This window comes from Collinsella sp. HCP3S3_E11, from assembly GCF_052067375.1.
Lineage (GTDB): Bacteria > Actinomycetota > Coriobacteriia > Coriobacteriales > Coriobacteriaceae > Collinsella.
This window is the reverse complement of record NZ_JBQHQI010000007.1, coordinates 57,672-100,039: the sequence shown is the minus strand read 5'-3', so window position 1 is coordinate 100,039 and position 42,368 is coordinate 57,672. Positions and strand designations below refer to the sequence as shown.

The 42,368-nt window shown below is 60.1% G+C and carries 28 protein-coding genes, 1 tRNA gene, 1 other RNA gene and 1 pseudogene (1 of these 31 only partly in view); 25 read left to right on the top strand and 6 right to left on the bottom strand.

The window, feature by feature from the left end:
- Positions 1-361: 361 nt before the first annotated feature.
- Positions 362-1,189: a Cof-type HAD-IIB family hydrolase gene (locus tag ACTM86_RS05985; RefSeq protein ID WP_441016264.1), complete on the bottom strand. Its 828-nt coding sequence runs from the start codon at positions 1,187-1,189 to the stop codon at positions 362-364.
- A 553-nt stretch (positions 1,190-1,742) separates the two neighbouring features.
- Between ACTM86_RS05985 and ACTM86_RS05980 the strand changes: the two genes are divergently transcribed.
- The 4 genes from ACTM86_RS05980 to ndk all read left to right on the top strand — a co-directional run bounded on the left by ACTM86_RS05980 (position 1,743) and on the right by ndk (position 5,713).
- Positions 1,743-2,969, top strand: coding sequence for an argininosuccinate synthase (locus tag ACTM86_RS05980; protein WP_441016261.1), 1,227 nt, complete (start codon positions 1,743-1,745; stop codon positions 2,967-2,969).
- A 234-nt stretch (positions 2,970-3,203) separates the two neighbouring features.
- Positions 3,204-3,374, top strand: a complete 171-nt coding sequence (locus tag ACTM86_RS05975; protein WP_427747768.1) for a hypothetical protein — start codon at positions 3,204-3,206, stop codon at positions 3,372-3,374.
- Between the two features lie 118 nt (positions 3,375-3,492).
- Positions 3,493-4,923: an argininosuccinate lyase gene (gene argH, locus ACTM86_RS05970; protein WP_427747767.1), complete on the top strand. Its 1,431-nt coding sequence runs from the start codon at positions 3,493-3,495 to the stop codon at positions 4,921-4,923.
- Positions 4,924-5,308: 385 nt separating this feature from the next.
- A complete protein-coding gene (gene ndk, locus ACTM86_RS05965) occupies positions 5,309-5,713 on the top strand; it encodes a nucleoside-diphosphate kinase (RefSeq protein WP_441016258.1) in 405 nt (134 codons plus the stop codon).
- Between the two features lie 177 nt (positions 5,714-5,890).
- Here ndk and rpiB read toward each other — a convergent pair whose 3' ends face one another.
- Positions 5,891-6,358, bottom strand: a complete 468-nt coding sequence (rpiB, locus tag ACTM86_RS05960; RefSeq protein ID WP_427719257.1) for a ribose 5-phosphate isomerase B — start codon at positions 6,356-6,358, stop codon at positions 5,891-5,893.
- A gap of 269 nt (positions 6,359-6,627) precedes the next feature.
- Here rpiB and ACTM86_RS05955 point away from each other — a divergent pair, with 269 nt between their 5' ends.
- Positions 6,628-7,947 carry an L-cysteine desulfidase family protein gene (locus tag ACTM86_RS05955; RefSeq protein ID WP_441016255.1) on the top strand — a complete coding sequence of 440 codons (1,320 nt, stop codon included), beginning with the start codon at positions 6,628-6,630 and terminating at the stop codon, positions 7,945-7,947.
- On the opposite strand, the gene ACTM86_RS05950 is transcribed toward ACTM86_RS05955, so the two are convergent.
- Positions 7,944-8,702: an HAD family hydrolase gene (locus tag ACTM86_RS05950; protein ID WP_441016252.1), complete on the bottom strand. Its 759-nt coding sequence runs from the start codon at positions 8,700-8,702 to the stop codon at positions 7,944-7,946. The genes ACTM86_RS05955 and ACTM86_RS05950 overlap by 4 nt on opposite strands.
- A gap of 313 nt (positions 8,703-9,015) precedes the next feature.
- On the opposite strand from ACTM86_RS05950, the gene rpsA reads away from it, so the two are divergent.
- From rpsA to ACTM86_RS05935, 3 genes are all read left to right on the top strand, one after another.
- Positions 9,016-10,182 carry a 30S ribosomal protein S1 gene (rpsA, locus tag ACTM86_RS05945; protein WP_154515317.1) on the top strand — a complete coding sequence of 389 codons (1,167 nt, stop codon included), beginning with the start codon at positions 9,016-9,018 and terminating at the stop codon, positions 10,180-10,182.
- 343 nt (positions 10,183-10,525) lie between these two features.
- Positions 10,526-10,887, top strand: an RNA gene (gene rnpB, locus ACTM86_RS05940) — RNase P RNA component class A.
- A gap of 355 nt (positions 10,888-11,242) precedes the next feature.
- Positions 11,243-11,881 carry a YigZ family protein gene (locus ACTM86_RS05935; RefSeq protein WP_195838524.1) on the top strand — a complete coding sequence of 213 codons (639 nt, stop codon included), beginning with the start codon at positions 11,243-11,245 and terminating at the stop codon, positions 11,879-11,881.
- 67 nt (positions 11,882-11,948) lie between these two features.
- Here ACTM86_RS05935 and ACTM86_RS05930 read toward each other — a convergent pair whose 3' ends face one another.
- Positions 11,949-12,467, bottom strand: a complete 519-nt coding sequence (locus tag ACTM86_RS05930) for a C-GCAxxG-C-C family protein (RefSeq protein ID WP_195838525.1) — start codon at positions 12,465-12,467, stop codon at positions 11,949-11,951.
- A 158-nt stretch (positions 12,468-12,625) separates the two neighbouring features.
- Between ACTM86_RS05930 and ACTM86_RS05925 the strand changes: the two genes are divergently transcribed.
- The 3 genes and pseudogenes from ACTM86_RS05925 to ACTM86_RS05915 all read left to right on the top strand — a co-directional run.
- Positions 12,626-13,909: an O-acetylhomoserine aminocarboxypropyltransferase/cysteine synthase family protein gene (locus tag ACTM86_RS05925; RefSeq protein ID WP_441016249.1), complete on the top strand. Its 1,284-nt coding sequence runs from the start codon at positions 12,626-12,628 to the stop codon at positions 13,907-13,909.
- A 487-nt stretch (positions 13,910-14,396) separates the two neighbouring features.
- The gene (locus ACTM86_RS05920) at positions 14,397-14,975 is read left to right on the top strand and encodes a xanthine phosphoribosyltransferase (RefSeq protein WP_441016246.1); all 579 of its coding nucleotides are present in this window, start codon (positions 14,397-14,399) and stop codon (positions 14,973-14,975) included.
- 151 nt (positions 14,976-15,126) lie between these two features.
- Positions 15,127-15,438: pseudogene (locus ACTM86_RS05915) on the top strand (peptide chain release factor family protein); the annotation flags it as partial.
- 33 nt (positions 15,439-15,471) lie between these two features.
- Here the strand turns inward: ACTM86_RS05915 and ACTM86_RS05910 are convergent.
- Both ACTM86_RS05910 and ACTM86_RS05905 read right to left on the bottom strand, forming a co-directional pair.
- On the bottom strand, positions 15,472-16,434 hold the full coding sequence (locus ACTM86_RS05910; protein WP_441016243.1) for a diacylglycerol/lipid kinase family protein: 963 nt from the start codon (positions 16,432-16,434) through the stop codon (positions 15,472-15,474).
- An 87-nt stretch (positions 16,435-16,521) separates the two neighbouring features.
- A complete protein-coding gene (locus tag ACTM86_RS05905; protein ID WP_441016240.1) occupies positions 16,522-17,943 on the bottom strand; it encodes a chloride channel protein in 1,422 nt (473 codons plus the stop codon).
- 210 nt (positions 17,944-18,153) lie between these two features.
- Between ACTM86_RS05905 and ACTM86_RS05900 the strand changes: the two genes are divergently transcribed.
- From ACTM86_RS05900 to ACTM86_RS05835, 14 genes are all read left to right on the top strand, one after another.
- Complete coding sequence (locus tag ACTM86_RS05900) at positions 18,154-19,416, top strand: molybdopterin molybdotransferase MoeA (RefSeq protein WP_441016237.1); 1,263 nt, start codon at positions 18,154-18,156, stop codon at positions 19,414-19,416.
- A gap of 10 nt (positions 19,417-19,426) precedes the next feature.
- Positions 19,427-19,906 carry a MogA/MoaB family molybdenum cofactor biosynthesis protein gene (locus ACTM86_RS05895; RefSeq protein ID WP_441016234.1) on the top strand — a complete coding sequence of 160 codons (480 nt, stop codon included), beginning with the start codon at positions 19,427-19,429 and terminating at the stop codon, positions 19,904-19,906.
- A gap of 205 nt (positions 19,907-20,111) precedes the next feature.
- Positions 20,112-20,975 carry a molybdate ABC transporter substrate-binding protein gene (modA, locus tag ACTM86_RS05890; protein WP_441016231.1) on the top strand — a complete coding sequence of 288 codons (864 nt, stop codon included), beginning with the start codon at positions 20,112-20,114 and terminating at the stop codon, positions 20,973-20,975.
- 115 nt (positions 20,976-21,090) lie between these two features.
- Positions 21,091-22,572, top strand: coding sequence for a molybdate ABC transporter permease subunit (gene modB, locus ACTM86_RS05885; RefSeq protein ID WP_441016228.1), 1,482 nt, complete (start codon positions 21,091-21,093; stop codon positions 22,570-22,572).
- A gap of 3 nt (positions 22,573-22,575) precedes the next feature.
- A complete protein-coding gene (locus tag ACTM86_RS05880; protein WP_441016225.1) occupies positions 22,576-23,646 on the top strand; it encodes a sulfate/molybdate ABC transporter ATP-binding protein in 1,071 nt (356 codons plus the stop codon).
- A gap of 116 nt (positions 23,647-23,762) precedes the next feature.
- Entirely contained in the window at positions 23,763-24,113 is a 351-nt protein-coding gene (locus ACTM86_RS05875) for a 2-hydroxyacyl-CoA dehydratase (protein WP_441016223.1), read from the top strand.
- Between the two features lie 7 nt (positions 24,114-24,120).
- The gene (locus tag ACTM86_RS05870) at positions 24,121-24,561 is read left to right on the top strand and encodes a BadF/BadG/BcrA/BcrD ATPase family protein (RefSeq protein WP_427747749.1); all 441 of its coding nucleotides are present in this window, start codon (positions 24,121-24,123) and stop codon (positions 24,559-24,561) included.
- Positions 24,562-24,645: 84 nt separating this feature from the next.
- Entirely contained in the window at positions 24,646-25,695 is a 1,050-nt protein-coding gene (selD, locus tag ACTM86_RS05865) for a selenide, water dikinase SelD (RefSeq protein WP_441016220.1), read from the top strand.
- Between the two features lie 60 nt (positions 25,696-25,755).
- The gene (yedF, locus tag ACTM86_RS05860) at positions 25,756-26,382 is read left to right on the top strand and encodes a sulfurtransferase-like selenium metabolism protein YedF (RefSeq protein WP_441016217.1); all 627 of its coding nucleotides are present in this window, start codon (positions 25,756-25,758) and stop codon (positions 26,380-26,382) included.
- A gap of 20 nt (positions 26,383-26,402) precedes the next feature.
- Positions 26,403-26,654 (top strand): DUF3343 domain-containing protein, encoded by a 252-nt coding sequence (locus ACTM86_RS05855; protein ID WP_343001227.1) that lies wholly within the window; start codon positions 26,403-26,405, stop codon positions 26,652-26,654.
- Complete coding sequence (locus ACTM86_RS05850) at positions 26,651-27,793, top strand: aminotransferase class V-fold PLP-dependent enzyme (RefSeq protein ID WP_441016214.1); 1,143 nt, start codon at positions 26,651-26,653, stop codon at positions 27,791-27,793. Before ACTM86_RS05855 ends, ACTM86_RS05850 begins: the two co-directional genes overlap by 4 nt.
- Positions 27,794-27,920: 127 nt before the next feature.
- Positions 27,921-40,772, top strand: a complete 12,852-nt coding sequence (locus tag ACTM86_RS05845; protein ID WP_441016211.1) for an InlB B-repeat-containing protein — start codon at positions 27,921-27,923, stop codon at positions 40,770-40,772.
- 117 nt (positions 40,773-40,889) lie between these two features.
- Positions 40,890-42,248, top strand: coding sequence for a branched-chain amino acid transport system II carrier protein (gene brnQ / locus ACTM86_RS05840; protein ID WP_441016208.1), 1,359 nt, complete (start codon positions 40,890-40,892; stop codon positions 42,246-42,248).
- A 91-nt stretch (positions 42,249-42,339) separates the two neighbouring features.
- Positions 42,340-42,368: transfer RNA gene (locus ACTM86_RS05835), tRNA-Pro, on the top strand (it continues 48 nt past the right edge of the window).

Genomic DNA, 42,368 nt, shown 5'->3' with positions numbered 1-42,368 from the left:
ACGGTGAGCCCGGCGCCGCGAAGCGCCCTGGCCCTCTCCACCATTCTCCTACTGTATGCCATGCGGACTCCGTTCCGGACCTCAACGGTCCAACTTTTTGTCCGCAGTCCCTAACTAAAGGCAGAAGGGGGCTCCTTGCCAACAAGGAGCCCCCTTCATTCCAAAAAATCAGCCAAGTATCTAGACACCCAAGACGCCATCTAGGCGGCAAGCAAGTCAACATAGCCATGCCCGGGGCCGGCCGTTTGATTTTTGTAGATTCCGCACGAGCCGAAGGCCACTTAATGTGGCCTTCGAGCGAGCCCAGGACCTGACCGAGCAAAAATCAAACGGCCGGCCCCGGGCATGGCGACGAGATAGATTACCGAGCCGCCAAGATGGCGTCGATGAGCGTCAGTACGCCCCCGTCGTTGTTGCTCGGAATGCGCCACTTGGCGTGCGCATTCATATGCTCTTCGGCATTGTCCACGATAAAGCTATGCCCGACGCGCTCGAGCATGGGGATGTCGTTGTAGGTGTCGCCCACGGCGGCGGCATCGGCGATATCGATGCCCAAGTGCTCGCACAGGTGCGCGACGCCGGCGCCCTTGTCGACGCCCAGGTTCATAAAGTCGATCCACTCGCGCCCGGCGTTGGTGACGTAGAGCTTGTCCGAGAACGCGGGGTTATAGGTCTCGCGGAACGCAGGCTCGGCGTCGTAGGCGGGGAAGAAGATCGAAATCTTGTTGGACTCGAAATCAATGCCCTCAAAGCTGTCGACGTAGTTGATTGTGTTGTAGTAGACGCTGATCTCGTCGTGGTATTGATGGTCGCGGGCAAGCACGTAGAACTCGTCGAAGCAGCACAGGACGGGAACGGCGCGAGAATCCTCCGAGGCACGAGCGAGCACCTGTTGATACAGCGCCACATCGATGTTGCTCTTATAGATATAGTTGCCGCGATAGATGACGCAGGCTCCGTTGTCGGGACAAAAGGCGAGGCGGTTCTTGATGCCCTCGAACATCTCCTCGAGCTTGGGGGCGGGACGTCCGCTGGCGGGGCAGAATACGATGCCGGCTTCGGCGAGCTTGTCCAGGCGTTCGTCAAGGCCTTGCGGCAGCATGCGCTCGTCGGTCAGCAGCGTCTTGTCCATGTCGACGGCGATGAGCTTAATGTTTCCGATATTGGCGTCCGATTCGTAAGTTTGCATAAAACGCGCCTTTCGTTTCGAAATTGTTTCAGACGTTATAACCATCAACTCGTAATCAGGCGTATTTTCGCAGGAACGGAGCGTATTTGCACTGCATTTCACAAACTAATGAAAAAACTTTTCAGAAATTTGAATTTGTCGCTTGTGCAGCAGGCACTTTAGCGTAATATAGCGACCATCGAAAACGGAGACGGCAAAAGGGCCGCTTACCGAGGAAAAGGTACCGTTTGCGATATTAGAATTGCGCCCGGCGATAGGTGAAAGGAGAGGCAGATGCAGTTCGTAAAGATCATCACCACTGCAGACAATGCCATCCGACGCCAGCGCGCAATCTCCCGACGACGATAACAATCGTCTCTGTCCGCATGGGGCGAATTGCCTCAACAGAGTCATTTTAAGGTCGTTGGGTTTTGGCACGACATTGCTGCATGTTTCTAGGGCATGTATGTGCTGATTTTTGCTATTTAACCTGATATTGCACGGTACGTGACCTTGAAATGACTTGCAACTGACCGATGTTCTAACTAGCTATCAAGGGCGAAAGGAAACAGCCATGAGCAAGGAAAAAGTCGTTCTCGCATATTCTGGTGGACTTGATACATCCGTATGTGTCAAGTGGCTCCAGGACGAGAAAAATCTCGATGTCGTTTGCGTCTGCGGCAACGTGGGCCAGGAGGAGACCGGCCTGGATGCCAAGAAACAGAAAGCGCTCGACCTGGGCGTTCTTGATTGCCAGGTGCTCGACCTGCGCGATGAGTTCTCCGATGAGTTCCTGACCAAGGCCATCGCCGCAAATTCCATGTACGAGAATAAGTATCCGCTGCTTTCCGCTCTGTCTCGCCCGCTGCTCGCCAAGAAGCTTGTCGAGGTCGCCCACGAGTTTGGCGCGACCTACGTCGCCCACGGCTGCACCGGCAAGGGTAACGACCAGGTTCGTTTTGAGGCTGCCGTCAAGGCCCTCGACCCCGAGCTTAAGGTTATCGCCCCGGTTCGCGAGTGGGATCTGAAGTGCCGTCCCGACGAGGTCGCCTATGCTCATGCTCATAATGTGCCGGTTCCCGAGGGTGCCAACGACAACCCCTATTCCATCGACGACAACCTGTGGGGTCGTGCCATTGAGTGCGGCCACCTGGAGGATCCCTGGAACGAGCCGCTCAACGACGCCTGGGTTATGACCAAGAATCCCGAGGATACGCCTGACACCCCGACCTACACCGAGATTGAGTTTGAGGCCGGCAAGCCCGTCGCCGTCGACGGCAAGAAGATGAAGCTCTCCGAGATCGTCATCGCCCTCAACAAGATTTCGGGCGATAACGGCTTTGGTCGTCTCGACCTGGTCGAGGATCGTCTGGTGGGCCTCAAGAGCCGCGAGTGCTATGAGGTTCCCGGCGCCCTGACGCTTATCACCGCCCACAAGGCGCTCGAGGATATTTGCGTCGAGGGCGACCTGCTCAAGACCAAGATTAAGCTCGAGCAGGATTGGGCCACCGCCGTGTACAACGGCCAGTGGTACAGCCCGCTCAAAAACGCACTCGACGCCTTTATGGCCGATACCCAGAAGTTCGTGACCGGTACCGTTCGTCTGAAGTTCTTTAAGGGCAACTGCCATGTTGTCGGCCGCAAGAGCCCCTTCAGCCTCTATGACTACGGTCTGGCCACCTACGACCGCGACACCACGTTTGACGAGAAGGCCAGCGCCGGCTTTATCGAGATCGACACGCTGTCGCTCAAGACGTGGGCCAAGGTCCAGGGTCCCAGCTCTGCTGCCGCTCAGGCTTAAGTCTTTCTCCCTTGGTATCCGCGCGGCCCATCCGCGTGATACATAACGGGCGCATGGGGTCCCTACCTTTCGTTATGCTTGCTGACACTTCTTAACATCGGTGGCCCCTACATTCCGCCCGCATATATGATGCCGCGTCTGCGGCTGAGTCCGAGCCCCGCCGGGGTTGTCCGGCGGGGCTCCTTCTATCAATTTGGCGGCTCTGCGCCTATATATATCTGAGGAGTATCCATTATGTTCAATGCTATCGCGCACGCTTTACTTGCCCTCGCGTCCGAGTTCGATGCTGCAAAGGTCGAGGATGTCCCTATGAGCCTGAAGGCATGGATTGACGGCTCGGCGAGCAACGGCTGGCGGGAGTCGATGGGCGCCAAGTGCCTGGTGCGTCACTTCTTTGCAAATTAGCCACATGGTCTCGCGCACGGCGGGGAATGTGCAAAACTAGCGGTTGATAAATCGCTTTAGCGACATGGCGCTTTGCTTTGGGCGCTTGTTTTGGTATTTAGAGAAAGGGGACGGTTCCATGGCTCTTTGGGGCGGTCGTTTTGAGACGGGCGTGGCCGAGGTCACGCAGGAGTTTGGCGCGTCGCTGCCGGTCGACAAGCATCTCTATAAGCAGGATATCGCTGGCTCTAAGGCACATGCCAAGATGCTGGCGGCCCAAGGCATTATCAGTGCAAAGGACGAGCAGGCGATTGCCGAGGGTCTGACCGCAATCGAACAGGATATCGATGCCGGCAACTTTACCTTCGATATCAACGACGAGGACATTCATATGTCCATCGAAAGCGAGCTGACCCGTCGCATCGGCGAGGCGGGCAAGCGCCTGCATACCGGGCGTTCGCGCAACGACCAGGTGGCGACCGATACGCGCCTGGGCGTCAAGGCGCTGGCCAAGGAGCTCATGGAGGCCAATCTTGAGCTGCGCCACGTGCTGGTGGATGCGGCCAAACAGTACGACAAGGTGATTCTGCCGGGTTACACGCACATGCAGCATGCTCAGCCCGTGCTGCTGTCGCATCATCTGCTGGCGTATTCTTGGATGTTCGCGCGCGACTTTACACGCCTGAAGGCCGCCTTTGATGCTGCCGACAACTGTCCGCTGGGCGCTGCCGCGCTTGCCGGTACGAGCTATCCGCTCGATCGTCAGATGACGGCCGCCGAACTTGGCTTTGCGGGCGTGATTCCCAACTCGCTCGATGCGGTTTCCGACCGTGATTTCCTCCTCGACCTGCATTACGCCGGCTCCGTCATGGCGATGCACCTGTCGCGTCTTTCCGAGGAGATCGTGCTGTGGTCGAGCTCCGAGTTTGGCTTTATTACGCTTTCCGACTCGTATTCCACTGGCTCGTCCATCATGCCGCAGAAGAAGAACCCCGATTTTGCCGAGCTTATCCGCGGCAAGAGCGGCCGAGTCTATGGCAACCTGGTGCAGCTGCTCGTGACCATGAAGGGCCTGCCGCTCGCCTATAACAAGGACTTGCAGGAGGACAAGGAGGGCGCGCTCGATACCGCCCATACGCTCATGCAGTGCCTGTCCGTTATGGCCGGTATGATTTCGACCTGGACCGTCAACGAGGATGCCATGGCGCGCGAGTGCGGCGTGGGGCACCTTGCCGCCACCGATGTTGCCGATTACCTGGCCAAGCGTGGCCTGCCGTTCCGCGAGGCCCACGCCGTGGTGGGCCATTTGGTCCTGATGTGCGAGAAGCGCGGCTGCAATCTTGAGGACCTGCCGTTTGAGGTGTTCCAAGAGGCAAGCCCGCTCTTTGAGCACGACATTACCGAGGCGCTCGACATTCCGTCGATTGTCGCTGCACGCACGACCGAGGGCGGTACCGCCCCTGCCGCCGTTGCCGTGCAGCTGCAGCGTGCCCAGGCACAACTCGTTGCCGACGAAGGTGTGCTTGGATCGCTGACCAAGGTCGTCGAGATGGGCCACGGGGCAAAGTAAGGGTTTAGTTGAAGCGGCTCTGGCCATTTATTGATAAATCGTTTTTGCTTTTACGGGCGTCTGCTGCAGCGGACGCCCGTATTTTGTTGCAATGGGGAAGGGGCTTGTCGATAACTTCTGTAGGACCTTTGGGCAGGTTGTGAAGGGGCTACGTTCACGGGCGGCAACCGACCGTCCGCTCGGTTCGGTGCGGTTGATGCGCGGTCGGATGGTACTCTAATCGAGCTTCGAAACAGAAGTGACACATATGGAACGTTTTAATAAATTGTAGTGTTTCAATAAACAGTTTTTTGTTTAACTGCAGCTAAAACTCTGTTACGATGCAGTCCAGGCGGGTGCCGGAATGGGACTTGGGCACGCGCGAACCTACTTGAAAGGCTACCTTATGGCTATCGAGAAGACCTTCATCATGATTAAGCCCGACGCTGTGCGCGATCGCAAGATCGGCGAGATCGTCGCTCGCATTGAGCGTAGCGGCCTTGTCATCGAGCGCATGGAGATGACCACGCTCGAGCGTGCTACCGTCGAGGAGCACTACGCCCATCTGGCCGACAAGCCCTTCTTTGGCGATCTCTGCGACTTTATGACGAGCGGTCCGGTCGTCAAGATGGTCGTTTCCGGTCTCTCCGCTGTCTCCAAGATGCGCACCCTTATGGGCGCTACCAACCCGCTTGACGCTGCCCCCGGCACCATTCGCGGCGACTTCGCTGTCGATGTCAACGCCAACGTGATCCACGGCTCCGACTGCCTGGAGAACGCCGAGATCGAGATCAAGCGCTTCTTTGGCTAAACCAGCTTTGACTCCTCAAAGCTGTTAGCGTGTGGCTTTGGCGCCGCGGAATTCCATCCGCGGCGCCCTTTTTATTCCAGTAGATTTCTAGGTATATCCCAAAAATCTACTAAACAGCCCCCGTCCGGATGTTTCTTCCGGGCGGGGGCTGGCGTTAGCGTATGGCTTTGTAGGTCTTTAAGCCTCGTCGACGACCTTGAGTCCGCGGGTCTGGTCGATCTCGTTGATGAGATTGACGCGACGCTCGTGGCGGCCGCCCTCAAACTCGGCGTCGAGCCACTCGTCGACAATCATCTTGGCGAGCTCGGAGCCCACGACGCGGGCACCAAAGGCGAGCACGTTGGTGTTGTTGTGCATGCGGGAGAGCTTGGCGCTGAAGGGCTCGGAGCACACGACGGCGCGTACGCCCTCGACCTTGTTGGCAGCCAGGCTAATCCCGACGCCGGTGCCACAGATGAGGATGCCCAGGTCGACGTCGCCGTTGGCAACGGCCTTACCCACCTTGTAGCCGGCGATGGGGTAGTCAAAGCTCTCGGAGGTGTCGGTGCCAAAGTTCACGACCTCGCAGCCGCGCTCCTTCAGGTGCTCGGAGATGATGTTCTTGAGCTCGACGGCGGCGTGGTCGTTACCGATACCGATCTTCATGGATGCTTCCTCTCTGGTCTGTGCGGCGAGATTGCTAAAGGTTTTACCGCGTTCGACTGCATGATAGCGCGACTTTTGTGTAAACGCTCGGGCGTTTTTTGCTCAAACGCTTTAGCATGCAATAAGACCGGCTTCTCATGAATAATGCCGCCAATTTGTGTTCGAGCGCCGTCCGCCGGAACCATGGTTGTGGTTTTTGATGCATTGTTATCAAATAAAATAGCGAACTATTTTGAGAGCCCAGCCCGTTATACAAGTAGGAGATACCTATGCCTGCCGATTCCCTTCGTGATACCGCGTTTTGCGATGTTTTGAACCGTGAGCTTGTCTGTGCGCTCGGCTGCACCGAGCCCATTGCCGTTGCCTATGCAGCGGCGCTGGCGAGCCAGACGCTCGGTTGCGAACCCGATCATATGGATGTTGCCTGCTCGGGCAACATCATCAAGAACGTAAAGAGCGTGACCGTGCCTAACTCGGGCGGTATGCATGGTATTGAAGCCGCGGCCGTGCTGGGTGCCGTGGGCGGCGACGCCAAGAGCGCGCTCGAGGTGCTCGAGAGTGTTGACGATAAAGACCGTGCTCGCGTGGCCGAGCTCCTCGCCGATGCCGGCTACTGCGATGTGTCGCTTGTCGAGGGCGTGCCCAACCTCTACATCAAGGTGACTGCCACGGCTGGGGGGCATACCGCGGTCGTTGAGATTACCGACCACCACACCAATGTCACGTGCCATACACTCGACGGTATTCCGGTATGCGGCAAGTCGGTGGGGGAGTGTGCCGCCTGCGCCGAGCGCGTGGTGGCCGAGCGCGCGGCAGATAGCGCCGACACGCCCATGTCGATTGAGACCATCATCGACTTTATTGAGGACGGGGATGTTGAGGGTGCTCGCGCTGCCGTTGAGCGTCAGATCGAGCTGAACGGCGCCATTAGCGCAGAGGGCTTGGCGCACGCTTGGGGTGCCGAGGTGGGCCGTACGCTGCTGGGCGCTCGTGCCGATGACGTCGCCTGCCGTGCCCGTGCCCGTGCAGCCGCCGGGTCCGACGCCCGCATGAACGGCTGCGCACTGCCGGTCGCCATTGTGTGCGGCTCGGGCAATCAGGGCATTACCTGTGCATTGCCCGTTATGGAATATGCCGAGTACCTGCGCTGCGACCACGAGCGCCTGGTGCGCGCCGTGATGCTGTCCGATCTTATTGCCGTGCATATCAAAAGCTATATTGGTGCACTTTCGGCGTTTTGCGGTGCTATTTGCGCCGCGTGCGGTGCCGGCGCTGCGATTACCTGGCTGTGCGGTGGCACGCGTGATCAGATCGGCGCGACGGTCTCGAATACGCTCGGCAACGTGGGCGGCATCGTGTGCGATGGCGCCAAGGCGAGCTGTGCCGCCAAGATTTCCGCAGCCGTTGATGCGGCGATTCTGGGCCACGATATGGCCATGCAGGGCCGCGGTTTCCGCGCTGGCGAGGGCCTGATCCAAGATACCGTTGAGCAGACGATCGCCAGCATGGGCTATGTGGGTCGCGTGGGTATGAAGGACACCGACGTCGAGATCCTCAACATCATGATCGGCAAAACCCAAGTTTGTTAGGACCGTTCGTTGGCTACTTGGTGCTCGTAGAAGGCATCGATTACGGCGTTAAAGTCGCGGGCGAAGTCTTCCATGGTTCCGCGCCAGGTGGCTCGACTGGGTTTTCCCTGGCCAACATAGGCAGTTTGAATACCGCAGGCGGGGCTGGGGAAGTCGCGCTTGGGGTCGTTGCCCACCATAAGGACCTCGTGCGGTTCGAGCCCCATGGCCTGCAGCTGCTCCAGGTAATAGGTGGCATCGGGCTTGCAACGGGTGGCGTTTCCCATGTGCGTCACGAGCTCAAAGGGGGCGTCGGCCAGGTCACCCCAACCCATGCGGCATTCGATGGCCCCCTGGGGAAAGCTGGGGTTGGTAAAGAGTGCGCAACGCAGTCCTGCGTCCCGTACAGCCTGGAGTGCGGCGTGTGCACCCGGCATGGCGTGGGCATTGATGGCATCGTCATTCTTGTATGGGAGAACTTCGCGTTCATAGTAGGTAAACGCCTCGTAGATGAGTGGGTCCGAGAGGCAGATGCCGCACCTGCGCTCGACCTCGGTGCGGTAAAACTCAAGATTGGTGCGATTGTCCGTGCCGCTTCGGCGATTGGCGTTGAGGTCGACCAGGATGGTGCCGAGGCGTGCCATCGTGCCACCGCGGCTGCATCGTCCGATATCCGCGAGCATTGACGAGACATCCTTAAAATAGCGAAGGATAAACGCGTTGAGATTGATGCTGAGAAGCGTCTCGTCCATATCGAAAACGACTGCTTTGAGCACGCGGGCACCTTTCTCGAAAAATCGTTTAGAACGTTGGCTCCGGATACTTTACCCCAAAGCCGTATACTCAACTGCTTATCGTCAACTTATGGAGACGGTCGTTCACAAGATTGCGAAAAAGTCTCCATACGAGTAAAAAATCGCAGTTCACGCTTGAAATCGAAGTGATTTCCACGTAACCTATACGAACGTGATTGCATAAGCGTCACATTAGTATCTGTCGGCTCCCGAGTGTTCCTAAACGTTGTGTGCTTGTCGCACCCTTCTGTAGGTCCTAGCAATCGGGGCCCCGTAGTTCGAAAGGGGTCCACCTTTGAGTGAGATTCAGAACTCGTCCATTTTCTCTCTTGACGATGTCAACGAGGAGGAGATGAACAACCTCATCGACGGTACGATTACCGACTTTGATGAGGGCGATCTCGTTAACGGTACTGTCGTTAAGATCGAGCATGACGAGGTGCTCGTTGACATCGGATTCAAGTCCGAGGGCGTTATCCCGGTCCGCGAGCTGTCCATCCGCAAGGACGCTAACCCTGCAGACATCGTTGCACTCGGTGATTCCATCGAGGCCCTGGTTCTCCAGAAGGAGGACAAGGACGGTCGTCTGGTCCTTTCCAAGAAGCGTGCCGAGTACGAGCGTGCTTGGAACCGCATCGAGGAGAAGTTCAACTCCGGCGAGAACGTCGAGGGCGAGGTTATCGAGGTTGTCAAGGGCGGCCTGATCCTCGACATCGGCCTGCGTGGCTTCCTGCCCGCTTCCCTCGTCGACCTCCGTCGCGTCAAGGACCTCACCTCCTACATGGGCACCCGCATCGAGGCCCGCGTCATCGAGATGGACCGCAACCGCAACAACGTCGTTCTCTCCCGTCGCGTCGTGCTTGAGGAGTCCCGTAAGGCCGAGCGTTCCGAGATCCTGTCCAAGCTCAAGTCTGGCATGCGTCTCCAGGGCACCGTTTCCTCCATCGTCGACTTCGGCGCCTTCGTCGACCTCGGCGGTATCGACGGCCTCATCCACATCTCCGAGCTCTCCTGGAACCACGTCAACCATCCTTCCGAGGTTGTTAAGGTCGGCCAGGAGGTCGAGGTCGAGGTTCTCGACGTCGATCTCAACCGCGAGCGCATCTCCCTGGGTCTCAAGCAGACCACCGAGGATCCGTGGCGCGCACTGGTCAAGAAGTACCCCGTCGGCGCTATCGTCGAGGGCACTGTGACCAAGCTCGTCCCGTTTGGCGCTTTCGTCGATCTGGGCGAGGGCATCGAGGGCCTGGTGCACATCTCCGAGATGGCCAACAAGCACGTCGACCAGCCTTCTCAGGTCACCCACGTGGGCGACAAGGTTCAGGTCAAGGTCATGGAGATCGACCTCGACCGTCGTCGTATCTCCCTGTCTATGAAGTCCGCTGCTGAGACTCTGGGCGTCGAGATCGAGGTTACCCCGCTGCCTTCCGAGAAGAAGGACGAGGAGACCGACGCCGAGTAAATCGGTTTGACGATCACTTACTTTAAGGGATCCGTCCGCAATGGACGGGTCCCTTTTTGCGTTTGCCGGTGAGGTGCGCAATGCTACTCGTGCGCAATGCTGTCCGGGCTGTTCACGGGGGCTATTGGGTTGTCGGTGCATGAAAATGCCGACATCCCGCCTCGGGGAGGAGGCGGGAACGCACCGAGTAGACGGAGGGGTGCGGAGCGCGGTCGCGTCTCGACTGGCGACGTTGCCCATCGACAACCCTATTGTACTGCATGGCATGGTTCTTGGTATATCGTGTCGAACGCTTGTGTTGTGCCTTTGCCTGCGGCAACGGTGTGTTACACTCTTGCACTGCTGAGTGGGCCAGACGGTCGCGCGATGTGCTGCTTGCGGCACGCGTGAGGAAAGTCCGGGCTCCAGAGGGCGGGATGCCGGCTAACGGCCGGGCGGAGTGATCCGACGGAAAGCGCCGCAGAAAAGAAGACTCCCACCTGCGCCGCAAGGCGTAAAGGGAAAAGCTGAAACGGTGGTGTAAGAGACCACCAGCGTCGTGGCAACACGGCGGCTTGGCAAGCCCCATCCGGAGCAAGCGCGAATAGGAACGCTATGGGCCGGCCCGGTCCGCGTTCGGGTAGCGTGCGTGGAGCTGCACGGTAACGTGCAGACAAGATAAATGACCGTTCACGACAGAACCCGGCTTATAGGCCCACTCGGCACTTTGTTGACGCTGCGAACCCGTCAGCGCGACAATCTGCCTTTCAAGCCTTCGGGCATGACCATAAGGTCAATGCCCTCGTCTTTCAAGGCACCTTGCTCGCGCTGACGGGTTCTCGCTTTCGTTGACGGAATCATCGGCGGTTCCGTTCTTGGCATCTCGCTGTTTTTGCCTGGTCATCGGCAGCCTCATTTCTGTTGCAATCTCGTCTTTCAAGGCACCTTGCTCGCGCTGGCGGGTTCTCGCTGTTGGTGACGGCCTCATTGGCGTTTTCGCTCTTGTTGGCGAGGACAACGGTGCTGTCTTTGCCGTATTATTGAGGCTGTTTGTTGCCGCGCTTAGTTTTGTTGAGGGGCTTTGTTGGACAGCTATTTTACTCTGCGATCGAATATTGAGGCTTCTGGCGAGTTTGTGGATCGCAAGAGCCGGTTTATTGCCCAGCTGGTCCATATTGAATCCGAGGATGAGGCGAATGCCTTCATCGAGATGGTTCGCAAGCGTCATTACGACGCTCGACACAATGTTCCCGCGTGGATTTTGGTCGATGGACGCGAGCGTCAGAGTGATGACGGTGAGCCGAGCCGCACGAGCGGCATGCCGACGCTCGAGGTGTTGCGCGGCGCTGGGCTCAAAAATGTTTGCTGCGTGGTGACGCGCTATTTTGGCGGCACGCTGTTGGGGCCCGGTGGCTTGGTGCGCGCCTATACCGCGGCGACGCAGGCGGCGGTGGCAGCTGCTCAGGAGGCAGGGCAGGTCGTTGAGATGACGAGCGTCGTGCCTGTTGACGTGCACGTGGCCTATCCGCAGTATGAGCAGGTGCTTCGTTTGGCGCAGGATTCGGGTGCCAAGGTTTCGGATACCGATTACGCGGATGCCGTGACGATTCATTTGGTGTTTAAGGCGGGGGAGCAGGAGCCTTTTTGCGCTAAGATGCGCGAGCTTATGGCGGGGCGCGAGGAGATTGAGGTCGGCGCTCCCAAATTTGCCGAGTTCTAACGGCGACGGCTGGCGTGCTTTTGGATGAATCCCAAGCACGCCGGCCGTCGTTTTCTGTTGCCGCCGTTTACTCGGCGAGCTGCTTTAGCACATCGCAGGCGATCTCGATGGCGTCGTCGATGCAGCCGGGGCAGCTGCGGAGCGGACCATTGTCCGATCCGATGCCCTTGAGCGTGCCGCAGACGGTCGTCGTGTTTTTCGTTTTAAAACGCTTGGCGATTTCGCGCGACAGCTTGTAAGTCTGGCCCTTGGTCTTGGGGTTATCCATGCCGTCGCTCATTACAAAGCCCATGATGGCCACGGCGCCCGAGATAGCGCCGCAGGTCTCGGTCATGCCGCCCATGCCGGCGCCAAAGCCCTCGGTGAGGATAAAGGCGGTCTGGGGGTCGAGCCCGACGGCGGGTGCGAGCGTGCAGGCGACGGCCTGTGCGCAGTTAAAGCCACGGGCGTGGTATTCGGCAGCCTGAGCCTGACAGGCGGTGATGTCGAGCTGGGCAGTATCGATTTGCTTCATCGTTGTCTCCTCGGTAACGGTGTACTCGCCTATGGTACCCTTGCCGATGCATTTGTTCATCGAAAGCCTCATGTATGCCTCATTTTTATCTATCGAATAAATGCCAAGATCTGCGATACATGCCCCCGGTTGATTTGTCTCATAACCTACCTTGGGGATGGGTTGAGAGGGGTGCGGGGTAGCGGTATCGTGAACCGGATAAAAATGTAACCCAGGCAAGGGAGCTAGATATGAGCGAGCAGACCATCGGTACTACATGTGTTCAGGGCGGCTATCATCCGGGAGATGCGGAGCCGCGCCAGGTGCCCATCTACCAGTCCACCACGTGGAAGTACGACACGTCGGAGCACATGGGCAAGCTGTTTGACCTGGAGGAGTCTGGCTATTTCTACAGCCGTCTGCAGAACCCTACGTGCGATTTGGTTGCCGCCAAGATCTGCGAGATGGAGGGCGGCACCGCTGCGATGCTCACGAGCTCGGGCATGGCTGCGAACTTCCTCGCGATCTTTAACGTGGCCGGCGCCGGCGATCATGTGGTCGCAAGCTCGGCCATCTACGGCGGTACCTACAACCTGCTTGCCCATACCATGGGTCGTATGGGCGTTACCTGCACGTTCGTTGCCCCCGATTGCACCGATGAGGAGCTCGAGGCAGCCTTTGAGCCCAATACCAAGCTCGTCTTTGGCGAGACGATTGCCAACCCCGCCCTTGCCGTGCTCGATATTGAGCGCTTTGCCAAGGCCGCGCATGACCACGGCGTGCCGCTGATGGTCGACAACACCTTCCCGACGCCCGTGATGTGCCGTCCCTTTGAGTGGGGCGCCGATATTGTTACGCACTCCACCACCAAGTACATGGATGGACATGGGGCCTGCCTGGGCGGCGTGATCGTCGACCACGGCCAGTTTGACTGGATGGCCCATGCGGACAAGTTCCCGGGTCTCACCACGCCCGATGAGAGCTACCACGGCGTGACCTATGCCGAGAAGTTCGGTCGCGAGGGCGCCTTCATTACCAAGGCAACCGCTCAGCTCATGCGCGACCTCGGCCCCATGCAGAACCCGCAGGCGGCGTTTTTCCTGAACAGCTCGCTCGAGAGCCTGCATGTGCGCATGCCGCGTCATTGCGAGAACGGTCTGGCTGTTGCCAAGTTCCTGCAGAGCCATCCCAAGGTGCGCTTCGTGAGCTATCCGGGTCTGGAGGGCGACAAGTACTATGACCTAGCTCAAAAGTACATGCCCAACGGTACCTGCGGCGTTGTGAGCTTTGGCTTTAACGGTGGTCGCGCGGCGGCCGAGACCTTTATGAAGAGCCTTAAGCTCGCCCAGATCGCTACGCACGTGGCCGATGCGCGCACCTGCTGCCTGCATCCCGCGAACGCCACGCACCGCCAGATGAACGATGAGGAGCTTATCGCCTGTGGTATCTCCGCCGACATGGTGCGCCTGTCGTGCGGCCTCGAGGACACGGCCGATATGATTGCCGACCTTGAGCAGGCGCTCGAGCAGTGCTAGGCTAGCGTTCGTGCAAGGCGCCGATGCCGGCAGAAAGCTTCGGTGATCTTTAGTTCCGATACCGTAGGCGGGGCCCCAATCGCGACTGTTTGCAGGCGATTGGGGCCCCGTTTTTGTGTTGCTCCACTCGAAAGGATGGATATGGAGAAAACGCAGAGCAACTGCGCCACGAACACATAGCTGTTGAGGGGGACACCCATGGCAAGAACAAATGGGCGATTCTGTTTACGGTGCTCATCATGACGTTTATGGTGTGTCTGGATTCGACCGTCGTGACCGTGGCGCTGCCCGTGATGCAAAAGGGGCCGGGCGTGGGCCTCGATCGCATTCAGCTGGTAAGCCCGGTGTATCTGCTTGCGACTTTGCGGTGCGATGCGGCTTTGTGGTGCGATGCGGCTTGTGGGGCGGGCGGGGGTCGGTCCGTGGTAGACTATCGAGCAACGTTTATTAATCGCGCGGTATCGTTGCCGCGAGAAGGGGTTGCGCCATGCAGGAGCTTAAGGACCGTATTCGCCATGACGGCATCGTAAAGGCCGGTAATGTCCTTAAGGTTGATGCTTTCCTCAACCACCAGTGCGACGTTGAGCTGTTTGACCACATGGGCGCCGAGTGGGCCCGTCTGTTCGAGGATGTCGAGATTAACAAGATCCTTACGATCGAGGCTTCGGGCATTGGCATGGCCTGCATCGCAGCCCAGCATTTTGGCGGCGTGCCGGTGGTCTTTGCCAAGAAGGCGCAGTCCATCAACCTCGACGGCGAGCAGTATGCCACGACCATCTATTCCTTTACCAAGCAGAGGGAGTACCCGGTCATCGTTGGCAAGCGTTTCCTGTCCGAGGGCGACAAGGTCCTGATTATCGACGACTTCCTGGCCAACGGATGCGCGCTCGAGGGTCTTATCAAGATCTGCGAGGCCGCAGGCGCCGAGGTTGCCGGCATTGGCATTGCGGTGGAGAAGGGCTTCCAGGGCGGTGGCGATAAGCTCCGCGAGCGCGGCTTCCGTGTTGAGAGCCTGGCCCGTATCGCCGATATGGACTGTGAGAACGGCGAGATCACCTTCGCCTAAGCGCGCAACACAAGCGATTGGTATGCGATGTGACAAAGGGACTGTCCCTTTGTCACATTTTTTGTATGAGGGGGGTGTTGATATGGATGAGAACAAGATGGGATGGTGTGAGTATGCGCGCTATGCCGAGATGTCGGTCGAGGAGCTGGCGCGCGATTGCGAGGTGCAGGTGTTTCGCGCGACGGGTCCGGGCGGGCAAGGCGTGAACACGACGGACTCGGCGGTGCGCATGAAACATATCCCTACGGGGATTACCGTGACGGCGCGCGAGAGTCGCAGTCAGTTCCAAAATCGTAGCTGCTGTTTACGTAAGCTGCGCGCTGAGCTTGAGCGTCGCGGGCGTCCACCGCATCGACGCGTAAAGACCAAGGTGCCTCAGCGCTCTCGCCAGCGCAGACTTAATGACAAGCACTTCAACGCCATTAAAAAGGCCAACCGCCGCAAGCCGGGCGGGGTGGAGTGATCTTCTCGATAAGTTGCGGTGAAATAGGGGTGGTTAGCGGGTTGGACGCCAGACTTGGAGGGCGCCGGGAAGGATGTCGACTTCGATGCGCGAGGCGATAACAGGTTCGCCGTCGGCCTGGATGGGGTAGTCGGGCTCCCCAAAGGTGAGCTCGGCATGGCGGCAGCGGCGCATGCAAACCGGCGGCAAATTGGTATGGTGGCCGTCCTTGGCCGAAAGGAACATGGGAAGCGCGACCGCACGCGGAACGGGGCCGCAGGCGTAGCAAACGTCGAGCATGCCGTCGCACGGGTCGGCGTCGGGACAGATGCGATAGCCCGAGCCATAGGTGGGGCCCAGCTGAATCGCCATGATGATCGCCCTCACGCGCTCGGCGGGCGCGCCGTCAAAGCTGACTGTCATGGGGTAGTTGCGATAGCGCAGGCCAAACTGTTCAAGTCCCGAGAGGGTGTAGAGCGGAGCGCCGGTGAGGCCCGTCTTTTTGCGCAGCTCGGTGGTGCCCAGGCCGATGGCGGCGTCAATACCGACGGAGAGCGTCTGGTCGTAGTACTCAACGGTAGCCTCGCCGCTACCGCTTGCGGGGTTCCATGAGCGAATGCGACCGATGTCCTGACGCTGCAGCTCGCAGGTGAGCAGCGCGCCAAAATCCTTGCCGGAGAAATCTTCTATACCGAGCGTTTGGGCAAAATCGTTGCCGGAACCCACGGGTAGGATGGCAAGAGCGGGGCGGGGGTCCTCCTTTTGTGCCATAAGCCCGTTGACGACCTCGTGGATCACGCCGTCGCCGCCAAGGGCGATAACGGTGCGATAGCCCTGAGCCTGTGCGGCCAGCTCCTTGGCGTGTCCCATACACTCGGTCAATACCAGGTCAAACTGGGATGCGCGTGCAGTCATGTCCAAAAAGCGTTGCAGGCGCTCGGCAACTTCGCGCGCCGCACCCGATTGGGCGGCGGGGTTGGCGATGATGAGCGTTCGACCAAAATCAGTTGCGTGCATGGGCGACTCCCGGCATATGGCGTGACGGTGCGGTCGCGCTCGGGTCGAATTGCCCCCCGATTGTGGCTGCACGGCGAATACTTACGTCTACTCTATCAGGTCGTTGTGGCGCTCGATAGCATCCGCTACCGTACCGCCCTCGTCCACTATAAGCGAACGGCGCTTGGGTGAGATGATGCGCTGGGCAGGGTACACGCCGCGGTGTCCGCCGGCGAGGTAGCTGATAAAGGCCACGATGACAAAGAACCCGGCGGCCGTGCCGTGGAACAGGTCGATGGCCATCATGCAGGTGGTGATGGGCACGTTAAGGCCGGCACAGAACACGCCGAGCATGCCGAGAGCCGCCAGAAAACTGGGGTCGAGCCCGGTAAGGCAACCGATCCAGCCACCGAGTGCCGCACCGATGCCAAACAGGGGCGTGACCTCGCCGCCTTGGAAACCGGCACCCAGGGTGAGTGCCGTTACGACGAGCTTGATGGCGGCGTCGGCGAGGGTGGTGTTGCCGGCAAACCCGGCGCCCGAAAGCCACGTGGAAAGGCCGGCGTAGTCCCAGGCGTCGAGGAGGGCATAGACAGCCAAAACCACGAGTGCGCCTATAAGGGCGCGAACGAGGTAATTGGTGATAAAGCGACCGTACAGGCCCTTGACGGTTCGAACCGACCAGGCAAAGAGGCGTGCCGTCAGACCGAAGATAATGGCGCTGATAACAACGATAACGACCGTTTTGGGCGTCATGGCGGGAACGCTGGCGATGGCATTCGCTTCGTACTCGGTACCCAGGGCGAGTGATGTAAAGTAGCCGGTAAACGAGGCGACCAGGCAGTAGATCCCTGCGGTGTAGTCGATCTTGCCGATAAAGCACATCTCCATGCCAAAGAAAGCTCCGGCAAGGGGCGAACCGAATACGGCGCCAAAGGCCGACGAGATGCCGGCGAGCATGAGGTCGTGGTGGTCATGCTTTTTGAGGTGGGCGAGGCTTGAGATGTTGCTGGCGATGGTGCCGCCAATCTGCACCGCGGCTCCCTCGCGACCGGCCGATCCGCCCGTTAGGTGCGTGAGCGTGGAGCAGACGAAGGTGAGGACGGCCATGCGCTTATGGATGAGGCGTGTGCCCAGAGCGGAGTCGATGACCAGGTTGTTACCGCGTTTGGCGGCAAGACCGTGGTTTTTGTACACCCATGCGGTGGCAACGCCCACAACGGGAAGCAGCGCGTAAATCCACGTATGGTGCTCGCGATAGTCGGTCGCGATATTCAACGAGGCCAAAAACGCCCAAGCGGCAACGCCCATGGCGAGCGAGACGATGACGACGAGTACGAGCAACTTAGCGCTCGCGAGTAGGTTGTGGGCATTGCGGCGCGTGTCGGCAGCCAAGAGATGCTCGGAGCGGGTGAGCTGTTGCCTGCCTGCCATGATGACGTCGTTCAGGGAGAAAAAGCCGTCGTCGTCGAGCGGCTGGGAATGATCCTGCGCCTCGTTTGCGCTTTCGGGTTTGTCGGTAAAAGCCATACGTTCCTCTTTTAGGTTGCAACACGAGCATTATAGAACGTGCCAAACGTGACAAACCGGCAGGTCGGTTTCGGTTCTGTTTCGCGGCTTGCGGTCGACAGATGTATTCGAGAACGTGGGTCGTTTCGCCGTCGTGCGGCAGGGGATTATACTGAGACAAGCATAAAGAATTGGCGCCCCCGTTGTGCGCTGTGGCATTAAGAGGTGCATATGGCAGAGAAGCTCATTCCGCTGGAGGACGCGCAGTCGATTGTTCTGTCGCACGTTGCTCCGACCGATCTCGTCGAGATTCCCGTGTGGCAGGCTGCCGGTCTTCCCTTGGCCGAGGACGCGGTGGCCGATATCGACATTTCGCCGTTTGCTAACAGCGCTATGGACGGATATGCCGTGCGCGCCGTCGACCTCGCCAAAGCGTCCACCGATGCGCCCGTGACGCTTTCTGTCGTGGGGCACGAGGCGGCGGGCCATGTCTTTGAGGGCGCAATCGGCGCGGGCGACACGGTTCGTATCATGACGGGCGCGCCGGTACCCGAAGGTGCCGATGCCGTGGTGAAGTACGAGATTGTCGATGTGCTCGACGGTGACGGCAACGAGGGTTCGCGTGTGAGATTCTCGGCGCCTGCCAAGGTGGGGGAGAACGTTCGATCGGCTGCTGAGGAAGCGCATACTGGCGACGTCGTGATGTACGCTGGAGAGGTTGTGGCTCCGGCGGGCGCCGGCTTGCTGGCGAGCGCCGGGTATGCGAGCGTGAAGGTGCATGCCGCGCCGCGCGTGGGCATTATCTCGCTGGGGACGGAACTGGTCGCACCGAGTAACGTGCCGGCGCGCGGGCAGATTCGCGACTCCAACTCGTCGGCGTTGATGGCCGAGGCGCTCGATGCAGGAGCCGAGCCCGTGTTCTACGGCATTGCGCCCGATGATGAGCAGGCGATTGCCGAGCTGGTGCATCGCGCCGCGCAGGACTGCGATTTTGTCATTACGAGTGGTGGCGCCTCTGCGGGTGATTACGACTATGTGACGGCGCTCGTTCGGCGCGAGGGCGAGGTGCTGTTCGACCGCATCTCGATGCGTCCCGGCAAGGCCATCACGTTTGGCCTGCTGGGGGGCAAGCCATATTTGGGACTTTCGGGCAATCCCGCGGCGGCGTATGTGGGCTTTGAGATGCTCGCCCGCCCGGCGATCCGCAAGATGTGCGGCTTTGCCGAGGGCGTGCGTCCCGTGCAGCAGGCGAAGCTCACACACGGCGTGAAGAAGCGACAGCATCGCCGCTTCTTCGATCGTGCCACGGTTTTGCGCGACCCCGAGACCGGTGAGCTGTTGGTGACCGAGGCCAAGACGCAGAATTCGGCGCTGCTCGGCACGATGCAGCGGGCCAACTGCCTGCTGCGTATTGACGAAGGCCCGTGTGACCTCAGGGCGGGCGACGTCGTGGATGTCGTGCGTGTCGACTTGCCTGAGGGCGCGGTGCTATAGGAGGAACGCTATGGAGTTGAAGATATCGATTGTGACGTGCTCGGATACGCGCGGTCTTGCCCAGGACGAAGCGGGTGCTGCGCTCGAGGAACTCATCGCGGCGCAGGGCTGGACGGTCGCCTCACATGTGGTCGTGCGCGACGACGTCAGCGAGATCGGTGATGCCATTGTGGAAGCGGCCGATGAGTGCCACGCCAATGTCGTGCTCACCTGCGGCGGCACGGGCCTTTCGATGCGTGACGTGACGCCCGAGGCGACGCGTGCCGTCTGCGACCGCGATGTACCGGGTATTGCAGAGGCAATCCGTGCGTACTCCATGACCAAGACGCGCCGCGCTATGCTTTCACGCGCCGTGTGCATGCAGCGTGGGCATACGCTTGTCATCAACTTTCCGGGATCAACGAAAGCGGCCCGCGAAAGCTGGGAGGCTGTGAGCGACCAGCTGGAGCACGCAGCTCAAATGACGGCGGGGGGCGGGCACGCCAAATAAGCGCATTACCTGCGGCGGAGTGACCTTACGGGCTGCTCCGCCTTTTTTATGCAGCGACAGTGCGGGCCGTCTCGTGGTTATCGGTAAAGGAAAATTATTAGACGAGAAATATTTATCACAAACACTATTCGTGCAAAAGTATAATCTAGTAACAGAATAAAGCTTGCGGCGGGGTGCCCGGGCGTAGCGTTCGAAAGGGTTGAACATGTTCGATACGGTTTCTCGCCGCGGGTTCGTTTCACTTTCCGCTGCCGGCCTTGGCCTTGCCGGCTGTTCCGGCAGCAAGACGTCTGGGCCGACTGGCTCCGATGCCGGCTCCGCCAAGATTTCGTCCAAGAAGGCTGTTGAGCTGCAGGTCTTTGCTGCCAACTCGCTCGAGAAGGCCCTGCCCGAGGTTCAGAAGCTCTATACCGACCAGACCGGCACCACGTTTGCCGACACGCAGTTTAAGGCGTCTGGCGACCTTGTCGAGCAGATGCGCGCCGGTGCCGCCGTCGACGTACTCATCACGGCCTCCAAGGGCACCATGGATGACGCCGAGGCCGCCGAGCTCGTCGACGCCGACACGCGTGAGGACATGTTCGTCAACGACCTCGTGATCATTCGCGCCGAGGGCTCCGACACCAGGGTCGAGGCCATCGCCGACGTCGCGAACCTGGACGGCAAGATCGCCATCGGCGACGCCAAGACCGTTCCCGCTGGCAAGTACGCCAACCAGGCCCTGGCCTCCGTGGGCCTCTACACCGGCACCGAGGGCGACGACGGCGAGTATGCGCCCGATCTCGCCGACAAGGTGGCTCTGGCCGACAAGGTCGGCACCGCTGCGTCTTACGTCTCTACGGGCGATTGCGTGGCCGGTTTTGTCTACAGCTCCGATATCTTCCGCTACGACGGCATCGAGGAGACCTTCGTGTGCCCCGAGGACTCGCACAAGCCCATCGTGTATCCCGGCGCTGTCGCCGATAGCTCCGAGCACGCCGACGAGGCCAAGGCGTTCATCGACTTCTGCCTGACCAACAAGAAAGCCCAGAAGATTTGGGCTAAGTACGGCTTTGAGCTTTCCGCGTAGTTCGCAACATCGCCGCATAACGATATGCTTGAGGGCGGGCGTTCTCGCGATCGCCCGCCCTTTTGATTGAACCGGCGTGTCCGCGTGCCGTTGCCCTGTGTTTGAGGAGTCGCCCGTGTCAAGGAAAACGATTCGCCTGCTCGCCGTGCTGGCTGCGATTCTGTGCGTGCTGACCGCACCGCCCGGGGTTGCTCGGGCCGAGGCGCTCTTCACCACCGCCGATGGCCGCCAGGCGACCGAAGATTCCGCGCTTATCGATGGCGTCGGGTTTGGCCTCAACGCGTTTGAGCGCAATGCCAAGGGCACAGCCCGTTCGTTTGCGGGTCAGCCCGAGGGCTACCGTTTTCCTATCTACAAGAAGACGACCCTCGTGACGGTGACGACGCCTGAGAGCATCGTGGTCTGGCTCGACGCCCATGCCGTCAAAGACGCGGGGCTCGACATCTCAAAGGCAGATGACCAAAAGGCGCTCAAGAAGATGCTCGTGGGGCTCGACAAGTCGCACTCCATGGGTGGGGCGTTGCTGGAGGACTCTAATCTCGAATGGGTCTTTACCTCGGATAACGCGCTGGTGCAAAGCGATTACCGCTATCAGTTTAAGGTGAGGGGCGGCAACGGCGATTACTACACGGTAGTGAATGCCGCCGACGCCGCGAATGGCGAGCTAGATTTGGGTGACGGCGTCCTGTGGAGCGATAACGCCGCGCTCGTGCGGTATGCGGACGTGTCGACGACGGTGCCGCCGTCGCTGGCGGAGCGCGCCGCAGCCTTCTTGGGCGACATCGACTATCGCCCGTTTTGGGTGTCCATAAAAACGAGCGGCCTTGCCCTGCTGATCTCCTTTGCGCTGGGGCTGTTCGCCGCGTGGAAGACTATGGGTACCTCGAGTCGCATCAAGGGCCTGCTCGATTCGGTTTTTACGATTCCTATGGTGCTGCCGCCCACGGTCTGCGGCTTTCTGCTCCTCATGCTGTTTGGCCGCTCGACCGGGGTGGGTCAGTGGCTTATCGCGCACGGCATCTCGATTGTCTTTACGTGGCCGGCGGCGGTGATATCTGCCGTGGTGGTGTCGTTTCCCCTGGTCTACCGTACGGCACTTGGTGCCTTCGAGAGCCTCGACGCGCAGATGCTCGATGCGGCGCGAACCTTGGGATGGTCCGAACGCCGTATCTTTGCCAAGCTCATGATGCCCCTTGGGTGGCCTTCTATTGCCGCCGGTACGGTCCTCGCCTTTGCCCGCGCGATGGGAGAGTTTGGCTGCACGCTGTTCTTTGCGGGCAACTACGCCGGTATTACGCAGACCATTCCGATTGCGATTTACTTTGAATGGATGGGCGGCAATACGTCGGTGGCCCTCTTTTGGGTCATCGTCGTAATCGTGTTTAGTTTCCTAGTCATCCTGTTCATCAACATGTACACTGCGCATTCGCAAAAGTACCGCGAGCGCGGCCTTTCCCGTGCGGAGCGCAAGCAGGCCAAAGATCTCGCCGGACAGGGCGATTCGCTCGACCCGGCGGGCGGCGATGCCTTGCGTATCGATCGCGAGGCGCTGGCCGAGCTCATGCGCGATGACGCCGTCTCGAAGGGAGGTCGATAGGCCATGTCGCTCGTTCTGGATATCAAAAAGCGCTATCCCGGGTTTACGCTCGACATGCAGCTTGAGGCCGGCGAGGAGCGCGTGGCGCTGCTGGGCGCCTCGGGTTGCGGCAAGAGCTGCACACTTCGCTGCATCGCCGGCGTGGAGACGCCCGACGAGGGCAAGATCGTCGTCAACGGCATGACCTTTTTTGACTCGGCGGCGGGCATCAACCTGTCGCCCCAGGAGCGAAAATGTGCCCTGCTGTTCCAAAACTATCAGCTGTTTCCCAACATGACGGTGGCCGATAACGTATGTGCCGGTGTAAAGGACGCGGGCGACGCCGCGGCGCGCAAAAAACTCGCCGAGCGCTATCTGGACATTTTCGGTCTAGCCGATTTTGCCGACCGCTACCCCGCGCGCCTTTCGGGCGGGCAGCAGCAACGCGTGGCGCTCGCCCGCATGGTGGCGGCGCATCCGGGCATCTTTATGTTCGACGAGCCCATGAGCGCGCTCGATTCCTATCTTAAGAGCGCCCTCGAGCAGAACATGCTCGACCTGTTCGACGTCTGTAACCGCACCGTGCTCTACGTGAGCCACGACATCGACGAAGCGTGCCGCCTCTGCCAGCGCATCTGCGTGATGCATAACGGGCGCGTCGAGGAGATTGGTTCTGTCGAGGATGTGGTTCGCCGTCCGCAGACACTGGCGGCGCTGCGCTTGACGGGCTGCAAGAACACAAGCCGGGCGCGCAAGATCGGCGATGAAGAAGTTGAGGCGCTCGATTGGGGCATGACCTTTAACGTGGGTCGCGAGGTTCCCGATAATGTGGCGTACCTGGGCATTCGCGCAAGTTACTTCCATGTTGACAACCGTGCCGAGCGGGGCCGCAACAGCTATGATTTGCACGTGGCCCGAGTGAGCGATTCGCGTTTTGAGCGCCTGGTGCTGCTGGACGTACCGCGCGTCGATGCGCCCACGCGTCTGCAGTGGAAGGTCAACAAGGTGAGCGTGCCTGTCGACGAGCTACCGCAAGCAGGCGAGACGCTGCGCATGCATTTTGATGCCAGTAGGATCCATTTGGTCTGTCGATAGCGCCGGGTAATGCCGTCGGGGATATAAGCCTCGGCGGCTTTGTCTTGCCGTTCGCCGAATGAGGGATGACAAACTCTTATCAATCAAGATAATTATTTATTAAACGACGGCACACGATGCTGTCGTACGACGATGCCGCGGGGGCTGCAAGCGTGGCTCTGTGTGGTACGTCCGACGAGGTGATTCCCGAGGGCGAGAAGGTGCTGCCGGCAAATCTGTGTCCGCTCATCAAGTCGACGTACGTCTTTGCCTACTCGCAAAAGTGCCCGTTTACGTACTTTAGCGACATGATCATCGGCGAGACCACCTGCGACGGCAAGAAGAAGATGTACGAGCTGCTGGGGGAGCTCAAGCGCACGCACATTCTGCATCTTCCGCAGGGTCGCGACCGCGCCTACGAGCGTGAAGGCTGGTACGAGGAGTGCCGCCTGCTCAAGGAGGAGCTCGAGGGCTTCTACGGCGGCTAAGGCCGCTGTGGTCGATGGGGTGGATTCGGTGACGTGGACCTGCGTGCAGCCAACCGGGTTCTCCTCGGTCGATGCTTCCGAGCGGCTGCGCGAGGCACTGGCAGCGGCTGGCTATGACGTGGCTGCCGACCTGGCGCGTTCCGGCGAGCCCACCAAGATCAGCAGCATGTGCACGGTGTTTGCCGAGAGCGAGGTCATTAGCCTGATCGGCCGCGGCGAGCCGCGCGAGAACATTGCGCGTGGCGTGATCGAGAGCGTCGTGTCGCGTGTGGCGACCATGGCCTCGCAAGCCGCGGGCGCCCCGTACTATCTGACCGGTGGTCTGTGCGAAAACGCCTATGTCGTCGAGCGTCTTGGCGCATTGGTGGGCTCGCCGGTCACCACCTCGCCCCAGGCCCGCTTTGCCGGTGCCATCGGCGCGGCCATTCGAGCCCAGGCGCTCGCGTAGGGGGCCGGTGCGATAAATTGCCCGCTCTCGGCGCCGCCATGCGTATACTGGGAGGAACTGATTGACCGATGAGAGGAGGTATCGATGGCTGACGATCTCATGAAGCTCACGCAGATGACTGCCGCGAGCGGTTGAGCCGCTAAGTTGGCTCCTGGAGCCCTCGCCCAGGTCCTGGGCGACTTACCCAATGTGCATAACGACAACCTGCTCGTGGGGTTCGATACCTCCGACGATGCGAGCGTCTTCCGCGTTGGCGATAACTTGTGCCTCGTGCAGTCCATCGACTTCTTCCCACCGATGGTCGATGACCCGTTCCTGTTTGGCCAGATCGCCGCGGCAAACTCGCTGTCGGACATATACGCCATGGGCGGACGGCCGAGCCATGCCATGAACCTGCTTTGCATACCCAGTTGCCTGGGCGTTGAGGTTGCCGGCCAGATTCTGGCGGGTGGCGCCGACAAGTGCGTCGAGGCCTGCTGTGCCATCGCGGGCGGCCACACCATCAACGACGACGAGCCCAAGTACGGCCTGTCCGTGAGTGGCTTTGTCGCGCTTGACCGTATGCTCACCAACAGCGGCGCACACGTGGGCGATGTTCTGCTGCTGACCAAGGCGATCGGCTCGGGCATCATCACTACGGCCATTAAGGGCGAGCTCATCGAACAGGATGATGCCAGCCCGATGTTCGACTCGATGCGGACCCTCAACGAGGCTCCGATTCGTCTGGCCGAGGACCTCGAGCTTCATGGCTGCACCGACATCACGGGCTTTGGCCTGATCGGACATGCGTGCGAGATGGCCGAGGGCTCGGGCGTGCAGATTGAGCTTGTGTCGGGGGCGGTGCCGCTCTTTGACCAGGTGCTCGACATGGCACGCCTTGGCATTATCCCTGCCGGCGCCTACCGTAACCAGGACTTTTTTGGCCCGCGCGTGGCGGTCGACGATGGTCTGGAGCCGGGGATGCTCGACGCGCTGTACGATCCGCAGACCTCGGGCGGCCTGCTTATCGCGGCGCCTGCTGCCGATGTGGATGAGCTTGCGCGCCGTCTGCATGCCGAGGGGCGCGTTGCCGCCGTCGTCGGTCGCGTGTGCGAGCCGGTGCCAGGCGGTCCTGCCGTCCACGTTGTCCGATAGCCCGCACGTTTATGTAACTGTTTACCGTTCTCTAGAACGGTTCTTTCGAAAGGAAAAGCTATGTCTACCAAGATTGAAGTCAATGCCATGGGCGATGCCTGCCCGCTGCCCGTCGTCAAGACGCTTAAGGCGCTCAAGCAACTCGATGGCGAGGGCGTTGTCGTGACCTCGGTCGACAACGAGACCGCCGTCAAGAACATCTCCAAGATGGCGCAGGAGAAGGGCTGCACGGCCTCGTTCGAGAAGGTTTCTGACGCCGAGTGGCACGTGACCGTGGCGACCGCCGGTGCCGTTGCCGTGGCTGATCCCGAGCAGGATGGCGCTGCCTTTTGTGATGCCAGCTCCGGCAAGGGCAAGCTCGTCATTTCCGTCTACACCGACTGCATGGGCCGTGGCGACGACGAGCTGGGCCACAAGCTCATGAAGGCCTTCATCTTTGCCGTGACGCAGCAGGAGGAGCTGCCCGCGACCATGCTGTTCTACAACGGCGGCGCCAAGCTCACCGTCGAGGGCTCTCCGGTGCTCGATGACCTGAAGGGCCTGGCCGAGCAGGGCGTCGAGATTCTCACCTGCGGTACCTGCCTGGACCACTTTGGCATTAAAGACCAGCTTGCGGTGGGCGAGGTCACCAACATGTACGTGATCGTGGAGAAGATGGAGCATGCCGTGCGCGTCGTGCGCCCGTAACATATTTGGTTGGAGTTGCCATGAGGGAGAAGCGTCCGGCGCTTGTCATCACGTTTCCCACCACGGCGGCCGCCATGGGGTGCGAGACCCTATGCATCGAGCGCGGCCTCCCCGGGCGAACGATTCCTGTGCCCGGGGAGGTCGCTGCCGGCTGCGGTCTGGCGTGGAAGGCGTTGCCTGCCGATGAGGAGCTGCTGCGCGGCGAGCTTGCCGCAGCTGGTGTTCCCACCGAGGGCTTTACGGTGATTGACATGTGGGAGGTCGTGCGATGATCTATCTGGATAACGCGGCGACGACCATGCATAAGCCGCAAACGGTGATCGATGCCGTGACGCAGGCGATGTGCTCGCTCGGCAATGCCGGGCGCGGCGCCACGTCGGGTGCTCTCGATGCGGCTCGTACGATTCACGGTTGCCGTGCCAAGCTCGCGCGCTTGCTGGGCTGCCCATGTGCTGACCATGTTTGTTTTACGCCCAACTCCACCGCGGCGCTCAACACCGCCATCTGTGGCGTGGTGCGCCCCGGCGACCGTGTGGTCACGACGGTGCTCGAGCACAACTCGGTGTTACGCCCGCTCAATCGCCTGTCGGCGGTACAGGGTGTGGCGGTTGAGCATGCGGGCTGCGACGCGAACGGCGTGCTCGACTACGACGAGCTCGAGCGGTTGGTCACGCCGGACACGCGTGCTGTGGTGGTGACGCACGCCTCCAATGTGACCGGCAACGCGGTCGACATTGCGCGCGTAGCGGCCATGGCCCATGCGGCAGGTGCGCTGGTGATCGTCGACGCCTCTCAGTCTGCCGGTACGGCGCATATCGATATGCACGCCATGGGGCTCGATGTCGTGTGCTTTACCGGCCACAAAGGGCTCATGGGACCTCAAGGCACCGGCGGCCTGGCCGTGGCAGAGGGCATTGACGTGGCGCCGTGGGCCATGGGCGGCACGGGCGTGCACAGCTTCGATGCGCTGCAGCCGCTTGAGTGGCCCACGCGCCTTGAGGCGGGCACGCTCAACGGTCACGGTATCGCGGGCCTTTCTGCCGGCCTCGACTTTATCGAGGCCCAGGGTGGGGTCGAGGCGATTGCTGCCCACGAGCGTGCGCTCGCCGATCGCTTCCTTGCCGGCGTGCGCGAGATTCCGGGGATTAAGCTCTACGGTGCCTTTGACCAGCCGACGCGCTCGGCGATCGTCTCACTCAACGTGGGTGATATCGACTCTGCCCAGATTTCTGACGCGCTTATGCAAGGGTGGGGGATTGCGACGCGCCCCGGCGCCCATTGTGCTCCGCTCATGCACCGCGCGCTCGGGACCGAGCGCCAGGGTGTCGTTCGTTTCTCTTTTGGGTATTTCAACACGGACGGGGAAGTCGACGCCGCGATTGACGCTTTGCGCGATTTGAGCTGCGATTAGACCAACCTTCTGCGCCCTTAGATAAACCGTTTGCGTAACCTTCCCGCATTGTCGCTTATACAGGGTATTGTGAGATGATGGCCCGCACTGGGTCCTCGGTATCTTTGCGAATTGCGGGAAGGTTCCTATGAACAGGATCACTGCTGCCCTCTATAGGTTTTTGGTCGTCTATCTTTCGGTCGCGATGGTCGTGACCTCGATACCCCTTGCGCCCAGCACAGCCTATGCCGATGATGCTGGGGCGGTCGCCGTCGAAAACGAGGCCCAAGAGACCGACTCGGGCTCTGACGCTGATGCCGATGCGGTCGATAACGCGTCGTCTTTGGGCGAGGGCGGCTCATCCACAACTTCCGACCAAACGAATAACGCTCTGGACGAATCGTCCAGCTCGGATACCAGTACTTCCACGTCGAGCCTGGCCCAAGATCTTTCGAGCTCCGCGACCAACTCCGATGCAGCAAAGACCTCGCCTGCAACGGCGGAACCCTCGTCCGATGACAGCGAAGTCGATCCCCTCGTGTATGAGGACCCAACGGTCTATGAGTATGCCAAGCTTATGCCGAACGGCTATGTGTATCCGTGTGATGCTGGCGGAAGCGTTACGGTAGAGATTGATGAAAACGACCCGAATGAGAACTCTGTCGATGGTAAATTGGTGACCAACCTGATCGTTGATTACGGAGTGGATGGGGTCCCCGGATATATTTGTGAGTACTCCTCCAATCTGCGCTCGGTACGTTTTGAGAACAGCTCTATTTCTTCAATTGGATTACACGCCTTTTCTGGCTGCTCGAATCTCGCCGATATCAGCTTTTCCGGTATGACCATTGGGGGCATCGGAACAGAAGCGTTTTCTGGGTGCGGATCGCTTACGAGTCTGAACATTAATGACGTTGCTACCATCGGCTCTATGGACGATGCCGCGTTTGCCTGGAGCGGGCTGCGGTCTACGGGGCTCGACAAGGTCGTTGGTCTCAGTTCGATTCCTGAGAACGCTTATAATGGCTGCAGCGCTCTGACCGATACCGGTCTGGGAGGGAACACATCTATCACATCAATCGGCGTTAATGCGTTCAAAAACTGCTCTCGCCTTGCGACGACGGGGCTCGAGAACAATACGACGATCAAGACGCTTCGCGAAGGCTGTTTCTCCGGGACCAATATGAGCGGCGGGCTGACGCTGCCCCTTTATTCCAAGATCGAGGAACTGCCGAGCCGTGCGTTCTATGGCTCTAAGCTTGAAACTGTGTACTTTGGATGCGACCATGTGGTGCTCATTAATCCCACCACGTTCCCCAAGCAAAACATGACCGTCATGGTCCCTGCCAAGATGGTTTCGCAATACGCAAGCGGTCGCCCCAACGAGGTTTGGGAGAGTTGCAATGGCAGCCTGCCCGTCCCCGTGGGCAAGATGCTTCAAAAGATTAAGGTCTCGCGTGATCCCGACAAGATGGCCTATCAGCAGGGTGACACCATTTCGCTCGAGGGCATGAGCGTCACGTTTCAATATCCTCATTCGACGATGGATAGCGACTACGAAGCGCTCATAAAGGACGAACTCGGCGAATACCTTACGGCGACCCCCTGTGATGGTGATGTCTTCGACGAGTCGATGGACGGAGAACCTATACAGCTCGTGTACGACGATGGCTACACGCGCCTTGTCGCGTACAGCAAGGGCAACCTGCAGCAGGCGGCCTACGAGTATGCCAAGTTCATGCCGAACTACTACCTGTATCCGTGCGACGCAAACGGAAATCTTACGGTAGAAATCGATGAAAACAACCCGCGCGAGAACTCCGTCGACGGTCGAATGGTAACGAATTTGATTGTCGATTACGGGGTTGATGAAGTCGACGCACAGCTCTGCGCCGACTCTACCAATCTGCGCTCAGTGCGCTTTGAGAACAGTTCCATTTCCAAAATCGGACTGCACGCCTTCTATAACTGCCCGAATCTCACCGATATCAGCCTTTCCGGCATGACCATCGGTACCATCGGGAAAGAGGCATTCTATGGCTGCAAGTCGCTTACGAGTTTGAACATCAACGAGGTTGCCGCCATTGGCTCTATGGGCGACGCCGCGTTTGCCGAGAGTGGGCTGGTGTCCACGGGGCTCGACAAGGTTGTCGGCCTCACATCGATTCCCGACAGAGCCTACGAAGGCTGCAGAGCTCTGACCGATACCGGCCTGGACAAGAATACCTCCATTACATCGATTGGCGTTTGCGCGTTTAGGTTCTGCTCGAACCTTGCTACCACGGGGCTCGAGAGCAACACAACGGTCGAAACGCTTGGTCACACCTGCTTCTACGGCACCGACTTGAGCGGCGGGCTGACACTGCCATATAACTCCAAGATCGAGGAGTTGCCGAAAAAGGCGTTTGGCAGTACCAATCTCGAGACCGTGTTCTTTGGGTGCAACAATGCGGTGCTCATTAACACCGACACGTTCCCCAAATACAACATGACCGTCATGGTCCCCGCCAAGATGATTCCGAAGTATGCTAACGGGCATCCCAAAGCTGTTTGGGAGAGGTGCAACGGCTGCCTGCCCGTCCCGGTGGGCAAGGTGCTCGAGAACGTTGAGATTTCATGCGACCCCAACAACATGACCTATGAGACGGGGGAGACCATTTCGCTCGAGGGCATGAACGTCGAGCTCGATTACCCGCATTCGGTATCGATTTGGGACTACGAGGCCCTCATACAGGAAGAGCTCGGCGAGTACCTTACGGCCACCCCCTGCGATGGTGATGTCTTCGATGAGTCGATGGACGGACAGCCCGTAAAGCTCGTGTATGACGACGGCTATTCGCATTTCGAAACCCAAACCAAGGGCACGCTACAGCTTAAGAAACCCACGCCGACATCGTTCCAGATTTCCTATGCCCAAACGATTGATAAGGGCGAACACAAGCTGATGGATGGCGTTGAGCTTCCCGATGTTTCCGGCACGATGACGATCGACGCAGGTGCCGAAGTCGCGCTCGATGCCGGTACTTTGGGGATGCTCAACGACAACATCACGTTTAAGGGCTGGTATGACACCGAGTCCGGCAAGTACATCTCCAAGGAGCCGGTCTACACGTTTACGCCAGATAAGGACCTGTCCCTGGAGGCTCGCTTTAAGCTCAAGGACTATGCGGTGTACGTCAACGATGCGCAGGCGACCGACTCGTCGCAGGACTTTGCGCACCTGAGTGTTACCGCTCAAAACTGCTATCGCAATGCCGGCGAGACGGTTGAGGTTTCCGCTGTCACGGATAACGCGCTGTTCCTGGGCTGGTATCTGGGCGAGGGCGATGATGCGTACGCCGTGAGCGATCAGCTTGACTTTACCTATACGGTGGACAAGGCGGACGCGATTGTGTCCGAGGACAAGACTGACGCTAGGATCGAGATCACTCCGCGCTACTGCGCTCCGCAGGCGAGCGTTGTGCTGGGTGTGGACGGGGTCGATGAGAACGGGCAGCCGCTCGGACAGTTCCTCTCTACCGGTCTGTACGGTATCGGATCGCGCGTAACGGTCGTGGCGGTGCCAATGCCTGGCTATGTGTTTGACTACGCGACCGATGCCCTCGGCAACGTTGTCTTTACCGGCGACGATGGTCCGTCCTACACGTTTGTGCTCGAGGGAGATGTGCAGTACACCGCGCATTTCCGCGCTGCGACTGACCCCGACGAGTCACTCGCAGCGCTTAAGGCTGCGCTCATCGCCGCGATTACGGCTGCGGCCGTCCTCGCTACCATGTATGGGCTGGGCGAGATCGTCGACCCCATCGCGGCCGATGCGGTGATCGAGATCGGTATGGCCGACAACATTGAGGATGTTGCCGCCGTCGGCACAAAGGTGCTCAAGGAGATTAAGGACATCATCGACGACCACAAGAAGCCCAAGCCTCATGGCGACCATAAGATCGAAATAATTGCCACCGCGCAGCCCGAGGTGGGCGGCGTCGTTACCGGAGGCGGTATCCACTATGAGGGGACGGTCGCCACGCTGGAGGCTGTCGCCAATCCCGGCTATCGCTTCGTGTGTTGGAAAGAGAACGGTGTCGAGGTCTCGACATCACCTCTCAAGACGATGACGATCACGGACCTGACGCCCGAGGTCGTAAAAATGACGGCCGTTTTCGAGAAAAAAGTTGAGATTACGGCGGTTGCCGAAGCCGATGGCATTCAGGCCGATTTTTCGACAGGCTGCACCGCAAGCCCCGTAAAGCAGAGCATTACGCGTGGCGATCAGGCTATGGTCACCGCGAGCGAGGGTCCCGACTATGCCTTTGTGGGATGGTTTGAGGACGGCATCGAGGTCTCGCCCGAGCGTACGTATATCTTCAAGGCCGAGGTCGACCGCCATCTGGTTGCACGCTTCCGCAAGGCGGATAAGACAATCCTGGTGAATACCGACCCCTTCGATAGCGCCGAGGTGCTGTGCGATGGCGTGCCGGTCGTGGATGGCAAGGTTCGCGCGAAGGATGGGGACATTCTCACGTTTACGATGCGGCCCAAGGTGCGCCCCGACAATCCGGAAAAAACGTATCGGTTTGTGGAGTGGCGCGAAACCGATACGCAGGGCATCACGATTGCCAACAAGCAGGAAGTTTGCGAATACCGCGTTAACGGGAATGCCCGGATCGAGGCTGTAATGGACGGCAGGGATGCGCATATCGTGCGTGCCGAGGCCGACCTGCTCGAGGGCGGCACCGTTACACTGAAGCGCGGCGAGACTGCCGGCATGGTGCTCGAGGTTCCCGAAGGGCAGCGCGTGACCGCGGAGGCCACCCCATCCGAGGGTTATATCTTTGACGGTTGGTATCTGAGCAATGGTGGCTCGGATACTACGTCGACGCTGGTGTCGAGCGAGCGTTCCTATACCTTTGAGCCCATTACCGACTGCGTGCTCCAGGCGAAGTTTACGCGTGCCTGCAAGGTAGACGTGGTCGTTGAGCCGGCCGCGGCCATGGCGGGCAAATATTTAGTGCACGGCGAGGGCTACTGCATAAAGGGCGAGCCTGCCATGCTGAGCATAGAGCTCACGGCCGAGGCGAGCAAACAATTTACCTTTAAGGGCTGGTACGACGCCAAGACGGACCTGCTTTTGGGCACCGACCCCAGCTACCTCGAGTTCTATCCCGAGGACGTGGAATGCACCGTGCGCGCGGTGTTTGAGGAAAATACCTATACCGTGACGGCGAAGGCCAAGAAGACCTTTGTGGAGCGCGGTGCGGTTGAGATTGAGGGGCACCCGGGGGCATCTTCGGTTACCTGCGGATATGGCGACACGGTGATGCTCAAGGCAAAGGCCAATGACGGCTACCGCTTTGACCATTGGAAGGATGACTCCGGTAGGGAGTACGACACCGCCGAGCTGGTCGTTAAGGTTACCAAGAGCGACACCTATACCGCGATCTTTACCGACTCAAAACCCGAGGTCATGGTCACGGCTGATTCGTGGCTCGGCGGTACCGTGACGTGCAACGGGACTGTGGTGAAGCCCACGACTGATAAGTTCAAATTAGGTGAGACCCTTCATCTGACGGCCAAGGCCCATCCTGGCTTTTTGTTCTGGGGTTGGTACGTCAATGGCCGCCTGAAGAGCCTTAAGCATGAGACCTCGTTGGTTGCGAAGGCTCGCGGTAAAACCGGGCACTGCGTTATTACCGCGGCCTTTGTGCCTGTCGATACCGTTTGCGTACCCCTCGCCGATCCTGCGGAAGGTGGCACCGTCAAGGCGAGCCGCGTCCTTGCCGACCGCGGCGCTGAGGTTGCCCTGAAGGCGACGCCCAACCCCGGTTACGTCTTTACTGGTTGGTATACGGCCGACGGCACGTTTGAGTCTGCCGATGCGGAGTTCACCTGCCACCAGGAGCGCAGCCATGTGCACGTCGCTCGCTTTATGGCAAAAAGCTATGAAGTCGACGCCACGGCGGTAGTCGATTCCGGCACCGGTTCGCTGGTCGAATCGAGCGTCGCCGGCTGGGTCGAGGGCACAGGTACCGTTGAGGCGGGGCATGCCGCCACGCTGACCGCGCATGCGCTTTCGGGCTATGCGTTTGAGTATTGGGCCGATGCCTCGGGAGCCGTGGTAAGCCGTGACAGAACCTATCACGTGGTGCCGACGTCTGACACGACGCTCCAGGCCGTGTTCTCGGCAAAGCAATGTACGGTGGACGTCTCGTGCGAGGAGAGTATGGGCACGGTCGAGGGCGCGGGGACGTATGCCGCCGGACAGGTCGCAACCGTGCGTGCGGTCGCCGCCGAGGATACGGCTTTTGTGGGCTGGCTCCGTAACGGCACGTGCGTGAGCTCCAAGAAAACCTATCGATTTACCGTGCGTGAGGATACGTCGCTCTATGCCCTCTTTGCGTCGGGTTCGTATGTCGTGCATACCGTTGCTTCGCCTGGCGAGGGCGGAGCCGTGAGCGGCTTTGGTGGCTATGAGGCCGGCGACCGCGCAACGCTTCGTGCGACTGCAAACACCGGGTATTCGTTTGCGGGTTGGACGGACGACAAGGGCGGGACAGTCAGCGAGAACACCGACTATACCGTTAAGGTCACGGACGACGCTACCTACACGGCGACCTTTGCGCCTAAGTCCTATCAGGTCGTTTTGAGCGCGAGTGACGATAGCGTTAGCACTCTGAGCGGCGAGGGCTCCTATCAATTCGGTGATACGGTCGAACTCAACGCTACACCTATGGGTACCAAGCGATTTGCCGGTTGGTATGTCTTGGATGCCGAGGGCAACAAGTCGCTGCTGAGCTGCGATGCCCATTGCTGGGTTAAGCTCGACAAGGATATGGTCGAGGGGCTCGAGGACGATACGTTGGAGCTCCAGGCCGTGTTTGCCGATCCGTACGAGGTGACCGTTACGGGCGAGGTCGTGGTGAAGGACAAGGCATCGAACAGGGGCTGCCGCGTTACGGGCAGCGGTAGCTTTGCCGTGGGCAATCATGTGGAGCTGACTGCTGTTGCCGGTATGGGCTATCGCTTTGTGGGCTGGAGCACCGATAAGGAGGGCACCTCGATTGTCGAGACCGCGACGACCCTCGATGTGACCGCCATGCAAGACATAACGTACTACGCACAGTTCGAATCCGATGGACAGGTGACCATTACCGTCACCGGCTCGTCCATCTTCCGCGGTACGGCCCTTCTGGTTGACGGCATTCCTGCCGGTAGCAGGTCGTACGACAGGGGCGACATGTTTATGGCGATTGCGATTCCGTGGAAGAAGTACCACTTCTCGCATTGGGTCGACGATGCGGGTGTCACGGTGAGCTACAGCGCATTCTATATCGGTACCGCAAAGGAGAATAGGCAGCTTACGGCCGTGTTCTATGAGACGGGCTGCGATGTTCAGGTCGCTACGTATCCCAAGGGCGCGGGCTTTAGCATGGTTGCGCTTGGTACCGGCGGCTCCTACCACTCCGCGGCGATTATGTTTACCGTGCCGCACGAGGGTTGGAAGTTTAAATACTGGGTCGACGAGAACGGCATGCCTGTGGGATTTACGCCGGTGATCAACCGCGTAGTGTTTGGCAACCGTACTTTTACGGCCGTTTATGAGCGGGCGTCGATGACGGTTACGGCGGTGGATTCGCGTCAGGGCGGACACGTCGAGGGTTCCTCCGAGGACGAATCTCTGGGCTATGCCGTGACCAACGAAGTCGAGAACGGTGAGTCCACGACCCTGACTGCTGTTCCCGATGCGGGCTATGTGTTTGATGGGTGGTATACGCGCAATGACGACGGGTCGTTGGGCGATGAGCCGCTGAGCACGGATGCTACCTGGACGTTTGTCCCCGAGGACAACATGACCGTCGAGGCGCGCTTTGCGGAGGCGCCTAAGTACAAGGTGACGGCCCGAGCGGTCAACGGATCGGTTGATCCGGAGTCTGCTTTGGTCGCTACGGATGGCAAGGTGACGCTTTCGGCGACGCCCGATGAGGGCTGCTACCTGACGCGCGTGACCGTTGCCGAAGAGGCAGGCGATGACGGTTCGGCCGGCAATGCCTATGACCTTGATATTTCTGACTATAAGGGTGGGGCGTACGAAGTCACACTGAGTGGCGTGAGTGCTCCGCAGCAGGTCACATTTGAATTCGCGAAGGCTGCGGCTCCGGAGGTGCTCGCTCAGCCGCAGGATGCGAGTGCTTACGAGGGCGATCCGGTTGAGCTTTCGTTCGCCGCCGAGGCGGGGCGCAATGTTCGCGTCCATGCGGCCGTGTCTTCTGGATCCGCTGCAGACGTCAAGCTGAGCTACCAGTGGTATCGCGTGTCTGACGATGGTGGCAAGGCAGTGGCGCTGAAGGGCGAGACAAGGGAGACTCTTTCGATCGCTCAGCTCGACAGCGACGGCGAGGGCGAGTTCTTCTGCCGCATTACGCAGAACTACCTGGGCACGGTGACAAAGACGGATACCGAACAGGCGAAGGTATCCATCGTACCCCGAGAAGCACTTGTGTTTAATGGGCGTGTGCTGCCGGTGGCGAACGCTCACGATGAGTACCGTGCGGAGATTGTCGGCGCTACGGGCGGCAGGGCACCGTATGCGTACAACTTGGATGATGTTGAGGTTCCTGAGGGCATGCAGCTGACTCTGGCAGATGACGGATCGGGCGCCCTGGTGCTCTCGGGCGTGCCTGCGGCTACGGGTGTTTGTCGCTTTAAGATTTCGTGCACCGATGACCTGGGCGACAAGTGCGATGCAAACTTCGCGCTGCTCGTGAAGGCGAAGAAAGCCCCGCTTGCATTTGAGGGCCAGACCTTTACCTACAACGCGACGGCGCAGGCCCCGGAGCTTTCGGGCGTGCCCGAGGGTTGCGAGGACGATGTCAAACTGGCCTATGTTGGCACGGGCCACACACATTACTTGTCTGATAAGGCGCCGGTGGATGCCGGCACGTATCGTGCGGTGGCGACGCTCGACGCCAAGGGATATGTCGGTAATGCCTCCTGTGACTTTACGATCGAGAAGGCCCCGGTCGATATTTCGATCGAGACGTCTGATGTGACATACGATGGCGCACGACACGGTGCGGCGGTTGCGGTTGCCGGCCTTGCTGCGTCTGCCTATTCCGTTGCCTATCGCGGTATAGATGGAACGTCCTATGGTCCGACGGCGCTGGAGCCGTGCGACAGTGGCAACTACCGCGTCACGGTTAAGGTGACTGACCCCAACTATCAGGGTAAAAAGTCCGCCGAGTTCTCGATTGCAAAGGCAAGCCAGGTCATTACGGGAACGACGAGCTATTCGGGTGTTTACGGTGGAGACCCCATTGTGTTTAACAACGTTGCCCTGACTCCCGTGAGCTTTGAGCTGGTCGATTCTAATGACGATGCGAGCCCGGTTTCGATTAAGGGACGCTGTGCGACGGTGAAGGCCGCCGGTACGGCGCATGTTGTCGCCCATGCCGCTGCCTCGCGTAACTATCTTGCTGCCGAGGATGTCGAGTTGACGGTTTCCGTTGCACCTGCCCAGCTGCTGGTGAAGGTCGACGATGCCGAGCGCTTTGAGGGTCAGAAGAACCCCGAGTTTACCTCCAGCTTGGTGAGTCGTTGCGACACGTCGGACGTAAAGGTTGCGTACTTCTGCTCGGCGAATGAGAAATCGCCGGCGGGTGAGTACCAGATCAACGCGGCGGTCGCCGATCCGAACTTTGATGTCGCGGTCGACCCCGGCACGCTGACGGTCAAGAAGAAGCCCGAGCACTACAAGGTGACGGCGAAGGCAGTCAACGGTTCGGTTGACAATGCTTCGGTTTCGGTTGTTGAGGGCGGGGAAGCGATCCTCTCGGCAACGCCCGACGAGGGCTGCTACCTCGAGTGCGTGACGGTCGCGCAGGCAGGCTCGGATGCGACCGTTGACCTCGACATTTCTGATTACAAGGGCGGGGCGTACGAGGTCACGTTGAGCGATGTCACCGCATCGCAGGAGGTCACGTTCGAGTTCGCGAAGGCGGACGCTCCGCGTGTGATCGCGCGGCCGCAGGACGTGAGCGTCCATGAGGGCGATTCGGCTGTGCTCTCGGTTGCGGCCGAGGCAGGCAAAAACGTCGCTGACCACGCTGCCTCGTCAACGGGTTGCGCTGCCGAGGTCGAGCTTTCCTACCAGTGGTTCCGCATGGTGAATGGCAAGGCCGTGGCGCTCGAGGGCGAGACGGGGGAGACGCTCTCACTCGCGGACCTCGATGACGAGCAGGCCGGCGAGTATTTCTGCCGCGTCACTCAGCGCTACCTTGGTACTGAGAAGCAGACGGACAGTGATTGTGCCTCCGTCTCTATCGTGCCGTGGGACACCCTTGTATTTAACGGCGACCTGCTGCCGGCAGCGAGCGCCCACAGCACGTACCTCGCAACGATTGCCGGGGCCGCGGGCGGCATGGCTCCGTACGAGTACGCATGGGATGAGGCGAAGCTCCCCGACGGGCTTAAGCTCTCCCGTACTTCGAGCGGCCTGACGCTCTCTGGCGTTCCGTCCAAGACGGGCGTTTCCACCTTCGACATCACGTGCACGGATGCACGTGGCGAGGCCGTGACTGCCCACTTTGCGATCGTTGTTCAGGCAAAGCGCGTAAAGCTATCGTTCACGGATGGCAACTTTACCTTTAATGGCGCGTCGCAGGCGCCCGAAGTTTCCGGTACTCCCAAGGTCTGCAAGGGCGACCTTAACGTCGGGTACTACGGGTGCGGAAGTACGCAGTATTCCTCGACGGAGGCCCCGACCGATGCCGGCACATACCGCGCTGTCGCCACGCTGCGCAGCCACGGCTACATCGGTGCCGCTGCCTGCCAGTTCGAGATCGCTCCGGCAAAGCTCAAGGTGAAGGTTGACGATGCCGAGCGCTTCGAGGGAGAGACGAACCCAGCGTTTACCTCGAGCCTGGAGAGTGCGGTTGATACTTCGGGTGTGAAGGTCGAGTACTCCTGCGATGCCGACGAGAGCTCTCCTGCTGGCGGGTACCAAATCGGCGCGACGGTTGCCGACCCGAACTTCGATGTCGAGGTCGTGCCCGGAACGCTGACGGTGAAAAAGAAGCAGGAGCCCGTCGATCCCGGCCCGGTGGTTCCGGACCCGGACAATCCGGACCCGGATAGCCCTGAGCCGGACAATCCAGATAACCCTGACCCGGACAACCCGGATCCCGATCAGCCTGGTCCTGGTCCCAACCCCGACCCGGATAATCCGGATCCCGATCAGCCTGATCCGGGCCCCAAGCCTGATCCCGATAATCCCGACCCTGATAACCCCGAGCCCGATAACCCGGACAAGCCCGAGCGCTTTGAGGTGACGGCGAAGGCGGTCAACGGTTCGGTCAACAACGCTTCCGTCACCGTTGATGCCGGCGGCGACGTGACGCTCTCGGCGACGCCTGACGAGGGCTACTACCTCGAGCGGGTGACGGTCACGGAAGCCGACTCGGACAAGGCCATCGATCTTGATATCTCCGACTATGAGGGCGGAGCGTACGAGGTCACGCTGAGTGGCGTCACCGCGTCGCACGAGATTACGTTCGAGTTCGCGAAAGCGGACGCTCCGAAGGTGATTGCGCAGCCACAGGATGCGAGTGCCCACGAGGACGATGCTGTTGTGCTCTCGGTTGCTGCCGAGGCGGGGAAGGGCGTCCTCGACCACGCGTCCTCGTCCACGGGTTCTGCTGCCGAGATTGAGCTTTCCTATCAGTGGTTCCACATGGTGGGCGGCGAGGCTGTGGCGCTTGAGGGCGAGACGGAGGAGACGCTTCTCATCGAGGGCCTCGATGAGGATTGCGCCGGCGAGTATTCCTGCTGCGTCACTCAGCGATATCTTCGTACCGAGACACAGGTGGACAGCGATCGCGCCGTCGTTTCCGTTGTGCCCCGGGATGCCCTCGTGTTCAACGGCGGTCTGCTGCCGGTTGCACGTGCGCATAACACGTATCGCGCGACGATTTTGGGTGCCGCGGGTGGCGAAGCTCCGTATGAGTACACGTGGGACGACGCTAAGCTCCCAGACGGATTTAAGCTCATCCGCACGGCGGGCGGTCTGACGCTCTCGGGCACCTCGTCCAAGGCCGGAGTGTCTACCTTTGACGTCACGTGCAAGGATGCTCATGGCAAGACCGCGACCGCGCACTTCGTTCTGGTCGTTCAGGCGAAGCGGGTCGAGCTCGCATTTGCAGGCGGCGACTTCGTCTATAGTGGTGACGCCCAGGCGCCCGAGGTCACGGGGGTTCCCAAGGCCTGCGAAGGTGACTTGAGGGTCAGGTATTACGGGACGGGCGGCACACACTATTCGTCGAGTGAGGCCCCGACCGATGCGGGCACGTATCGCGCCGTTGCCACGCTGCGAAGCAACGGGTATATCGGCGCCGCCTCGCGCAACTTCAAGATTGCGCCGGCGAAGCTTAAGGTAAAGGTCGACGATGCTGAACGCTTCGAGGGAGAGGCGAACCCCGCGTTTACCTCGAGCCTAAAGAGTTCGGCCAATACCTCGGGCGTGAAGGTCGAGTACTCCTGCGTCGCCGATGAGAGTTCCCCGGCGGGCGAGTACCAGATCGAGGCGACGGTCACCGACCCGAACTTCGATGTCATGGTTGAGCCCGGTACGCTGACGGTGAAGAAGAAGCAGGAGCCTGTCGACCCGGACCCGGTGGTTCCCGATCCGGGCAAGCCCGACCCGGACCAGCCGGACAAGCCCGAGCCTGACAACCCGAGTAAGCCGGAGCCGGAAAAGCCCGGAACGCCCGATTCCGACCAGCCGGATTCAAAGGATCCGACAAAACCCGGTAGCCCGGATGACTCCGCAGTCGATAAGGCAAAGGCATCGGGCGCGGAAAACTCCGGTAAGAAGGAGTCTTCCAAGTCGAGTGCTCAGCAGCTCGCCGATACGGGCGATCGCACGCCGTTGGCTGTCGCTGTGGCCGCGGGTGCTGTTGCGCTTGTCGCACTGGGGCTCGAGCTGCTGCGTCGCCGTCGCTCTGACGCGTAGCGGATCTAAAGAGGCAACCAGATTGATGCTTTGCATCATCTGACCTGCTCAAACGTTTATACTTGCGGGACGGGTCTTTTGCCCGTCCCGTTTTGTTTCGACCCGAAAGGTGGTCCCATGGCCTCATCCGCCCCGCGCGGCCTGCGCTCCGACCATGTCGTTACCGTCGGCATCGCCCTGTTCTCGATGCTCTTTGGCGCCGGCAACCTCATTATTCCGCCGCTGCTGGCGCTGCAGGCAGGCTCTGCCACGCCGCTCGCCATGCTCGGCTTTCTGATTGCCGCCATCGGCCTACCCGTCATGGGCTTTATCGCCGTGGCGCTTGCCGGAACGGCGCGCGAGCTGGCCGGGCGTGTGCATCCTAAGTTTGGCGAATTCTTCGTTGCGGCGGTGTATCTAGCCATCGGCCCGTGCCTGGCTATTCCGCGCACGAGCTCCACGGCCTTCGAGATGCTGGTGCCGCTGCTGCCGGAGGGCGTCTCGCTCGGCACGGCACGTCTGGTGTTTGCCATCGGGTTCTTCGTCGTCGCGTTTGTGCTCACGCTGCGTCCGGGCGTTATCACGCGCGTGCTCGGCCGCATTACGGGCCCCGCGCTCATTGCGCTCATCGTGCTGGTCGTGGGTGCCGCCGTGGTCTCGCCGTTGGGACCGGCTGCCGCGCCGCAGGCTCCCTACGATGCGGGCGCCGCCGTGCAGGGCTTTTTGACCGGCTACCAGACCATGGACCTGCTTGCATCGCTCGCCTTCGGTATCATCATCGCCGAGACCATCCACGAGCTGGGCGTGACCGACGATAAGCGCGTGGCCTTCGAGATCTCGCGTTCCGGTGTGATCGCCGGCGTGCTCATGGCCATCATCTACTGCGGCCTGGCGCTTGCCGGCATGCAGCTCGGCACGGTTGTGCCCGATGCTACCAACGGCGCCGCCATCCTTGCCCGCTCTGCCTCCATGCACTTTGGTCTTGCCGGCACGATCGTGGTCTTTGCGATCTTTTTCCTCGCCTGCATGAACGTGTGCATCGGCCTCATCAGCTGCTGCTCGCGCTACTTCTGCGAGACGTATGTGGTCGAAGGGGGAGCGGAGGCTTCCGAGGAGGCTATGCGCCGTCCCTTTGCGGTTCTCGCCTTTGTGTTCGCGGCGTTTTCTTGCGTGCTCTCCAACGTGGGTCTCGACGCGATCCTCATGTTCTCGGTGCCCATGCTCAACGCCTTGTATCCCGTTGCCATCGTGCTGGTGCTTATGGGCCTGGTGCACGGTTTTTGCGATGCGCATCCGCGGGTCTGGGTTTGGGTCGGCGGCGTTGTCGCGGTGCAGAGCGTAATCACTTCGGTCCGCGATGCGTTCTTTACGGGCGCGTGGCTGCCGTTCGATGCGCTGCCGCTGGCGGATATTGGAGCCGCGTGGGCGCCGGCCGCCGTGGTGGCGTTTGTGATTGGCCTGCTCCATAGCCAGTTTGTCACACATTCGAGGAGCTAGGGTATCGTCGCTTGCACAGGAGAGAAGTCTCCCCTATAATTTCCTTCGCTTTGGGACACGCAAGGTTTAGACCTTAGCTGCTCAACACCTTCGGGACGTGGCGCAGTTTGGTAGCGCGCC

Coding starts and splice junctions, on each gene's coding strand:
- ACTM86_RS05985 (WP_441016264.1), bottom strand. CDS start 1,189: ATGCAAACTTACGAATCGGACGCCAATATCGGAAACATTAAGCTCATC.
- ACTM86_RS05980 (WP_441016261.1), top strand. CDS start 1,743: ATGAGCAAGGAAAAAGTCGTTCTCGCATATTCTGGTGGACTTGATACA.
- ACTM86_RS05975 (WP_427747768.1), top strand. CDS start 3,204: ATGTTCAATGCTATCGCGCACGCTTTACTTGCCCTCGCGTCCGAGTTC.
- argH (WP_427747767.1), top strand. CDS start 3,493: ATGGCTCTTTGGGGCGGTCGTTTTGAGACGGGCGTGGCCGAGGTCACG.
- ndk (WP_441016258.1), top strand. CDS start 5,309: ATGGCTATCGAGAAGACCTTCATCATGATTAAGCCCGACGCTGTGCGC.
- rpiB (WP_427719257.1), bottom strand. CDS start 6,358: ATGAAGATCGGTATCGGTAACGACCACGCCGCCGTCGAGCTCAAGAAC.
- ACTM86_RS05955 (WP_441016255.1), top strand. CDS start 6,628: ATGCCTGCCGATTCCCTTCGTGATACCGCGTTTTGCGATGTTTTGAAC.
- ACTM86_RS05930 (WP_195838525.1), bottom strand. CDS start 12,467: ATGAGGCTTTCGATGAACAAATGCATCGGCAAGGGTACCATAGGCGAG.
- ACTM86_RS05925 (WP_441016249.1), top strand. CDS start 12,626: ATGAGCGAGCAGACCATCGGTACTACATGTGTTCAGGGCGGCTATCAT.
- ACTM86_RS05920 (WP_441016246.1), top strand. CDS start 14,397: ATGCAGGAGCTTAAGGACCGTATTCGCCATGACGGCATCGTAAAGGCC.
- ACTM86_RS05910 (WP_441016243.1), bottom strand. CDS start 16,434: ATGCACGCAACTGATTTTGGTCGAACGCTCATCATCGCCAACCCCGCC.
- ACTM86_RS05905 (WP_441016240.1), bottom strand. CDS start 17,943: ATGGCTTTTACCGACAAACCCGAAAGCGCAAACGAGGCGCAGGATCAT.
- ACTM86_RS05900 (WP_441016237.1), top strand. CDS start 18,154: ATGGCAGAGAAGCTCATTCCGCTGGAGGACGCGCAGTCGATTGTTCTG.
- ACTM86_RS05895 (WP_441016234.1), top strand. CDS start 19,427: ATGGAGTTGAAGATATCGATTGTGACGTGCTCGGATACGCGCGGTCTT.
- modA (WP_441016231.1), top strand. CDS start 20,112: ATGTTCGATACGGTTTCTCGCCGCGGGTTCGTTTCACTTTCCGCTGCC.
- ACTM86_RS05880 (WP_441016225.1), top strand. CDS start 22,576: ATGTCGCTCGTTCTGGATATCAAAAAGCGCTATCCCGGGTTTACGCTC.
- ACTM86_RS05875 (WP_441016223.1), top strand. CDS start 23,763: ATGCTGTCGTACGACGATGCCGCGGGGGCTGCAAGCGTGGCTCTGTGT.
- yedF (WP_441016217.1), top strand. CDS start 25,756: ATGTCTACCAAGATTGAAGTCAATGCCATGGGCGATGCCTGCCCGCTG.
- ACTM86_RS05855 (WP_343001227.1), top strand. CDS start 26,403: ATGAGGGAGAAGCGTCCGGCGCTTGTCATCACGTTTCCCACCACGGCG.
- ACTM86_RS05850 (WP_441016214.1), top strand. CDS start 26,651: ATGATCTATCTGGATAACGCGGCGACGACCATGCATAAGCCGCAAACG.
- ACTM86_RS05845 (WP_441016211.1), top strand. CDS start 27,921: ATGAACAGGATCACTGCTGCCCTCTATAGGTTTTTGGTCGTCTATCTT.
- brnQ (WP_441016208.1), top strand. CDS start 40,890: ATGGCCTCATCCGCCCCGCGCGGCCTGCGCTCCGACCATGTCGTTACC.